The sequence below is a fragment of the Kutzneria sp. 744 genome, assembly GCF_000568255.1.
GTDB lineage: Bacteria > Actinomycetota > Actinomycetes > Mycobacteriales > Pseudonocardiaceae > Kutzneria.
In genome coordinates this window covers 623,205-679,386 of the sequence record NZ_KK037166.1, presented here as the reverse complement: position 1 = coordinate 679,386, position 56,182 = coordinate 623,205, and the positions used below count along the sequence as shown (strand labels likewise).

Here is a 56,182-nt window from a genome sequence, read left to right as displayed (position 1 = left end):
CCTCCTCCGCCAACGCCCACCGCCTCGAAGGGCTCGGCATCGAACCCGTCGCCTACGGACCTGGACTGAGCGCCCGACTGCGGGACCTGGCTCCCAGCGGGATCGACGCGGTCATCGACACCTTCGGCGGCGGGTACGTCGACCTCGCCATCGAGCTCGGCGTGGCGCCGGCCCGCATCAACACGATCGCCGACTACGCGGCGGTCAGCCGCTACGGCGTGCAGTCCCAGGGCAACGGCAACGCCATGTCCCCGGAGATCTGGACGGCACTGCAGGATCTCGTCGTGTCCGGGCAGCTGATCGTGCCCGTCGAGGCCGAGTACCCACTCGAAGACATCCGCCGCGCCTACATCGACGTCGCCACCCGCCACGGATTCGGCAAGCGGGTCGTCCGCCTGCGCCCCGACCCGCGCTGACCCGGCAGTACGCCGGCTGGATCAGCAACCACCCGGAACACCATGACCTGACCCGGATCCGCCACCACACTGTGCTGGGAAACAGGATGACTGAGGCGAAACCCAAGTCCTACGACGGATCCGACATCACCGTTGCCTTCGACGGCAACCGCTGCCTGCACTTCGCCGAGTGCCTGCGCGGGCTCCCTGCGGTGTTCGACGTCAAGACACGGCCCTGGATCTCGCCCGACAGCGCGGACGCCGACGAGGTCGCCGAGGTGGTGCGACGCTGCCCCAGCGGGGCGTTGCACTACACCCGTCGCGACGGCTCCACCGAGACACCGCCCGACCCGACACTCGTCACAGTGGTCGAGAACGGCCCGATCCTCCTGCACGGCAACCTTCTTCTGTCCTCCCGGCGCGAAACCCGTGTGGCGCTGTGTGCCTGCGGCCAGTCGTCGAGGAAACCGTTCTGCGACAACACCTGCCACAACTGACCACCTACTCCACCCACCACAACACCAAGGGATGAACACCATGGGTGCCTTCGGAACTCTTGACCGCGCCACCGTCGTCCGCTCGACCCCCGTCGAACGGCTCGACCTGACGGGCAAGCGCCTCACCGTCGTCGGCGGCACCAACGGCCTCGGTCAGGCGATCGCCCGCCAGGCCCTGGCCCTCGGCGCGGGCGTCACCGTTGTCGGACGCACTCTCCGAGACGCCCCGCACAAGCGGCTGCGCTTCGTGCAGGCCGACCTGTCCTCCATGAGCGGCGCGGTCCGCCTCGGTGAGGAACTGCCGGCCGAGGACGAGGACGTCGTCCTGTTCACCAACGGGATCACCGCCGCCAAGCTCCGTGAGGAGACCTCCGAAGGCGTCGAACGCGACATGGCCGTCAGCTACCTGAGCCGCTACGCCCTGCTGCAGGGCCTGCACGAGCGCATCGGCGTCAACCGGCCGACGAGCTCGCCCCGGGCGCGGGTCTTCGTGATGGCGGGCCCCGGCGGTGACCAGGACGGCAACCCGGCTGACCTCAACGCGTTGACCGACTACAACCAGAACACAGCGCACATGAACACCGTCGCGGCCAACGAGGCGCTGACCATCAACGGCGCCAACGCCACGAACGGACCCGCCTACTTCGGACTCAACCCCGGCCTGATCAAGACCGACATCCGCGCCAACTACCTCGGCGCGGGCAGCTTCGCCCACAAGGCCACCGAGGCCCTCGTCGGTCTGCTCGCGCAGTCCCCGCAGACCTACGCCCGCCGCATCGTGCCGGTGCTGTTCACGCACGACCTGAACCATCGCACGGGCGTGATGTTCGATCGCAAGGCACGCCCGATCCGGCCGTCGCTGGGTATGACGCCGAATCGCGTCGAGAGCTTCATGACCGCGTCCGACTCGCTGCTGCGCCGTGTCGTCGGGTGATCGAACCGCAGCACCTCGGCGTCCGAAAGCGACAGTGAACGCCGAGGCACTGCGGTTCGAGGTGCTCGGCCTGATCCGAGCCTGGCACGGTGAGACCCAACTCGACCTCGGCACCCCGCAACAGCGGGCGGTGCTGATGAGCCTGTTGCTGCGCAAAGAGAATCCCGCGTCGCTCGACGAACTGGTCACGTCGATCTGGGGTGCTGAGGCGCCTTCCGCCGGTCCGGCTGTGGTCCGCACCTACCTTTCGCGCCTGCGAAAGGCGTTTCCCGTCCACGTGGTCAGATCGGTCCGAGGTGGATACCTTCTGTCCGCGCACGAGCTGGATCTCACCGAGGTGGAACACCAGCGCCGCCTCGCCCGCCGAGCACATCGTCGTCAACAACGCGTTCGCCGCCGAGGTGCACCCGCTCGCCGATTTCCCGCTGGAGGTGTTCGACCGCATGGTGTCGGTCAACATCCGCGGCGCGTGGATCGCGGTTCAGGCCGCCGAGCCCCATCTGGGTGAGGGCGGGCGGATCATCAACATCGGCAGCGTGTTCGCACAGCGCCAGCCGCCGGGCTCCATGGCGGGCATCGCCGCGTACAACCTGACGAAGGCCGCACTCGAAGGCATGGCGCGCGGACTCGCCCGCGAGCTCGCCCCACGCGGCATCACCGCCAACACCGTCCTGCCCGGCGCGGTCGACACCGAAGCGTTGCCCGCCCACATGGCAGAACTCATATCCCAGTGGGCGCCGGCGGGCCGCCTCGCCACCACGGCCGAGGTCGCGAACACCGTGTCCTTTCTGGCGAGCGAAGACGCCTCCTTCGTCACCGGCGTGAGCCTTCCGGTAGACGGAGGCTTCGCAGCGTAGCAGTCCCCGCCGTCAATTCGGGGCGCAGCGGCGCGAGCTCGACCGTGCGGGCGAGGGCTACGCCCCGTGCTCCAGATTGCCGCTGATGATCTCGGCGATGGCCCGCAGCTGCTTGATCTGCTCTCGGCTCAACCCGGCCAGCACGGTGTCGCGGGCGAAGGCGTCCTGGAGGGGGAGGGCCCGGTTCACCAGCCGCAGTCCCGCTCTGGTCAGCACAGCCTGGTAGGCACGGCCCTTCTCCGGAGTGTCCTCGCGGCGCAGCAGGCCGCCGGCCTCGAGTTTGGCCAGGGCGTGTGACAGGCGGCTTTTGTGGAATCGCAGCGCCTGGCTCAGCTTGGTCAGGCCCATCGTGTGGTCGGGGGCGCCGGCCAGCAGGGCCAGGACCTTGAAGTGGCTGTGCGAGATGCCGGCGTCGTGCTGCGTCTGCCGCTCCAGTTCGGCCTCCACCAGGTGGGCCAGGATGACCAGCGCCTGCCAGTCCTCCCGGTCCTCCCGGGTGACGGCGGCGGTCGGCGTTCGTGCGGGCATGGGCCCATCATCGCGCACCGCACCGCACCGCACCGCACCGTACCGCGCCAGGCGAGTTGCACGTTCAACTCATCCCGCAGTAAGTTGAACGTGCAACTCACTACGAGGGTGCGGCCGGCGGCGCGACGTGAAGCCGGCCTGACCGGCGCCTTCACGGAGGAAGACCCATGTCCAAGAAGGACATCGTGCGCACCGCCATGCGGGAGCTTTTCGAGGAGAAGGACGCCACCGCGCTCGACCGTTACTGGGCCGAGCCCTACGTTCAGCACAGCCCGAACATGCCCAACGGCCTGGACACCCTGCGCGCGGCCCTGCCGAGCCTGCGCGGCTTCCGTTGGCAGCCCGAGCACATGTACGAGGACGGCGACGTCGTCATCGCCCTGAGCCGGGTCAGCGGCTGGCTGCCCGAGGGCGACGCGGCGATCGCCGACTTCTTCCGGCTCGAGAACGACCGCATCGTCGAGCACTGGGACGTCGTGCAGCCGTACGTGCCTGCCGACCGGACGGCCAGCGGCAACCCGATGATCTGAGTGGCAGCATGGCCTGATCGCCTACATGCGCTTTCCGACGATCACTCGTGTGAACACGTTCCGACCGTCCTTCGCGACAGCCCACGGAATTCGCGCCGCACCTGGTGCGACCCGGAGACGGAGACACGATGACCGAGCCGATCGAGGCCTTGGTGAGGTCGCACCTGTTCGAGGTCTTCGGCCAGCGAGACGCCCGACTGCGCTTCGCGGCCGTAGAACGCGTCTACGCCGAAGATGTGCAGTTCGCCGACCCGGACGGGGTCGTGGTCGGCCGAGAAGCACTGAACACGAAGGCCCAGGGCCTGCTCGACGATGCGCCGAGCTTCGTCTTCGACCAAGACGGGCCGATACACGTCAACCACGACCTGAGCGTGCTCGCGTGGACGTTCGGGCCCGAGGGACAGCCACCAGTGGTGAAGGGGATGGACATCTGCCTGGTCCGCGACAACGTGATCGCCAAGGTGTACACGGTCATCACCAAGGCGCCCTGACGGCAACGCAGTGGGTCGACGCTCCCGGATCAGCGGGTGATGCAGGCCTACGTGCCGGACGACCAGACAGCCAGTGGCAATCCGATGCTCAGCTGAGCGTGCTTACCCTCCCGCTGGACGTTCCCGGCACACACCGGGACCGAGAACGGGTTGTCCCGCCGGCACAACAGCCGGCGGGACAACCAGAACCGCGGCTGTGCGGTCAGCCGATGGCGATGCTGAAGATGTGCATGGCCGCCGTGCCGGAGGGCGCCCCGTCGCTGACGTCCGGCAGCGTCAGGTAGCGCACGGTCTTGCCCGCCTGCAGCGGTATCGGGGCGTAGTACAGGCTCACCTGCTGGTTCTCCCGGCCGGTGCTGGTGTTGAGGTACGGGACGGTGGTGAGGATGTCGCCGCCGGTCGCGGCATTGGCCCACCAGTCCGCGAAGCTGACGGTGTGGGACTCGGTGGTGCCGTCGGTGTAGGTCACCGTCGCGGTGCCGGCCGGGCTGCCGTAGTCGCCGGCGCCGATCAGGCCGAGCGTGTGGCCGGAGCCGGAGATCGCGATGGTCTGCCCGCCGCCCACCCCGCCGGCGACCACGTTGTCCTGGCTGCCGGGCGGCGCGTCCGGCCAGGTGAACGTCAACCCGTCATGGGTGAAGACGGCGCCGGGAGTGAGGCTGGGCGTGGCGTTGGCCAACGCCTGGGCGGAGAAGCTGGCGCCGCCGCCGTCGAAGTTGCCCGCGCCCGGGTTGGCGTCGTCGCTGATGGCGACGTTGTTGAACGCCGAGGGCAGCGACGGGTACGGCGGATGCGGCAGCAGCACGGTGGTCGCATCCACGGAGCTGGCCCGCCCGTTGACGGAGGTGAACGCGGCCTGTGCCGACACGTCGAACTTGCCGGGTTGCGCCGATGCCGGCACACCGACCTGCCAGGTGGTGCTCACGGTCTGCCCGGCGGCGACGGTGGCGAAGGTGGACGGCGACGTGGCCTTCGCGCTCCAGTCGGTGGGCACGGTGAGCGTCAAGGCCACATCGTGCAGCGGCCTGGCCCCCACCGGGTTGGGCAGCGACGCGCTGACGGTGTACGTCATGCCCGGCTGCACCTGGGCCGGTGCGGTGAGCGTGAACGGCTGCTTGACGACGACCGGCGTCGAGCCGGTGACCCCGTTGACCGTGACGCTGATGGTCGCGACACCGGGGGCCACCAGGGTCACCTTGCCCGTCCTGCTGACCTGCGCCACTCGCGGATCGCTGCTGCGGTAGCTCACCGTGGTGTGCGCCAGGTCGACGAACGACTCGTCGTTGTTCACCGCCTCGACGATGCGGTCGGCCGGCACGTGCTGCGCGGCCTGCGCGGTGTCATCGGCGATCCACGGGTTCTTGCCGGTGAGGTCGATGCTCTGGCCCGGCGCGAAAACCACCTGATCGGGCTGCACGGTCACGTACCGCGTCCTGGGAGTGATGGCCCCGGTGACGCGCACCGTGCTGGCGCCGACGATGTGGTCGGCGTCGGTGCCGACACCGAACCGGTAGGAACCGTCGTACACCACGTCGCGGTGCTTGGCCTCGTCCCAGAACGCCAGATCGCTGACCCGCACCGAAATGGCCAGCTGCTGGGACTGGCCGGGGGCCAGCACCTTCGTCTTCTGGAAGCCGGCCAGTCGTTCGCGCGGCAGTTCCACGCCGGGCACGGTGAACGGCGTGGAGGCGTACAGCTGGGCCACGGTAGCGCCGGCCGTGTGTCCGGTGTTGGTCACGTCCACGTGCACGGTCACCCGGCCGTCCGCGTCGACGCTCCGGTCGTCGGTGCGCACGTGCGAGTAGGCGAAACTGGTGTAGGACAAGCCATAGCCGAACGGATAGGTCGGCGTGCCGGTGAAGTACTGGTAGGTGCGGCCGATGCCGCCGGTCTGCGACGGGGTGAGGCCGTAGTTCTTCAGGTCGGGCAGCTGCGTGTCGTCGGCGTACCAGGTGAAGTCCAGGCGGGCGCCGGGATTCTGCTTGCCGAACAGCACATCGGCCAGCGCGGTGCCCTGGCTCTCCCCGTTGTACGAGCTGAACACGATGGCCGGGAAATCGCCCTTGACGTCGTCGATGGCGACCGGGCCGCCGGCCTGGATCGCCAGCGCCGTGTGCGGATTGCCGACCGCGTGCACCTGGTCGATCAGCGAGCCGTAGTTGCCCGGCATGGCAATGGTGGCGCGGTCCTTGCCCTCGGTGGCCACGCTCGTGTCGGTGCCGACGAACACCACGACCAGGTCGGCGGTCTTGATCGCGGCCAGGGTCGCCGCCGAGCAGCTCGCCGCCGCGGTCGCGCCGGTGGACGTGCCGCAGGCGTCGAAGGTGACGGTGGCCGCGGGGTTGGCCGCCTTGACCGCGGCGGTGATGCCCTGCGTCGCGCTCACCTGGAGGGCCGGTTCGCCGGAGTAGTCGCCGAGGGTGACCGTGCCGGCCAGGTCGCCGACCACGACGACGTTGCCCAGCTTGGCCGGATCGGCCGGCAGCAGCGGCGTCCTGGTGCCGGCAACGGGGTCGTTCTTCAGCAGCGCCAACGAGTTCGCCGCGACCTTCTCGGCCAGCGCCTGGTGCTCGGGGCTCTGGATCTGGTCCTTGGTGATCTTCGTGTAGGGCACCTGGCTCGGCGGGTCGAACTCACCGGTCTGCATGCGCATGGTGAACAGGTGCACCAGGGCGTTGTCGATCACGCCCTCGGACAGCACGCCGGCCCTGATGGCCTCCTGGATGTTGGCGAGGGTGTCCTCGGCGCCGGTGCAGTTGAGCTGGGTGCCCGCCCGCAGCGCGTACGCCTGGCCGCCGGCCGCGCCGGAAACCTGTTGCCCGGTGGCGGTATTGGTCCACTGGGTCGCGCCGTTGGCGGTGGCCGTGGTCCAGCCCGGCGGCGCCCAGTTGTGGCTGCCCGGCGCGTAGACGTCGCCGACCGCGCTGCAGTCGGAGGTGGTGTAGCTGTCGAAGCCGTAGGTTCGCTGGGCCAGCTCGTTGGCGGTGTAGGTGTCGGCCGGCGCCGGGGTGCCGTTGATCGCGTTGTACGAGGTCATCAGGCCGGACACGTGCGCGTTCTGGATCAGGTCCCGGAACTGCGCGGTGTAGTAGTCCCGGAGGTTGGCGTCGGTGGTGTCGGAGGAGTCCGCGTGCCGGTCGTTCTCCACGTCGTTGAGGGCGTAGTGCTTGGCCGTGGCCGCGACCTTCAGATACGGCGTCATCGGTCGGCCGGACGGGGTCTGGCCCTGGTATCCGTCCACGAACGCGCCGGCCATCCGGCCGACCAGCAACGGATCCTCGCCGAACGCCTCGTCGGTGCGGCCCCATCGGGGATCGCGGTCCATGTTCACGGTCGGGGCCCAGTAGGTCAGTGAGCCGTAGCCGTTCTGGTCCGGGCCGATGTTGTTCTGCGCGACGCCCCACAGCGACTTGTCCAACATGCCGCGGGCCTCGTCGGAGATCGCCGTGGTCTCCTGGTAGATCAGGTTCGGATCCCACGACATGGTGCTGGCCAGGTTGGTGGGGAAGCTCGTGGCGTGCACCCCGCCGGTGGCGGTGCCGTGATTGGTGTTGGCGCCGAGCGTGTTGAGCCCGTGCTGCCCTTCGCTCCAGTACGTGTACTGCTGCACTCCGAGCCGGGGAATGGCCGGCGCGCTGTTGGTGTGCAGCTGCAACACCTTCTCGCCGAGCGTCATGCGGGAGACGAGGTCGGCGGCCCGTTCCGCGAAGCTGTGGTGGGTGTCGCGATACAGCGGCACGGCGGTCGCGGAGGGCTGCGCCGATGCCGCCGTCCAGGTGGACGGGACGAGGACGGCGGCGGCGAGCACGGCGCCGGCGACGAGTCGTGCTCGTCGCCGGACGGGGCGGATCAAGGGCATCGAGACTCCGTCACAGGGTGGTCGGTGGTCATCCGAGGGACCATCGCTGGTTGCTCTGGCCGTTGCACGTCCCCAGATCGACCTGCGCGGCGTCGGCCGTGGAGCCGCCGACGACCTCGAGGCAGAGTCCTGATTGGACGCCGGTGACCGTGCCGTTGGAGTTGAGGGTCCACTGCTGGTTGGCCCCGCTGTTGCAGGACCACGTCTCCACCTTGGTGCCGGGACTGGTCTGGTTGTCGTAGGCGTCCAGGCAGAGGGTGGTGCCGTTGACGGTGGTGGTCAACTGGTTCGAGGAGGTGTGGGTCCAGGTCTGGTTGGCCCCGCCCCAGCAGGAGTAGATCTGCAGCTGTGTGCCCGGCGTCGTCGAGGAGTTCGGCACGTCCAGGCACTTGCCCGCGCCCACCGCGTGCAGGGCGCCCGTCGTGCCGCCGCCTCCGCCGCCGCCACCGGAACCGCCGAGGACGATGGTGGAGTTGCCGCTGCTCTGGTAGCCCTCCGTGGCCAGGATCATGTAGTACTTGAAGTTGCCGAGGTTCATGCCGTGACTGGCCCAGGCGTCGAAGAAGTTGCCGGTGGTGATGGCGCCACCGGTGCGCCGGGCCTGGCGGACGGCCCAGTACTGGTTGAACGTCTGGTTGCCCTCGACCGAGGGGGCGTTGTAGCGCGTCGTCTCGTAGATGTCGTACGTGCCGCCGTCGCTGGTGACCGTGCCCTTGTAGGTCCCGGTCGGCCGGTAGCTGCCCCAGTTGTCCACGATGTAGTACTCGACGAGCGGGTTGGACGTCCAGCCGTAGAGGGAGAGGTAGGCGTTGCCGGAGGGGTTGAACGAGCCGGAGTAGTTGACGGTCATGCGTGCGCCGTTGGCCCAGCCGGTGCCGGCGACGAAGTTGTTGACGTTGCTCCACGAGGTGCTGTAGTTCCCGCCGGAGCCCAGGGTCATGCAGGCGGAGCCGCCGCCGGCGGTCCAGAACGAGTAGTAGTAGCCGTTGCTGTTCCCGGTCTGGCTCGAACAGATCGTGCCGGCGGCGTTGGCGGTGCCGGGCAGCGCGATGGCCACGAGGGCGAACACCACGGTCAGTGCGACGGCCCGGACGACGCCGATCAGTGATCTGCCGCGCCGCCGCAGGGAACCGCGGCGCTCGAAATGGGCAGCGCGCATGTGTGCTCCTTCCCCACTTGTGCGAGAGATGCCGGTCTCGGAAGTAACACTCATGGATGGCATCCGCAGGCACTGATGAGTCTGGTTTCGGTGTGGCACGGGCCCGGTCGGCCACCATCGATAGCAGCCGATCTGCCCGTGCGGCAAGCAGTCGAGGTGACGCGGGATCCTTCGCGCCGGCTTCCTCTCGACGGGCGAGAGGCCACGAAATCACCCGAACCTGGCGTCTGACAGTCGGGCTCAGCTGGGTCACCTCGGCCGCGAGAGTCAGACCTGTCTCGGCTGGCTCGGCCATGATGATTCAGAGTCATCGTTCGTCGTAGCCCTGACAGCCACATGAAACTTTCACTCCAAGGCGGTCGCCCGACCTGCGCTCGTGACGGCCGTCCGCCTGTTTCTTCGGCAGCCATGGGAACGTGACCACATGCTGCGGCGCCCGGATCTTCCCGGTGGGCCGTCCGAAGGGGCGGCACCTGCGATGTCCCGAACTTTTTCTCGGTTGTCCTGCTGCTGAAAGGAATTCCACCGTGCGCGGAAGAAGAAGTCGAACGGCGTCCCTGTCGCTGGTGATGGCGGGAGCACTGGCGGTCGCGAGCGCGCTGACCGTGGTGGCCCAGCCGGGCGTCGCGCACGCGGCGTCCACCGCGACGATCAACGGCGGCCTGACGTACCAGACCATCACCGGCTTCGGCGCCTCCGAGGCGTTCGGTGAGGCGAGCACGGTCATGAACGCCCCGGCGTCGGTCCAGCAGCAGGCGCTCGACCTGTTGTACAGCCCGACGAAGGGCGCGGGCCTGACCATGCTGCGCAACGAGATCAGCGCGGACCCCGGCAGCACGATCGAGCCGAACAACCCGGGCGGCCCGAACGCCACACCGAGCTACGCCTCGCTCGCGTCGATCGGGCAGGACCAGGGTCAGCTCTGGTTCGCCCAGCAGATCAAGAGTCGCTACGGAGTGGACGACGTGTTCGCGGACGCGTGGAGCGCGCCGGCGTTCATGAAGACCAACAACTCGACGGCCAACGGCGGCCAGGTCTGCGGCGCCGGGGCATCGTGCGCCAGCGGCGACTGGCGCCAGGCCTACGCGAACTATCTCGTCCAGTACGCCAAGGACTACGCCGCCGCCGGCATACCGTTGACCTATCTCGGCCCGTCCAACGAGCCCGACTTCAGCGCCAACTACGACAGCATGACCATGAGTCCGGCGCAGATGGCCAGCCTGCTCGACGTGGTGGGCCCCACGGTCAAGAACTCCGGCCTGTCCACGCAGATCGACTGCTGCGCGGCCACCGGGTGGTCGGTGTCCGGCCAGTACGCCGCCGCCATCGCGGCCGACCCCACCGCGCTGGCCGACACCGCCGTGCTGACCAGCCACGGCTACAGCAGCGCGCCCGCCTCCCGGATGTCGGGGTGGAGCAAGCCGACGTGGCAGACCGAGTGGTCGACCTTCGAAGGCTGGGACCCGGCGTGGGACGACGGCTCGCCGGCGTCCGGCCTCACCTGGGCCCAGCACATCCACGCCGGCCTCACCTCGGCCGACCTGAGCGCGTTCCTCTACTGGTGGGGCAGCACGACGCCCTCGCAGAACGGCGACAACGAGGGCCTGTTGGAGATCAACGGCTCCTCGGTCATCCCGGCCGGCCGGTTGTGGGCGTTCGCCAACTACAGCCGGTACGTCCACCCCGGCGCGACCCGCATCGGCGCGACCACCTCGGACGGCAGTCTGCAGTTGAGCGCCTACAAGAACATCGACGGCACGGTGGCGGTCGTGGCGATCAACACCGGCAGCGGCGCCGACTCGGTGACCTACAACCTCCAGAACACCGCGACCGCGAACGGCGCGACAGTCACGCCGTACCTGACCAACTCCACCAACAACGCGTCGGCGCAGGCCGCCATCGCCGTCGGCGGCGGCGCCTTCAGCGCGAGCATCCCGGCGCGTTCGATGGTCACCTACGTCATCGGCGGTTCCGGCGGCACCGGCGGCACGGTGACCGTGACCAATCCCGGCAACCAGAACGGGACCGTCGGCACGCCCACCAGCCTGCAGGTCCAGGCCAACGACTCGACGACCGGCCAGGTGCTGACCTACAGCGCCACCGGGCTGCCCGCCGGACTCACCATCAACGGCAGCACCGGTGTCATCTCCGGCACGCCGACCGCCGCCGGCGCCTCGTCGGTCACCGTCACCGCCGCGGACGGCGCCGGGGCATCCGGATCGGCCGCCTTCACCTGGACGATCTCGCCGGGCGGCGGCGGAGGCGGTGGCTGCCACGTGACCTACCAGCCCAACCAGTGGCCGGGCGGCTTCACCGCGAACGTCACGATCGCCAACACCGGCTCGACCGCGATCAACGGGTGGACGCTGGCCTTCACGTTCCCCGGCGACCAGAAGATCACCAACACCTGGAGCGGCGTGACGACCCAGAGCGGGGAGAACGTGTCCGTCACCAACGTGGGCTACAACGCCGCGATCCCGGCCGCCGGATCCACATCCTTCGGTTTCCAGGGCACCTGGGCCGGCAGCGACGCCTCGCCGACCAGCTTCACGGTCAACGGCTCCGCCTGCGGCTGAGGCGACGGGGGAGGACCGGACCGCGCGGGTTCCGCCCAGGCGGTCCGGTCCTCCGCGGTGTCCCGTGTTCCGTGGATGCTCTGATGTGCCCCGGGTTCCATGGAGCCTGTTTGCTGGACTGTCATGCCGATTCGCGCGGACGGTGGATGTGTCCGCAGACTTCGCACCGAGCCGGGACTCGTCGTGGCGCGCTCACCCGAACGGAGTCCACAATGGACCGGGAGGGCGGTTCGCCGAGGCGAACCGCCCTCCCCATGACCCATCACGGCAACTTTGGTCAGGAGCAGGCCATGGTCGGAATCGCGGCGGTGCCGGTGCCGGTGAGTCCGAAGGTGGCCGACGCGCCGGGCGCCAGTGTGCCGTTCCAACTCGCGTTGCGAATGGTGACTGCCGTCCCGGCTTGGGTGTACGTGCCGTTCCACACGTTGGTGACGGTCTGACCACCCGGCCACGTCCACGACACGGTCCACGCGCTGATCGGCGCGCTACCCCGGTTGGTGACCGTCACCGCGGCCTGGAAGCCGCCCTGCCACGTGCTGGTGACCGAGTAGTCCGCCGCGCACCCGCCGGGCCCAGGGCTGGTGGTCGTAGTCGTGGTCGGGGGTGGTGTGGCCGTACCGCCGCCGGGGTAGGTCAAGCCGTATCCCAGTGGGAACAACGGAGTCTGGCCGTCGCCGTCATTGATCGGCTCCTGGGAGCTGCTGCTCGGCCAGGTCACCGGCAGCTTCCCGGTCGGCGCGTAGTCGCCGAACAGCACGTCCGCCACGCCGTTGCCTTCGGTGCCGGGCAGCCACGCGGCGATCAGCGCGTTCCAGTTCGGCAGCTGCGCGGCGATGTCCAGCGGGCGGCCGGACACCAGCACCACGACCACCGGCACCCCGGACGCGCGCAGCCGCGACAGCGTGGCGAGGTCCTCCTGGTCGAGGCCGAGGCCACCGGGCCGGTCGCCCTGGCCCTCCGCGTACGGAGTCTCGCCGATGACTGCGACCGCGGCCGTGTAGCCATTGGTGATGCCGTTGCCGTAGCGGTCGTAGGTGACCGACCCGGATCCGGCCACGGCGCTGCGAATGCCTTGCAGGACCGTGGTTCCGGGCGTGGTGTTGCCGCTGCCGCCCTGCCAGCTGATGGTCCAGCCGCCGCTCTGGTTGCCGATGTCGTCGGCGGACTTGCCGGCCACGAACACCTTGGACGACTTGGCCAGCGGCAGGATCCCGCCCGCGTTCTTCAGCAGCACCTGCGACTCTCGCACGGCCTGTCGGGCCAGCGCGCGGTGGTCGGCGGACCCGACCGTGGCGGTGTAGGAGCGGTCGGTGTACGGGTGCTCGAACAGGCCGAGCTGGAACTTCTTGGTCAGGATGCGACGGTTGGCGTCATCGATCCGGGACCGCGCGATGTGCCCGTTGTTCACCTCGGCGCGCAGGGTGTTGAGGAAGCCCTTGTAGTCGGTGGGCACCATGACCATGTCGATGCCGGCGTTGACGGCGGCGTCGACGTCGGCGGCGGAGAACCCGGACTGGCCGTCGATCTGGTCGATGCCGGCCCAGTCGGACACCACGAACCCGCCGAAGCCCAGTTCTCCCTTGAGCAGGTCGGTGATCAGGTAGTGGTTGCCGTGGTCCTTGACCCCGTTCCAACTGCTGAAGGAGATCATCACCGAGCCCACGCCCTTGTCCACCGCGGCCTTGAACGGCGGCAGGTGGATGGCCCGCAGGTCCGCTTCGGACAGTTGGGTGTTGCCCTCGTTGACGCCGCCGGTGGTGCCGCCGTCGCCGATGTAGTGCTTGGCGGTCGCCAGCACCGACGCGGGACCACCCAGCGTGGCGCCCTGCAGGCCGGTGATGATGGACGTCATGGCGGTCGGGATCTCCGGCACTTCGCCGAACGACTCGTAGGTGCGGCCCCACCGGTCGTCGCGCGCCACGCACAGGCAGGGGGCGAAGTCCCAGTCGATGCCGGTGCCGGACACCTCCTCGGCGGTGGCGTGGCCGATCCGCTGCGCGAGGTCGGCGTCGCGGGTCGCGCCGAGGCCGATGTTGTGCGGGAAGATCGTTGCGCCGTACACGTTGTTGTGCCCGTGCACGGCGTCCGCCCCGTAGATCATCGGGATGCCCAGCGAGGTGGACAGCGCGATGCGCTGGAAGTTGTCGTACATGTCGGCCCAGGACTGGGCGGTGTTCGGGCTGGGCGCGGATCCGCCGCCGGACAGCACCGAGCCGACCCGGTAGGTGGCGAGGTCGCTCTGCGGGTTCAGCGCGGCGCGCTCGGCCTGCGTCATCTGGCCGAGTTCGTCGTCGAGCGTCATCCGGGACATCAGGTCGTGCACCCGGTCGGCGACCGGCAGCGACGGGTCCTGGTAGGGCAGGCCGCCGGCCGGCAGCGTCGTCGGCGCGGGGTGACCGGCGGCCACGGCGACGGTGATCGACAGCGTGGCGAGCGCGGCAGCGGCCAGCGCGAGCAGGGCGCGGGGCGGACGTCGTGGCACGGGCACCTCCGGATGGCGCGGAACTTCGGTTGCCGGGCTTCGTCATCGCGGCGTGAGTGGCCGCCACGCGGGACGGTGTGGCGGGCGCCTCGGAAGAACGGACCGGCCGCCCGGATGACGTCAACTTCGTCTGGGAGCGCTTCCAGTTTGGTCACTGTAACGCGACCTGTCGGTCATGTGAATAGCGTGTTCCGGCACCTGTGGCGTGGTTTCCGCCGGGCAGTTGGTGCGAATGGTCGTGCGAGACACCGCCGAACCGCGCAGTGTTGGCGCTGATGCTTTACACGGCTGACTCGGCTCCCTACCTTCTCGTGCTGGAAGCGCTCCCAGAATCGAGGAGGCGCAGTGCCCGCTTCGACGATGAAGGCGGTGCCCCGAGCGCTCGTGGCGCTGCTCGTGCTCGGTTTGGCGGTGGTGATTCCCGGGCTGTCCCCGACCGCTCCGGCCGCCACCGGCAGGTTCAACTACGCCGAGGCCCTCCAGAAGGCGATCTGGTTCTACGACGCGCAGCGCTCCGGCGTGCTGCCGGCCGACAACCGGGTGTCCTGGCGCGGCCCGTCCGCCCTCGACGACGGCAAGGACGTCGGCGTCGACCTCACCGGCGGCTTCTACGACGCCGGAGACCACGTCAAGTTCGGCCTGCCGTTCGAGTTCAGTATGACCATGCTCGCCTGGGGCGCGCTGGACAACCGCGCCGCCTACCAGAATTCCGGCCAGTGGCGGTACCTGCTGTCGAACCTGCGCTGGGGCGACGACTGGCTGATCAAGGCGCACCCGCAGCCCGACGTGCTCTACGGCCAGGTCGGCAAGGGCGACGACGACCACAAGTGGTGGGGCCCCGCCGAAACCATGGCCATGGCCCGACCCGCCTACCGCGTCGACCCGTCCTGTCCCGGTTCCGATCTCGCCGGCGAGGGCGCCGCGCAGATGGCCGCCAGCTCGCTGGTGTTCCAGGCCGACGACCCCGCCTACGCGGCCACCCTGCTCACCCACGCCAAGCAGCTCTACTCGTTCGCCGACAACTACCGCGGCGTCTACTCCGACTGCATCACCGACGCCCAGAACTTCTACAAGTCCTGGAGTGGCTACCAGGACGAACTGGTGTGGGGCGCGATCTGGCTCTACAGGGCCACCGGTGACGCCGGCTACCTGGCCAAGGCCCGCGCCGCCTACGAGAAGCTGTCCACCGAGCCGCAGACCACCACCCGCTCCTACCGGTGGACGTTGGCCTGGGACGACAAGTCCTACGGCGCCTACGTGCTGCTCGCCCAGCTCACCGGCGACCCGGAGTACGTCGCCGACGCCGACCGCTGGCTGGACTGGTGGACCACCGGGGTCAACGGCCAGCACGTGCCCTACTCCCCGGGCGGCGAGGCCGTCCTCGACCAGTGGGGCTCGCTGCGGTACGCCGCCAACACCGCGTTCGTCGCCCTCACCTACTCGGACTGGCTGCGGGCGAGCGATCCCGTCCGTGCCACCACATACCACGACTTCGCCGTGCGGCAGATCAACTACGCGCTCGGTGACAACCCTCGCGGCGCGAGCTTCGAGGTCGGGTTCGGTGTGACCCCGCCCCGCAACCCGCACCACCGCACCGCGCACGGCTCCTGGGACGACAACATTCTCGACCCCACGCTGAGTCGGCATGTGCTGTACGGCGCGCTCGTCGGCGGCCCCACCGCCGCCAACGACGCGTACACCGACGACCGCACCAACTACACGATGAACGAGGTGGCGCTCGACTACAACGCCGGCTTCACCGGCGCGCTGGCCCGGCTCTACGGCGAGTACGGCGGCGTGCCACTGGCCGACTTCCCGCCGAGGGAAACCCCGGACGGCCCGGAGATCCTGGCCCAGGGCGCGCTCAACCAGCCCGACGGCAGCACGTTCACCGAGGTCAAGGCGTACGTGATCAACAAGTCGGCGTGGTCGGCACGCACGTTCACCGGCTCGCTGCGCTACTACTTCACGCTCGACGGCGGCACCACGCCCAGCCAGATCTCGGTCACTTCCGCCTACAACCAGTGCGACGCGCCGACTTTGCACCAGTTCTCCGGCGCGGTGTACTACGTCGAGGTGCCGTGCTCCGGCGGCGTCGCCCCCGGCGGCCAGTCCCGCTACCGCAAGGAGGTGCAGTTCCGGATCACCAGCACCGGAACCTGGGACCCCGGCAACGACTGGTCGCACACCGGCCTTGGCGCCAGCGGGACAACGCCCGTGGACGACCCGCGCCTCGTGCTCGCGCAGGGTTCCTCGGTGCTGTGGGGCGACCAACCTGGCCAGTCCACAGTGGACACCGTGCCGCCGACCACGCCCATCGGACTCACCGCCACGGCCGGCAGCACCAGCGTCGGCCTCAGCTGGACCGCCGCCACCGACAACGTCGGCGTCGCCGGGTACGACGTGCTGAATGCGGCCGGCGCGGTGGTCGGCAGCAGCACGACCACCAGCTACCAGGTCACCGGCCTCCCCCCGGCACCGCGTACACGTTCTCGGTGCGCGCCCGGGACGCCGCCGGCAACCAGTCACCGGCCAGCAGTCCGGTGTCGGTGACCACCACGACCGGCGGCGGCAATCCCGGGTCCGGCACACTCGCCGTGCAGCAACGCGGTGGCAGTGGCACCGCCGACAGCCAGATCAGGACCAGCCTTCAGATCGTCAACCGGGGCAGCACGGCCGCAGCCCTCGACGGCGTCACCGCGCGCTACTGGTTCACCGGCGACGCCACCAACCCGGGCTACCAGATCTGGTGCGACTACGCGGTTCTCGGCTGCGGAAGCGTCACGCTGCGCGTCGTGAAGCTCAGCACCCCGCGCCCGGGAGCCGATGCCTACGTCGAGATCAGCTTCAGCGGCGGCGCCCTTGCCGCCGGCGCGAGCACCGGCGAGATCCAGGTGCGGGTGGCCAAGTCCGACTGGTCGGCCTTCAACCAGGCCAACGACTACAGCTACCGCACGGCGGGGTCGTTCACCGACCTCGCCACCGCCACCGCCTATCAGTCCGGCGCCCTCGCCTGGGGTGTCGAACCCTGACCACCTCGGCCGCCGGCATCACGAGCCCGTGATGCCGGCGGCCGTGGCCGGTCAGAACGGCGACGGTTGCGTCCACCGCTGGTTGGCCTGGCCGTTGCACGACCACAGGATGATCTTCGTGCCGTTCGCGGTGCCCTGTCCCGACGCGTCGAGGCAGAGTCCGGACTGGACGCCGCTGACGGTGCCGTTGGAGTTGACCCGCCATTGCTGGTTGGGCTGCCCGTTGCAGTCCCACACGACGACCTGGGTGCCGTTGGCGGTGCCCTGGCCGTAAGCGTCAAGGCACTTGCTCCCGTAGACCGACAGCTGCCCGCTGGACGTGACCGTCCACAGTTGACTCGCCCGGTTGGCGCAGTCGGCCAACTGCGCCTGTGCGCCATTGGTGTCCTGCGCGTCCACGCACCGGCCCGACTGGGCGCCGACGAGCTCCCGGCCCGATGGCACGACGGGATCGCCGATGCTGCCGGGCACCGAGCGCAGCGCGGTGAACCAGACCGTGGCCATCTTGTCGTAGCCGGCGGCGGTGGGGTGGATGCCGTCGACGAGGTCCGCGGCGGTCAACGCCGAGTGCATGTCCACCAGGTGCACGTGTTTGCCCGCGGCCACCTTGCTCTGCACGATGCCCGGGATCGCGGCGTTGTACCTCTGGACGGCCTGCTCCTGCCCGGAGTTGGCGAGCGGGATGATCGTCGCGACGAACACCTCGGCCGTCGGCGCCGTCGCGGTGATGTGGTCGATCAGCCCGGACAGGCGGTTGGGGGCGTTGGCCACGTCGTCGTTCTGGAGGATGTCGTTGGTGCCGATGTGCAGCAGCACGCTGTGCGGGGTGGTGTTGCGCAACCAGGTGACGATGTTCGCGTCGATCTGGTCGATGCGCCACCCCGAGTGGCCCTCGTGGTCGTGGTCGCCGAGGGAGGCCGGGCCGTTGGACAGCGACCCGACGAAGTCCTCGCGGTAGTTGGCGGCCACGAACCGCTGCCAGAGTCCGATCCGGTAGCCGCCGGGAGTCTGGACGCCGTCGGTGATGGAGTCGCCCAGCGGCATGATCCGGACCCCGCCGTTGGACTCGGCGGCGGCCGTGCCGAAACCGAGCAACGCGCTGGTGGCCAGGGCCACCAGCGCCGCGGCGAGCAATCTGAGCCCTGTTCGCATTGTCTGTCCCCTCGGTGGTCACGAGATGACGTTGGTGGATCCGATGATCCGGGTGGCCGCCGTGGACGGCGAGCCGACCCGGACCCGTGGACCTGTGGACCCGCGGTGGGTCAGCTCACCGAGGTGCTGAAGGACTGCACACCGAGGCCGGCGCCGCCCTGCCAGGGCTCGAAGCCGAACTGGATACTGGTGAGGTACCAGGACCGGCTGATCTTGCCGCGCCCCACCGAGTCCGAGGTGAACGCGCCGATGTCGACGTTCAGCGAGGTCGTGGGCGAGGTGCGGACGTAGCTGATGACGTTCCAGCCGACGTTGCCGAACCAGACGTCCCAGCTCGCACCGCCGATCGACACGGTGGCGATCCTGGACCCGATCGGCTGCGGAGCGCCCTGGTGGTTGCCCCAGATCATCAGCTCGGCGCCGGTGTTCTGCCCGGACGGGTTCGAGTTCGGGTCGAACCAGATGTCGTACGCCGCATCCCACTGTCCGCCCGCGACGGTGTAGGCGACGGAGGACCGCACCGAGTGGAAGTTGGCCACCTGGCGGGGAAGCCCGCTGCCGCTGGTGCAGTTGCCGTAGTGGCAGCCGGCGTAGATGGACGGGTAGGACGCGGGTGCGCCGTTGGTCGGCTTGTTGTGGTTGGCCGTGGTGATCGTGAACCCGTCGTCGCGGACGGAAAGGCACTGCGTGGTGTCGTCGCCCCACTCGTCGTTCTGCACGATGTAACGGCCGCCCGACACCCGGACGGATCCGTACTTGTCGCAGAGCTGGGTGTCGGCACCGGCGGCTGACGTGGTCGTCAGGGTGGTCGCACCGGCAAGCAGGGCGGCCGCCCCGAGCACGACCGTCGTCCTCCACAGCCTTGACAACATCAACACTCCCTTGTGGTGGCGAGCAGGTATGGAAGCGCTTCCACACGGAGCGTGCCCAACCGTGGACGGTTCGTCAACCGGTCGAGCCGCACCACGACGACGGCGCCATGCGATCGTTGCCGGCTAACGGCTTCCCTCGTGAAAGTTTCAGAGTCGGCACGTCCGACCGGCCGGCAGCCGAATCGCCCACCGCGGCGAAACGACATCACCGCCGGGCCTGGCGGGAAGGCGGCGCGTGCCACGGTTGGCCTGCCCCTCTACGGGGACGGCTGCGGCGAAAGGCACTGACACGCCGACGCGGCAACGGTTTTTCGATGGTGACGGTGGTCGTCGGCGACTTGACGGATGCCGCATGCGCTCAAGCATTCTGTCGCCAAGTCAACAACGTCCGCGCACAGGACCGGGTGGAGGCGTCCGTGGTGGGTACTCGGCGATGGCGGAGGCGACAACCGGTGACGGCCGTCGGCTTGGCGGCTGCTGTCCTGGCAATGATGTTCACGGCCCCGGCGGCAACGAACGCCGCGGCGACGACCGGGCCTGCGCTGTCGGTGGACGTCTCCGCCGCCCGGCACGCGATCAGTCCCGACATCTATGGCCTCAACGGCGGCGATCCGGCGTTCAGCGCCGAGATCGGCCAGTCGGTGGCCCGCTGGGGCGGCAACGCGTCCACCCGCTACAACTTCAAGAACCACACCTACAACACCGGCAGCGACTGGTACTTCGAGAACATCGTCGCCGACGACCAGCACTCCGTGGAGGGTGTGGTCAAGTCCGATCTCGACCGCGGCATCAAGCCGGTCGTCACTGTGCCCCTGATCGGCTGGGTGGCCAAGGACTCGCCGTCGTCGCACCCGTTCACCTGTGGCTTTCCGGCCACCCGGTTCCCTCAGCAGGACGGTTTCGACCAGTGGGACCCGAACTGCGGCAACGGCCAGCTCAACCAGCAGAAGCTCACCGGCGTGCCCACCGACACCTCGATCCCGCAGGACGCGTCGTTCGACGGCGAGATGGCCTCGCACCTGGTGAGCCAGTTCGGCACGGCGGCGCAGGGCGGCGTGCCGATCTACGAGCTCGACAACGAGCCGGTGCTGTGGTCCAGCACGCATCGCGACGTGCATCCCGAGGCGGTCTCGGACGACGAACTGGGCAACAAGGGCACCGCGGCCGCCGCGGCGATCAAGGCCGCCGACCCGAGCGCCGCGGTCCTCGGCCCGTCCGGCTGGGGATACTGCGAGTGGGTCGCGTCCGGGGTGGACGGCTGCGGTCCGGGCGCCGACTCGGCCGCGCACGGCGGGCTCAACCTTTCCCAGTGGGTACCTCAAGAACATGAAGGACTACAGCGACGCCCACGGCCGGCGCTACCTGGACTACTTCGACCAGCACTACTACCCGCAGATCAGCGGCGACAAGGACCCCGCGTCCGACGCGTTGCGGCTGCGCTCCACCCGGTCGCTGTGGGACCCGACCTACGTCGACGAGTCCTGGATCGGGCCCAGCGGGGTCAACGCGCCGCCGCTGCAGTTCATCCGCACCATGAAGTCGTGGGTCGCCCAGTACAACCCGGGCACCAAGACCGCCATCACCGAGTACAACTGGGGCGCGCTGGACGACATCAACGGCGCGCTGGCCGAAGCCGACGTCCTGGGCATCTTCGGACGTGAGGGCCTGGACCTGGCCACGCTGTGGGGCGAGCCCAAGCCGACCGATCCGGCGGCCTACGCGTTCCGGATGTACCGCGACTACGACGGCGCGGGCAGCCGGTTCGGCGACGTCAGCGTGTCGTCGAGCTCGGCCGACCAGGGGCAACTGGCGGTGTACGCGGCGCAGCGCTCCGCCGACAAGGCGGTGACCGTCATGGTCGTCAACAAGACCGGCGGCGACCTGACCTCGCCGTTGTCGGTGGCCGGGTTCGACAATGCCGGCGCGGCGCAGCGGTTCACCTACGGTCCGGGCAATCTGGGCGGCATCGTGCGCGGCAGCGATCTCCAGGTGAGCAATGGTCACGTCGACGCGACGTACCCGGCGAACTCCATCACGCTGTTGGTCCTGCCGGCGGCCGGGTGCTCCGCGAGCCTGCACGTCAACGGCGACTGGAACACCGGCCACGTGGCGACGGTGACCATCACCAACGACCGTCGCACGGCGATGACCGGATGGCGCGTCAACTGGACGTGGCCCGGCGACCAGCAGGTCACCAACTCGTGGAACACCACCCTGACGCAGAACGGCGCCACCGTGGTCGCCAGAGACGCCGGATGGAACGGCTCGATCGGCGCCGGCGGTAGCACGACGTTCGGGATCGAGGCCACGGGGCCGGCGGCATCACCGACGCTGACCTGTACCCCCACCTGAGCCGACCCACGCAGCGGGCCGAATACAGATTAGTGAGCCGTCGTCAGCGAGCACAGATCCGGGCAGCACGTCGGTGACGACCAGTGCGCGGTAGTAGTGGGCGAGCGCGGCAGGCAGGGACAATCTCAGGCCCAGTCGGTTGGCGACGATTCACCAGCGCCAGGCAGTGGACAGCCGGGTCACAGCGCCGGCGGCCTTCCGACATGACGTGGGAGAAGGACTTACTCGGGCAGTGGCCGGAAGGTGCGTGGCACCGCGGCCGCCGCACAGCCGGCCGCGGTCGCCCATCGCCGGTGGTCGCCGGAGCCGAGGAGCTCCCGGAGCCCGGGCAGACCCGGGGTGAGCGACCAGCGTTCCTCCTTGTCGATGTCGAACCAGGTGAGCAGGCGCAGGTTGGGGAACCGGCCGGCGGTCAGCTCGGCGATCATCGCGGCGACCCAGTCGCGCTTGCTGCCGCCGTCCTCGCTGCTGGCGAACTCGGGCAGCATCACCGGTTTGCCGGGATCGATGGCGCGGGCCCGGGCGTAGGCCGCGGCGAAGGTGTCGACGAAGCTGGTCCAGTGGTCGACGTTCGGGTCCCAGGACGGGCCGAAACCCCAGTTGTAGCCGTCGATCCCGATCCAGTCCACGTACGCGCCGCCGGGATAGGCGAGCGCCTCGTCGTTCCAGTCGGCGGCGGGGCTCGCCCCGTTGTTGTAGGCCCAGCACCACTGGACGTTGTGCGCGCCCTGGGCACGCACGATGTCGTGCACGCGCCGGTAGGCCCGCACGAAGGCCCGCGGATCCTGGTTGTTGGTGGCGACCGCCCACGGATACCAGTTGCCGTTGAACTCGTGGCCCCAGCGCACGATCAGCGGTTTGCCGTACCGTGCGAACTCGCGGCCGCGCGCGGCGATGTAGTCGTCCCACTGCCCACTTGTGATGGCTGCCAACGTGATCTGCTTGGGGTCGGTCAGCGCGAGTGTCGGATCCCAAGGCTCCCAGGTAAAGTGCGGAAGCACGTTGCGCCGCCAGAGCGCCTCGGCCGTGGCCACGGGGAACGCGGCCCGGCGGCCCCAGTTGTCGAACCACATGACGCTGGCGGGCACGGCGCCGTAGTCGGCGAACGCGCTGGCCGGCACGGTCGACTGGTCGGCTACTTCCCGGAACAGACCGAAGTAACGCTGTTGGTCGGGCAGCGGGCCGGCGACGGGACCGTGACTCGGTGCGGCGGCGTTGGCCACCGCCTCGTTGCCGGCGGCAGCCATGAGCGCGGTGATCGACGCCGTGCGGAGAAGTGCGCGTCGAGACAGGGGAAAGCCTGGTTCGGGCATCGGATCTCCGTTGCTCGGGGACGGCTGTGGGAGCGCTTCCATGTATACCCCGACCGGCTTCGTTCGGACAACGTTCGGGCGCCGGACGGGACTCAGGCCGCCCGGCACGTCAGGTTGGTCAGCGCCTGATCGGCGCCGTTGACGGTCATGCCCCAGCTCGTGCTGCCGCCGGCCGCGATCGTGCCGTTGTAGCCGGCGTTCCTGGCGCTCAGCCGCGCACCGGACTGGGTGACGGTGGCGTTCCACGAGTTGACGAGGGTCTGGCTGCCGGGGAAGGCGCCGTCGACGGTCCAGGACGTGGTCGGCGTCGTCCCGGTGTTGGTGACGGTGACGCTCGCCTGGAAACCGCCGGACCAGGTGCTGGTGATCGACTCGGTCGCCGTGCAACCGCCGGGCGGCGGCGTGGTGGACGAGGGTGGGGGCGTGGTCGTCGTGGTGCCACCACCGCCGCCGTCGCCGGTGGTGTAGCTGACCTGTGTGTACGGTGCGGAACACTGCCCGGAGCAGGATGCCGGCAGCGAGAACGTGTACACCCGGCCGTTGTTGACCAGCGTGTCGTCGGCGTCCAGCACACGGATCTGGAACTGGCTGCCGCCGGAGGTGGTGGGGGACAGGACGTACGCCTGCCCCATGTCACCGTCCATCACGGCGTTGGTCCACGCGCCGTTGGCGTAGTACTGCACGCCGTGGATGCCGTTGGGCAGGTGGGAGATCGCGGTCGCGCCCCACCAGGTCTGCGCGCCCTGCAGAAAACCGATCTGGATGTCGCCGGTGTAGTTCGGCGTCGGCACGAACTGCCAAGAGATGTGCCGGTTGTTCCAGTGGTCGGCCAGCCCGCTGCCGACCGGGGCGCCGTTCGACACGAACCGGCTCAGCGAGTCCTGGTGCAGGTCCAGGTGGTGCGGATCGTCGCGGCACCACGCGTTGGAGTCGGCGCAGCTGTCCGCGACCAGCATCGTCAGCGTGGCCCCGTTGTACCGGTCGCCGACCCAGGAGCCGTTGCGGCAGAACGGTTGGCTCTGCGCGCCGTCGTTGGTGCCGGTGCAGTAGTCGCCGATCGTGACCTGGACGTACCGGTCGCAGTTGAGGCCGTTGTCGAACATGCCCAGGATGCCGGACTGCGACGCCGGCACCGGGCGCGGGTGCGTGGCGTAGTCGCCGGGCGTGTTGAACACGTTGAGCGCCACGAAGTCCTGGCTGTCCAGGTTGGCCTGCGGCATCCCGCAACCGCCGTACGGCGCGCCGAGTCCGCTGAAGTAGGTGGCGTTGCCGGTGACCGGCGACGGCGTGCCGGCGACGTCGAGCGCGGCGGCGGGTGTCTGGAACAGCAGCAGTCCGACGACGGCCGCGAACGCCGTCGCCGCCAGCACCCTCGCGCCGAGCACGAGTCTGGTCCCGCGCGACCTGCCCATGATCACCCCTTCCGAACGTTGCTCGTCGGCGTTCATTGCGCGGCGCGGCTCCGACGGATGTCAACGGCAGGGCGCCGTCGCCACGAAGAATCCCGGCTCACCGATGAAACTTTCCGGAACGACGCCGGTGACCGGGGCGATGGCGGCCGCGTCGAACGGATCGAAACCGGCGAGTGGCCAGCGGCGATTCGGCGGCGGCGATTCGCGCCGTCGGCCGGCGTCGTTGATGTCGCGCAGGCGGCTTGTCACGCTCGGGGGAATGTCCGCGGCGGTGGAGGCGATCATGCGACGAAGCAGGAAGACGAGCCGGGTGACCGCGATCGTCGTGGCCGTCCTGGCCGTGGCGACCACACTGGCCGCGGGCGTGCTCGCGGCGCGGCCCGCCCTCGCCCAGGCACGGGACGTCACGGCCGGCAATCCGTACCAGCGCGGCCCCGATCCGACGGTGGCGATGATCGAGGCCAGGACCGGGCCGTTCGCGACGGCGTCGGCGAGCGTGCCGGCGGGCTACGGGTTCAACGGCGGAATGGTGTATTACCCGACCGACACCAGCCTGGGCACCTGGGGTGCGCTGGCGATCGTGCCCGGCTATTCCGCGCTGTTCGCCAACGAGGAAGCATGGATGGGGCCGTGGTTGGCCTCGTTCGGGTTCGTGGTGATCGGCGTGGAGACGACCACCCGCACCGACAGCGCCGACGCCCGCGGCACGGAACTGTTGTCCGCGTTGAACTATCTGACCACGCAGAGCCCGGTGCGCGATCGGGTCGACCCGAACCGGCTGTCGGTGCTCGGCCATTCCGCGGGTGGTGCCGGGGCGATGCTCGCGGCGCAGCGGCAGCCCACGCTGAAGGCCGCGGTCGGCCTCGCGCCCGGCTCGCCGGTCGGAAACCTGTCGCTGGCCACGGACACGGTGCCGACGATGGTGATCGGCGGCCAGAACGACAGCGTCGTCACGCCGTCCTACCTCAGCGGCCTCTACGCCACCATGCCCGCCTCGACCCAGAGCGCCTTCGCCCAGATCGCCGGCGCCGACCACGTCTACTACACGCGCCCCAACAACGTCGAGACGAAACTGCTGATCCCCTGGCTGAAAACCTTCCTGGACAACGACACCCGGTACGTGCCGTTCCTGTGCCCGGCGCCGCCCGATCCCAGCTCCCTGTCGATGTACGTCCCGAAGTGCCCGTACGTGCCCGGCGGCAGCGGACCGGGCGGCGGCGGGAACACCGGCGCGCTGCACGCCGTGGGCGCGGCCAAGTGCCTTGCCGCACCGTCGTCCGGCACACCGGGCACGCAGCTGACCATCGGCACGTGCGACGGGCAGGCGCGGCAGACCTGGACGCGGACCGCCACCGACCAGCTGACCGTCACGACGGCCGGTGCCACGCTGTGCCTGGACGCCAGCGGCCAGGGCGGCAGTCCCGGCACCAAGGCGATCGTCTGGTCCTGCAACGGCCAGGCCAACCAGCACTGGAACGTCAATTCCAACGGCACCGTCACCAGTGCGCAGTCCGGGCTGTGCCTGGATGTCACCGGCGGCTCCACCGCCGAGGGCGCGCCGGTCGAACTGTGGACCTGCAACGGCGGCGGCAACCAGCAGTGGCATCTCGGCTGACGCCTGCCGCAGCCGGCGCACCCGGACATCGTGTCCGACAGCCGAGATCCCCGCTGAGAGCCGGTCACGGAGTGCGGTCATGAGCCGCCCCGGGCCGGCTTTCAGCGCCGGGTTCGACTGACCTGGTCGACCCGTGACGTCGCGCGTGTCCGACACCATCGCGTGGACGGATAAACCCGACTCCGGTCGTACGTTGATTGGTCACGTGGCCGACCTCATGACGGATTCTGATGTCTTCTCGAATGTTTCGGCGTTTCCGCTTACGCGGTGGAGCCGATTACGGTTCGCCCTTTGTGTGCTCGTAATGATCTGGAAAGAAGTGTTACGGGTTTGGTTATGGTTGCCCGTGTCGTCGGCTTAGGCGCTACCGTTCCTTCTGTGCGGTAGTCCTTAGTGGCTATTGCTGATCCAAACGTGGATCGCATATCCCTATTTCTCGACGACGATGCCCGGCGTCGGCCCCGGCGGTCGAGGCGGGCGTCGAACTTCGCAGGACGAGGTGAGAATCAGTGTTCGCAGGACTCAGAACTCCATGGCCGCGCGGTATTCGGCTGACCGCGGTGATCGGCGGTCTCGTGCTCGCCGCGGGTTCGGCCGTCGGGGTCGGCGTCGCGGCCCAACTCGGTGACGCCCACGCCGCCACCGACGCCGATTCGCCCCAGATGGCCGGCGTGCTGTCCCAGCTCGCCGCCAACGCGACGTCCGCGGCCGGCAAGGCCGGCCCCTTCGCCAAGGACTTCATCGACATCACCAAGGTCGCCCCCAACCGTTCCACGGCCGTGAGCGGCGCTGCCGGCACCCTCACCGAGAACTGCGGCACCGATCAGAACAACCATCACAACTCCGACAACTTCATCGTGACACCGGGCGTGGATCACGGGGCCGCACACGTGCACGACTACGTCGGCAACCGCACCACGACGGCCCGCTCCACCGACCGCAGCCTGGCCGCGGGCGGCACGACCTGCGCCAACGGCGACAAGTCGACCTTCTACTGGCCGGTGCTCCGGATCCAGAAGGAGGCCAACGGCACGGTCGACAACCAGCAGACCGCCGACGCTCCCGGCAATATCGGCCGGGTGATCGAGCCGGCATCGGTGACCATCCGGTTCGGCAGCGGCGGCGCGAGCAGAGTGTCGCCGGCGCCGCAGTTCCTGCGCTCCATCACGGGTGACGCCAAGGCCGCCACCAACGGGCCGGCCAACGCCCGGCCGACCTGGACGTGCACCGGCTTCACCAACCGTGTCACCCAGAAGTACCCGGTCTGCCCGCGGAACAGCCAGGTCGAGCGGATCATCGACTTCCCCAACTGCTGGGACGGCAAGAACCTGGATTCGGTCGATCACCGCGCGCATCTCGTTTTTCCCAAGGCCAACGGCACCTGCCCGAAGTCGACGAGGGCCGTGCCACAGCTTGAGTACCAGTTGGTGTATCCGGTGCCGGCCGGTTCGTTGTTCGCCGTGGACGGCTTCGCCGGACAGTTTCACAGCCCGTCGACCGACCACGGCGACTGGGAGAACGTGATGACCGCTGCCCAGATGAACGGCGTGGTGAGCTGCGTCAACAACGGCCGCAAGTGCTGAGCGGAGTCGCGTCGGACACAGGGAGGTGATTGTCGAGAGCCGAGCGCTCGGTGCTCGTCGAACCACGAGCGCCGGGCGCCTCGGCCGGAACCGGCCCATTCCAACCATTACCGATTGCTTACCCGTTTGGCTGATCCACCGCCGGAGAGGGCAGGGTGGCGGGATGCGACGCGTGGTGGCCGGACTTGCCGTGACTCTGCTGCTCGCCGGCTGCTCGACGCCGGGCGAACGGCCGCCGGCCGCGGAGCCCGCCGCCGCGCCCACTACCGACCGACCACCGGCCGGCCGCATCGTGCACGTCGGCGACCAGGCCGAGGGCATCGTGGCCGATGCGACGACCCACGTGGTGGCGGTGGCCACCAGGAATCCGTACGAGCTGGTCCTGCTGGACGCGAACAGCGGCGACGTCGTGCACCGGACATCGCTGCCGGGCCAGCTGCGGCACCTTCAGCTGAAGGCCCAGGGTGGTCCGGTGCTGGTCCCGGACGAGGGGTCGGGGCGGCTGATCGAGGTCGCGCTGCCCGGCGGCGACATCACCGCGAGCGTGTCGGTCGGTACCTTTCCGCACGACGCGACCGCGGCCGCCAACGGCACCGTGTTCGTTTCCAACGAGCACGGCCACAGCGTCGTGGCTGTGCGCGGCGGCAAGGTCGTGCAGACGTTCACGATGCCTGAGCAGCCTGGCGGCATCGAGACGATCGGCGACACCGTGGCTATGGTCGACGTCCGTGACGCGACGTTGACGGCCTACGACGCCGACAAGCTCACGCAGCTCGGCTCCGTGCCGGCCGGCAACGGCCCCACCCACATCGTCGCCGACAACGAGGGCCGTTTTGTTGTCGTGGACACGCGGGGCAACGCCCTGTTGGCCTTCAAGGATCTCAAGCCGGCTGGCTCGCTTTTGTTGCCTGGCACCCCGTATGGCGCGGCTTTCGACCGGGCCCGTGACCGGATGTGGGTCACGCTGACCGGCGCCAACGAGGTCGTCGGCGTCGACTTGGCCGGCGCGCAGTTGAAGATCGGGGCCCGGTTTCCGACGGTCCGCCAGCCCAACACGGTCGCGGTGGACAGCGGCACGGGCCGGGTTTTCGTCGCCGGGGCCGCCGACGGTGTCGTGGAGATCATCGATCCGTGACAACCGCTCGCATGGGCGTGCTGGCGGCGTCTGCGGGAAACACCATCTGATCACTGAAGGGCACGGTATCCCGCTGCCGGAGGCGAACATTCCCCCTGTGCCGGGTGCGCCTACCCGGCTGGATGTGCCAGTAGCGCTGCCGTCACGACCTTGTCGGCGAAGGCATGGTCCACCTCGGCGTGGCCGGTGAGCAGGCGGTAGTGCAGGGGTGCGAAGACCAGGTCCAGCACCAGGTCCGGGTCGCCGGCGGTGATCAACGCTCGGAGGGGTTCACGGCGGGGCAGGAACCAGTGCTCGCGCAGCGAGGCGGCGAGGTCGGGGTCGCTCTGGGCGGCGCCGAGGAGCTCGCACAGCAGGGCTCCGAGCCTCGTGCCGACGTAGAGGTCGACGAAGTGCCGGGCATGGGCGCGGAGTGTCTCGGCGAGGCTGGCGGGGGACCCGGGCGGCGGGGTGCTGCGGGCTCGGGCGAGGAAGGCCTCCAGGGCCACGGCGTTCTTGCCGGGCCACCAGCGGTAGATGGTGCGCTTGCCGACGCCGGCCTTCGCGGCGATGGCATCCACGCTGACGGCCGACCAGCCGCCGGTCACGAGAAGTTCCCACGTGGCGTCGAGAACGGCCTGGTGCACCTGGGGATTGCGACGGGACTGGTCAGGCACGGCGGTTCACCTGCGTGACCCGCTCCACGAGCTCGGCGTACGGCTCGTCCCATGGGTCCTTCAAACCGAAGCCCCGCTGGGGATTCTCCACGTAACCGCACCAGTGCCAGCCGAGTATCCAGTCCTCGGCGGCGAACGTCGTCGCCAGCAGCTCGTACCCCTCGGCGCGGGCCGCCTGGTCGGGTTCGCTGCCGGTCCGATGTGGACTCATCGTGGTCGGGCACCAGTTGCCGGTGTCGGCCACGAGCACCGGCAGCCCGGTCCGGTCGTGCCAGCGGGAGATGGTCGTCATGGCGGAATCCACCGCCCGGCCGGGAAAGGTCTGCACGGACAGCACGTCCACGTGCTCCGTCATGGCGTCGAGCACCGGATCCGGCGCGCCGGCACGCGTTCCGTAGCGATCGCCGAGGATCAGGTGGTTCGGGTCGTGCCGGCGGATCGCCTCGGTCGCCACCCGGTAGTAGGCGCGGGCGCTGTCCTCCAGCGGGCCGTCCCAGCCGGCCCCGGTCGAATGCCCCGACCACGCCGGGCCGTCGACCAGGAAGTACCCCAGCAGCAACGGGTCGTCCGGGCGGCAGGTCGTCCGGGCCAGGTGGTCGCAGTACTCGGCGAAATCCCGCGACCGCGGGTCCCGGTAGGCCGGATATCCGTTCCAGCTCTCGATTTCCGCCACCCGCAACGCCAGCGTGTACGGCATGCCGGCGTCGGCGAGGGCCTCGCCCGGGATGCCCGCCGAGTGCGGCAGGTCGACCGGCGCGCCCGAGGTGCCCAGGCCCGTGCCGCTGATGTACTCCGGGGTCCAGCCGATGGTGGTGAAGCCCCACGCCCGCAGGTCCGGCACGAGCCCCTCCCGCAGCCACCGCCGCCGCGAGCCGCCGTACCGCGAGCGCCAGATCTCCCGGTTGTGCGGGTAGCGCAGGTTGGTGTCGTCGGCGTGCGAGATGCCGATGGACCGGAACGGCCGGCCGTCCGGCGAGGTCAGCCGTCCGTCGGTGAGCCTGAACATGGAATGAGGATACGATCCGGTTCGTCTCCCTTGCAACTCGCGCCGGACCTCCGGCCGCGGGCACCACCCGGTGCTGAGCGCGCTAGGGGGCTGCCGGGCGGTGCGCCCGGCAGCCCCGCGTCTCGGACGGTTCAGGCGGCGGTGCAGGACATGCCGTTGAGGGTGAACGAAGCGGGTTTGCCGGTATCGCCGGTGTGGGTGGCCTGGAAGCCGATGGTGGTCGAGGCGTTCGGCGCGATCATCGCGTTCTGTGTGGCGTCACGCGCCGTCACCTGGCCCGATGATGGCGAGTAGGTGGCGTTCCAACCGGATGTGATGGCCTGTCCGTCGGGCAGGGTGAAGACCAGGGACCAGCCGTTGATCGGGCTGGTGCCGGTGTTCGTGATGGTGATGTTCTCGGTCAGACCGGTGTTCCAGGCGTTCACCGTGTCCGTGACGCGACAGGTGCCGGACCCGGGTGGCGGATTGCCGGAACCGGTCAGACCGAAGAACGCCACGGCGTAGGCCGCCATGCCGGCCGCCGGCAGGCTGTGCCCGGCGCCCTGGATGCTGTACGCCTCCACCTGGACGGCGCCGGCGGAGTCGGCGTAGCGACGGCGGTCCCAGCCGGACTGCGGGCTGTCCGTGGACGTCGGTGTCTGGCTCAGCCCGAACACGTTGGTCCACTGCTCGATTTCCTCCTGCAGCAGTGAGTACGGCACGAGCGGGTCGGCGGTGCCGTGCCACAGCTGCATTCGCGGCCGGGGACCGGTGTAGCCGGGATACGCCTGCCGGACCGCGTCGCCCCACTGCTGTGGGGTCCGGTTCATGCTGCCGCCGGTGCACTTGCTGCTGCCGGGCGGAAAGTCGGCGGCGTTGGCGAAGCAGTTGAAGGGCACGCCCATGAACGCGGCGCCGGCCTTGAACACGTCCGGGTAGAGGGCGAGCATCTCGTTGGTCATCATGCCGCCGGAGGACGATCCGGTGGCGAATACCCGGTTCGGGTCGCCGCCGTAGTGCTGCTCGACGTAGGTCACCATCGAGACGATGGAGACCGGGTCGCTGCCGCCGCCGCGGTGCTTGGCCGCGTCCGACCAGGTGTCGAAGCAGTTCCCGAAGCCGGCCTGCTGCTCGGCGCTCGGGTAGATGACGACGAAGCCGTACCGGTCGGCCAGCGCGGCGAACTCGCTGCTGGCGTAGAAGCCGGGTCCGGAGCCGCCGCAACCGTGCATGGCGACCACGACCGCCGGTGTGGCCGGGTGCGAGTTCGGCACGTAGACGTGCATGCGCATGCCGCCCGGGGTTGCTGCCGAAGTTGGTCACCTCCAGCAGTGACGCGGCCGCCGCCCGTGGAGCGAGGGCAACGCCGGTGAGGGTGATCAACAGGGCACTGACGAGCGTCACGAGCGCGGTTCTGGTTCCAGTCATCGTGGGCCCTCCGTCGGGGACTCGTCGCCGGGGACGTTAGGCACGACGGTGACGGCCGTCAACGAAGTGCCGAACGTTGCCGCTGTGCCGCCGGCATTTCCCTGGTACTTCGCCGATCGTGCGCGGTAACTTTCATTGCCCGGCCGGGTGATGATCGCCAGCCCGCGGCGAACGGCAGGCGAGAGGAGTGGCGATGGTGGCGGCCGTTGCTCCTTCCGGCGGCGCGGCCGTGCGGCCGGAGGCACTGCTGCTCACCTTGTTCGGGGACTACGTGCTGGATCGCGGCATCGCCGTGTCGACCGGCGGTGTCATCGCCGTGCTCGGGCGCCTCGGTGTGAGCGAACGCGCGACCCGGGCGACGCTGAGTCGGATGAGCCGCCGTGGCCTGCTTCGGACGATTCGTCAAGGCCGCCAAGCATTTCTCGGCCTCACTGCGCACGGCGCCGCGGTGCTGCGCGACGGGCAGCGCAAGCTCGACGGCGACATCGTCGAGCGGCACTGGGACGGCCGGTGGACCCTGCTCACGTTCTCGCTGCCGGAAAGCCGCCGCGCCGATCGGCATGCCCTGCGGACCCGGCTGGGCTGGTTCGGCTTCGGACCGTTGCGCAGCGGCCTGTGGGTCTCGCCCTCGGCCGAGGACATCTCGGTGGCGCTGGCCGAGCTCGACCTCTTGGCGCACACCGAGGTGTTCCGGGCGGAGGCGTTCATGTGGACCGATCCGGCCCGCATCGCCCGCGAAGCCTGGGACCTGCCCGAGATCGCCGCCGGATACGACCGGTTCCGCCGGCGGTGGACCGACACGGCTGCCGAGGAGTTCGACGAGCTGTCCCGGCGGGTCCGGCTGGGCGCGGAGTGGTTGCTGCTGATCCGCCGCGATCCGGTGCTGCCAGCGGCTCTGCTGCCGGCGGACTGGCCGGGAGTGCGTGCCGCGGCTGTGTTCCGCACCCTGCGCCAGCAGTGGGCGGGTCCGGCCGACAGCCTGGCCCGAGCGATACTCACGGCAGTGGTGGACGAATGATGGCGCCGGGCCGGACGTGGGACGGGACTCCCGTGGTCTCGGCGCGAAAAAGCCGTTGCTCTTCGATTTCCTTCGATGCAAGCCTCGGTCCGTCCTGACCTCGCGATCGAAGTGCTTCGATAGGAACTCCCCTTGCCCGTCCGTGCCCGCCGCATCCGCCTGCTCCGCGCCCTGCGCGCCGCCCGACCACCGCTCATCGCGGCCCTCTGCGCCGTCACCGTCCTCAACGCCCTGATCCCGGCGGCGACCGCGATCGCCACCGCGTTCCTCGTCTCCAGGATCAGCGGCCACGCGCCCTCGGGTCTGCTCGCCGCGGCCACCGTGCCGCTGCTCCTGTTCGCCGTCGTCATGGTGGCCGGCCATGCCGCCGAGGCCGTCACCGTGCCGCTGGAGTTCATGGCCAAGGCCCGGATCGACGGTGCGCACCGCACCGATCTCGCGCGGTTGGCGGCGGGCGGTCCGACCGTCGACCGGCTGGAGAGTCCGCGCGTTCAGCAGCTCATCAGGATCGCGCGAGCCGATCCGCGCAACTGGACCGAGCGGACGCCCGGCGACGGCGCGGTCGGGCAGCTCCACTGGCTCATCGGGCTGGTCGGCGCGGCCGCGTCGTGTGGCGTGCTGGCCGGTTACGCGTGGTGGCTCGTGCCCGCGCTGCTCGTCCCCGCCGCCCTGAACGGCTTTCTCGGCAACAGGATGCATGGACGGTTCGTCGAGGCCTGGCGATCCGGAATCCCGCAAGGTGTGCACGGCGCCGCGTGGGAGGACGCCCTGGCCTCGACCGGCGAGGGCAAGGACATCCGCCTGTTCGGCCTCGAAGAATGGACCGTCGCGCAGATCAGGCGCCATCTGCGAGGGCTGTTGGAACCCGTGTGGCGTCTCGGCGCGAAGGCCTGGCGTGCGGACCTACGACGCTTCCTGTTGATCGCCGTCCCCTTGGCCGGCGTGTACGCGGCAGTGGCCGGCGGCACGGCACACGGAGACGCGACCGTCGCCGTCGAGACCGCGGTGCTGGCGACCGGCTGGTCGCTGTTCCAGGCGTTCGGACTCGGCGAGGACGCCCGCAACATGAGCGCCGCGCTGGAGACGCTGGACGCCTACGACGAGGTGAGGGAGGCGCTGCGGCGAGACGAGCCCGACGAGGCCCGTGCGTCAGCCGAGCCGACGACCGGCCGCGCCACCGTCGTCCGCTTCGACGACGTCTGTTTCACCTACCCGGGCACGAAGCGCCGGGTCATCGACCACCTCGACCTCGAGATCCGCCCGAACGAGCTGCTCGCGGTCGTCGGCCTCAACGGCGCCGGGAAGTCCACGCTGATCAAGCTCCTGTCCGGCCTCTACGAACCGACCGCCGGCCGCGTCACCGCCGACGGCGTCGACATCCGGCAGCTCGGCGCCGAGCGGTGGCGGCAGCGCATATCCGTCGTGTTCCAGGACTTCGTCCGCTATCACCTCACCGTCGCCCAGAACGTCGCGCTCGGCTGCGGCGACGTGCCGCTCGACTATGACGCCCTCGAAGCCGCCGCGCGGGACGCCGGGCTCGGCGACGTCCTCGACCGTCTCCCGGACGGCTGGGACACGCCGCTGTCCCGGACGCGGACCGGCGGCGTCGACCTGTCCGGCGGCCAGTGGCAGCAGGTGGTGCTGGCGCGGGCGCTCTACGCGGTCCGCACCGGCGCGCGACTGCTGGTACTCGACGAGCCGACCGCGCACCTCGACGTCCGCACCGAGTTCGAGGTCTTCGACCGCCTTGCGGCGCGCCGCGGCGAGACCAGCGTGGTGCTCATCTCGCACCGCCTGTCCACGGTGCGCCAGGCCGATCGCATCGTCCTGCTCGAGAACGGACGCATCGCCGAGTCAGGCACCCATGACGAGCTCGTCGCGGCCGGCGGCGCCTACGCCGCGATGTTCGCGATCCAGGCCGAGCGCTTCCAGCGCGGCTACGACGACGTGAGCGGAGCCGACGCGGACTCCGAGGAGGCGACTACTCATGGCTGACATCACGGGACCCTCGATCCCGACCACGCGCTACCCGATGTGGCGCTGGGCCGCGCTCTGGCGGGAACTGTTCGGCCTGGCCTGGCAGCGCATGCCCGGCATGGTCGTCTTCTACTTCGCGGCCAACATCGTCGTGCTCGGCGGCGTCGCGGGCACCGCACTGGCCCTGCGATGGACCATCGACGCGACGATCCACGGCGACGCGGGCTCGGCCGCCCTGGCCGCGGTGCTCGCCGCCCTCGCCTACGCCGTCAACGTCGTCCTCGCCGACCTGGTCGCGACCCCGATCCCGCTCATCGACCAGCCCGCGATCCTCGGCCTGCTCCCACGCGTCCTCAGCGACCTCGCGGCGATCGAGACCCTCGACCACCTCGAACGCAGCGACGTCCTCGACCGAGTCACGATCGTCCGCCGGTCCCCGTGGATGATCATGGCTGGGTTCTGGTCCTCGGTCGGCGCGGTCTTCGCCCTCGCGCAGCTCGGGGTGACGCTGCTGCTCCTGGGCACGGTCAGCCCCTGGCTGCTGCTCCTGCTCGCTGTCGCCGCGGTTCCGCTGTGGTGCGACCGGCGCGGCAGCCGGGCAGTGACCGAGGCCGAACTCGCCACGGCCGAGACGTTCCGCCTCCAGCAGCACCTGTTCGAGCTGTCCACCACACCCGCCGCCGGCAAGGAGATCCGCGTGGCCGGGTCCGCCGCCGAGATCGTCCGCCTGCAGGCGCAGGCCTGGCAGCAGACGATGAACGGCCGCGCCCGAGCCTCGGCGGTCGGCGCGGCCTGGAAGTTCGGCGGCTGGCTCGTGTTCACCGCCGGCTTCGCCGCCGGCCTCGCGGTCGTCGTCGACGGGACCGCCAACGGCGCCGGCACCGTCGGCGACCTCGTCATGGCGGTGACCGTCGCGGCCACCCTCCGCAACACCCTGCACGGCGCCGTCACGAGGACCGCGAGCGTCGCCCAGGTGTCTCGATTCGTCGAACCGCTGTTCTGGATGCGCGACCACCTCGCCGCGGATCGGGCCCACCGGACGGGAACCCTCGTCGCACCACCGGTTCTCACCGAGGGCATCACCTTCCACGACGTCGGACACACCTACGCCGGCACCGACCGGCGAGCCCTCGACGGCATCAGCGTGCACCTGCCCGCCGGCTCGGTCGTCGCCGTCGTCGGCGAGTACGGCTCGGGCAAGACGACGCTGGTGAAGGTGCTGGCCAAGTTCTACCGGCCCGACTCCGGTCGGGTCACCGTCGACGGGGTCGATCTCGCCGACCTCGAGACCAGGGCCTGGCGCGCCCGCATCAGCGCCGCCTTCCAGGACTTCGGCCGCTTCGCCACGACCTTCGGGCAGAACGTCGGCCTCGGCGACCTGCCGCACCTGGACGACCGCGAACGCGTGGCGGCGGCGGTGCGGGAGGCCGACGCGGACCGTGTCCTGCGCCGCCTCCCGGACGGTCACGACACTCTGCTGGGACGCGACGTGGGCGGCTTGGAGCTGTCCGAGGGCCAGTGGCAGAAAACCGCGCTGGCGCGGGCCTCGATGCGTCCCGAGCCGCTGCTGTTCATCCTCGACGAGCCGACCGCGTCCCTGGACGCGCCGAGTGAGCAGGAGATCTTCCAGCGCCACATGGCCCGCGCTCGTGAACTCGGCGCGCGGACCGGAGCGGTCAGCGTCATCGTCTCGCATCGCTTCTCGACGGTGACCGGCGCGGACCTGATCCTCGTCCTCGACAAGGGCAGGCTCGTCGAAGCCGGGCCGCACGACGAGCTCATCGCCCTCGGCGGCCGGTACGCCGACCTGTACGGCATCCAGGCCGACGCCTACGCGGCGACGAGCTGAGGGGTCATGGGACGGCGGTGCCCATATCGAAACTCGATGCTATCGTTATTCGATACTATCGACAGTCGATGTGACGTGAGGAGTCGTCGATGCCGACGAAACGGGGTCTGTTGCCGGTTCTGGCCGCCGTTACCCGGATCCTGACCTGGCTGGCCGGGCTGACCGCGCTGGTCGTCGTCATCGCAGCCGCGGGCGAGTTCGGCTGGCTGCCCACAACCACCGCCGGACCGGCCTGTGTGGACACTGGCGCCCGGTTGGCTTGCACGGATCACCCGAGCCTGATCCAGCGGCTGGCCGATGCCGGAGACCAGCTTCCGAGCCTGCTGTTCAGCCTTGGCGCGCTGTGGCTGCTGCTGCGCTTCCTGCGGACCGCGGCACAGGACGGCCCCTACGCCGGTGCGGTACCCGGCCGTCTGGCCGCATTCGGCTGGTTCACCTTGATCGGCGGTCCGGTCAGCAGCGCGCTGGAGGCCCTGGCCCGCACGAGCCTGATGGGCAGCCTGGTGCCGGACGCGGCCACGTCGAACTGGATCGACCGTTGGCTCTCGGACTTCCCGGACTGGTCCGTGGTCGCCGGCGTCGCCGCGCTGACATTCGCTCACATCCTGCGTATCGGCGTCGGTATGCGCGAGGATCTCGAAGGCACCGTCTGATGTCCATCTCCGTGCACCTGGACGAACTGCTGGCGGCGCGCGGGATGACGTTGAGCCAGCTCGCCAACGAGGTCGGCATCACCGTGGTGAACCTGTCGGTGCTCAAGAACGGCCGTGCGAAGGCCATCCGCTTCTCCACCTTGTCGCGGCTCTGCGAGGTGCTCGAATGCCAACCTGGCGACCTCCTGCGCCACCAGCCGAGTCGTGAGACGCCGCGCCGTCGTACGCGCTGAGACGCAGACGTTTGTCGCCCGGGGCACGCGGGCAACCCTCACCCAGCAGGGAGCGCCGGAGGGAAACTCGCGATGTGTCGATTGTTCGGTTTGTCGGCCGCCCCGCGGCGCGTGCGGGCCACGTTCTGGCTACTGGAAGCCCCGGACAGCCTGGCCCAGCAGAGCCGGCGCGAGCCCGACGGAACCGGACTCGGCATCTTCGCCGAGGACGGCGCCCCGGAGGTGGACAAGCAGCCGCTGGCCGCGTATCAGGACCAGCAGTTCGCCCAAGCGGCGCGGCAACGTGAGTCGACGACCTTCCTCGCGCACATCCGCTACGCCTCCACCGGCGGCGTGGATCCACGCAACACCCACCCGTTCGAGCAGCAGGGGCGGCTGTTCGCCCACAACGGCGTCATCGACGATCTCCCGGCCCTGGAGGCCGAACTCGGCGACCACCGCTGCCTGGTGGCCGGCGACACCGACTCGGAACGGTTCTTCGCCCTCATCACCAAGCACATCGACGCCAACGGCGGCGACGTCGGCGCCGCGATCGCCACCGCGGCCCGGTGGGTGGCCGACACCCTGCCCGTGTACGCCATCAACCTCATCCTGACCACCCCGACCGAGCTGTGGGCGCTGCGCTACCCCGACACGCACGACCTGTTCGTGCTCCAGCGCCCGGCCGGCGGCCCGCACGGCCGCCGACACCTGGAGCATGCCAGCGCCGCAGGGCGGATCCGCGCCCGCTCCGGCGACCTGTCCAGCCACCCCGCCGTGGTGGTGGCCAGCGAGCGGATGGACGAGGACCCGGGCTGGCAGGCCCTACGCCCTGGCGAACTGCTGCACGTCGACAGCCACCTCGCGTGCACCCGGCAGATCGTGATCGAGCGACCGCCACGCCATCCGCTGTCCCTTGCCCAGCTCAGCTCGCACGCCGCGGCGTCCCAATCGGGCACATGACCCCGCGCCGCGATGCCGCTCCCATCACCACCGGCCTGGTCGACACGAACTCCACGCCGACCCTGCTGCGGATGATCGCCACTGGCCAGCTGGACGTCGGCAGGTTCTCACCCGGGGGAGCGATGTGGGTGAACCTCGCATTCCGGGACCGCCGAACGGCAGTCCATGTCTGCTGCATTCGCTCGACATGAAATTACGGAGCCTGCCGCGCGGGAATGACGATATGGTCAACTCGATGAACGGGGCAGGTGAAGGCCGTTGTCGGAGCAACAGCCGCCGAACACGGCGGCGGCCGCCATGGAGTCCGCCCGAAGTCAATTCCACACGATGACCGGCCATGACAACTGCACGGCCACCGGAATCAAGGCGCGCCCCGAAGGCGGGTGGTCGGTCCTGTTCGACGTCGTCGAATTGGTCAGAATTCCCGCGTCGACCAGCGTGGTGGCGACCTATCGCGTCGACGTCGACGCGGACGGCGGCCTGTGCGGCTTCGAGCGGCTGCGGCGGTACACGAGAGGGGCGACCGACGGGTGACCGACGAGCTGGCGACCAGATCCGGCGGCTCCCTCGCCGACGTGCTGGAACGGGTGCTGGACAAGGGCATCGTGATCGTCGGCGACATCTCGGTGAGCGTCGTCGACGTCGAACTGCTGACGCTGCGGGTGCGCCTGTTCGTGGCGTCCGCTCAGACCGCACAGGAAATGGGCATGGACTGGTGGACCAATGATCCCTTCTTCTCACCCGGCCGTCGCCAACTCGCGGGCGAGGGCGAGCCAAAACCCTGAGACTGCGGTTTACGCGTATACCATCACCCGCTGGCCGACCGCCGTTCCGGCGGCGCCGGTTCGCGCGTTGACGTACCGGAACATCGCACTGGTCGTCGCCGATGTCGATCCGGCCGAATTCACCGATCCGGCGATGTTGCCGCTCGTGCGCCGGCACCACGGCGTGATTGTCGAATTATTCGAAGGCACCAGCGTGTTGCCGTTCCGTTTCGCCACGATGTTCACTGATGACGATGCGGCGCGCCAACTGCTCAGGGACGCTTACGACGAGGCCGTCACCGCTCTTGACGCGCTCGCCGGCCACCGCGAATGGGGCGTGCGGGTGCGGCGGCCGAAGGCGGTGCCACCGGACGGGCTCAGCGGCACCGATTACCTGGCGCTGCGCCGTCGCGAACGCAGCGGCGGCGAGCAGCTGCACGAACGACTCGCGCGCCACGCCGGTCGGAGCACGATCCGCCGGTCCACCGCGGAGTTCGGACTCGACGCCGTCTACCTCGTGCCGTTGTCCGGCGAGGACGAGTTCCTCGCCGAGGCCGACCGGATCGACGGTCCGGTCGAGATCACCGGTCCCTGGCCGCCCTACTCGTTCAGCGAGCTGCGGACGACGGCTCGATGACCGCCGACGACCTCGTCGAGGTGCTGGACCGCGTGATCACCGCCGGCGTGGTCGTCCACGGCGATGTGCTCATCTCGCTGGCCGGCGTCGACCTGATCCGGTTGGACCTGCGCGCCCTGCTGGCCGCCGTGGACACCCCGGAGGTCCGGTGACCGTCCCGCCCCGCCGGTTCGCCCTTGACGCCGGCCGCGGGCTCGGCGGCCTGGTCCTGGCCGTGCTGGACATCGTGCGCGAGCTGATCGAACGCCAGGTGCTGCGGCGGATGGAGGCCGGCACCCTCACCCCGGACGAGGTCGAACGGCTCGGCCGGGCCCTGATCGAACTGGACCGGCAGTTCCGCGAACTGCGCACGCTCTTCGACGACGGAGGTTCGGTGTGACCAGCGTGATCCAGAGCCCCGGTGGCTCCACCAGCCTGGCCGATGTGCTGAACATCGTGCTGGACAAGGGCATCGTCATCGACGCGTTCGTCCGCGTGTCGGTGATCGGCATCGAGTTGCTCACCATCGAGGCCCGTATCGTGATCGCGAGCGTCGACACCTACATCCGCTACGTCGAGGCCATGCAGCAGCTGGGCGCGCTGCCACGGCGCAGCACGCCGGCTCTGCCGGCCGCGATGGTGTCGCCGGTGGCGGTGTACCCGCAGCAGCCGGCGCCGCCGGTGGCGACCACGTGACCCTGGCGCTGTACGGGATCGTCCGCGCCGATCACCCGCTGCCCGCCGGACTGCGTGCCGTCGTCCTGGCCGATCTGGCGGTCGTGGTTTCGGACCTCGGTTCCGGCGTCGAACTCACCGCCGAGGATGCGCGGTCCCATTTGGACGTTCTGTGCGCCCTCATGGCCGACGGCCCGGTGCTGCCACTGCGCTTCGGCAGTGTCGGGCCGGACGACGACTCCGTGCGGGACAACGCGTTGCGTCCGGATCCCGAGGGACTGCGGCTGGCGCTGGACCGGCTGACCGGCCTGGTGGAGGCTCGGGTCCACCTGACCTTCGACGAGACTGCCGTGCTGGCGGCCTTGGCGGACGCCCGGCCGACGCTGACCCGTCCGGTCACCGGCTTCGAGGCGACCATCGAGCAGGGCCGGCAGATCGCCGATCAGGTCCGGGCCTGGATCGACCAGCGAGCCGGTGAGTTGCTCGCCGGGCTTGCCACGGAAACGGTGGCCCTCGGCGAGTCCGACGACGGCGGGCGCAGCTGGGCGCTCCTGGTGCGCGCGAACCAACTCGACCGGATCACCACGGCCGTCGAGGCGCTGCCCGACACCGTCACCGCCAGGGTGCTTGCCCCGCTGCCGCCCTACAACTTCCTGTCTCTGCGGCCAAAACCGGCCTCGCGGTGGGGGTTCGGCTGAAGCACGGGCGGCGTGTCCTGCCGGTCAGGTTGATCATCCACGCCGGTGCCGGCGTCGACACCATCCCTGGCAGCGGTCGGGAGCCCCGACGCGGCGACGACAGGCGTTGGACGCTGCGCCGGCGGTGAAGTAGCCTCTCGCGGAGTGAAGACTTGCACAGATTGGTAATTGTTGATTTTATGAAGGGTGGGTGTGCTCGGTCCTCCGGTGACAGGGACAGGGGAGGATCACGTCATGACGACGAGGGCGGGGTGGTCGGCGTGAGCAGGCCGCTGTACCAGCTGAAGGCCGAGTTCTTCAAGACGTTGGGGCATCCGGCGCGGATCCGGGTGCTGGAGCTGCTTAGCCGGCGTGAGCACGCTGTCGCCGAGATGTTGCCCGAGGTCGGCATCGAGGCCGCGAATCTGTCGCAGCAGCTGGCGGTGCTGCGCCGGGCCGGCTTGGTGATCACCCGCAAGGAAGGCTCGAACGTCTACTATTCGCTGACCAGCCCGCAGGTGGCCGAGCTGCTCGCGGTCGCCCGGTCGATCCTGACCGGAGTGCTGTCGGGCCAGATCGAGCTGCTGGAAGACCTCCGCACCCCCGTGCCCGGACCGGCGCCGGAGTCACACGCACCGGGCGGCTGAGCCGGGCACCTCCGGCGCACTTCGTCCACGCCCGCGGTGTGGCCGCACCGGGCAATCTCCTGTGCCGGTAACGATCTGAGCGGGAGAGAAGCATCACAGGCTCGTGTCACAGGGTTGCGATAGTCTGCAATTGCGCAGAACCTGATGCCGCTGGGTGGGCGGCCGTGGGAGGGCGGATCCGATGGGTGAGTTCGTCGCGACGTTGCGCGGCCGCGTCCAGGACGTCCAACGCGATATCCGCCAGGCCGGGCGGGACGCGGATGGCTATCACGAGCAGTTGCACTCGGGTCGGCTGCTCGATCTGCTGGCGGTCGCCCGCCGGCACGACGTCGATGTCACCGGGTGGGTGGATCCGGACATTCTTGTCACACTGCCCGAAGGGAACGGGTGACTGCGATGGGGCGGCCGCTGCGACTGGCTGTCATCGGGGATGCCGACAGCGATCTGCCTGGCGAGATCCCCGATCTGGAGATCGTGACGGCCTCGGCCGAACTGTTGTCCATGCCTCGTCCGCCCGCCGTCGATGCCGTCTATCTGTGCGGGGTGGACCAGATCCGGGCCCGGCGGTTGAAGGCGGAGTTCCTGGCGACGGCGGAGGTTCCGTGTCTGACCCGTGAGGAGATGACCGCCGTCGGACTCGCCAGCCGGGTGCTGGTGTTGCTGGCCAGGACCGGTCGCTCGCCGGCGACGGCACGGGTGGTCATCGTCGAGTCCACGGCGATTCCGACGATGTGCCCCTTGCTGCTGGCGATCGGGGTGGGCGACATCGTGTCCTGGGAGCCGACCGACGCCCTGAGCTATCCGCTGCGTCGGATCACCCATCGCTCCGACGCGGTCATTGATCCGCTGGGCGGCGGTGTGCCGGTCGTCCTGCCCACCACCGAGGAGGGGCAGCCGCCGTTGATCGCCGCCGACGACCCGGCGCACCCCTTGCTGGCGTTACCCGGTCTGGTGCGGGCACTGCACGACAAGTCCGCCACTCGGGCCGACTTCGACACTCTGCGGGCCTGCGCCTACGCGTTGGCGGCCTGCACCGGTTCGGCCGGATGGTTGCCGGATCTGGACAATCCGGCATTGACGCCCACGGTCTTCGCGACGGCGAGTCGCGCCCTGGCCGGAGACCGCCCCGATCGCTGAGGGCCGCGCTCGGCGATGACCTTCGCGCCGGCTTTGGGGAACTTCGCCGCGTAGGCGGGCCTCGAACGTCATAGTCCACATCGGACAGTTCGTGCCCGCCGAACCCGCGCTGCGCGGCCTTTCGGGAGTTCAGGCGGACATCGACAGTTCCGCTGAGGACGAAAGTGCTGTCACGCCGGGGGAAACGCGTTCGTCGTATATCCACTGTGGACTATCGTTTCCGATGTATGTCTGCCCGACATCGTCGTAGGCCGGATGAGCACAAACGGCGGCTGACAGCTCCCGGTGACGCTGTTAGACCGGTGGTCATGTCCCGCAGAAACCATCGACATGTCCTGATCGCCGCCACCGTGGCCACGGTGATGGGCGGTGCCGTCGCCACGGCGGCACCCGCTCATGCCCTTGGCGGTCCCATCCAGACCTTCACCGCCACCTCGACCACGTTGACCGCCGTGAACGAGATCTCCTACTGGCCGTTGGGGCCGACTGTGCTGTTCCCCGTGTCGATCTCCCGGTTGGTCAACGGTGTCGAGCAGGTTGTGGCCAGCGGCAAGGGTTTTGTGCAGTACACGTGCAACGGCACCGCGGTGAACACCTACACCGCTGTAGGCAAGGAACTCACGGTGCCCTGCGGTTGACCCGAGCCGGCCGAGGGTGTGCCGCCCGCCATGGCTTGAGCCATGGGGGCGACCACTGCGGCGAACGAGGGAGGACCGAGCGCCTTCCTTCTAGTCGATGGTGGCGCCGGGGGCGACGAAGACGATCTTTCCGTTGATCGGGGCGGTGGCGACGTCGGCGTGCACCTGCGCCAGCCCGGCCAGCGGCACCCGCCGGGTCGCCCCGAGGTGCAGCTTGCCAGCGTCAAGCAGGGTCACCAGCTGGGCGAGCTGTTCGGCGTCGGGCCGGAAGAAGAGATTGACTCCCCGTACGCCGCGGGCCTCGTCGGACGCGGCGGGCATCCACACGGTGGTGTTGACCAGCACGCCGCCGTCCCGGATCACGGCGGACAGGGCGGCCATCTGCTCCGGGGCGATCGGGGCGAAGTTGAGCACGATGTCGACCGGCTCGGACAGCTGCGGGATCCCGGGGCCGTGGATCTCGTCGGCGCCGGCCGTCTTGGCCTGCTCGGAGCTGCGCGGGCCGGTCGTGGCGATCACGTACGCGCCGGCGTTCTTGGCCAGCTGCACCGCGTAGCCGCCGACGACGCCGCCCGCGCCGTTGATCAGCACTCGCCGGCCGGTGGTCAGTTTCGCGTGGTCGAACAGCGCCTGCCACGCGGTGAGCCCGACCAGCGGTAGTCCGGCGGCGTCCACCAGTGGGACGCTCGTGGGGGCTGCCGCCAGGATCCGGACCGGGGCGATGACGTACTCGGCGGCCGCGCCGGTGCTGGTCAGGGGCAGGGCGCCGATCACCCGGTCACCGATGTCGAAGCTGGTCACGCCCTCGCCGAGCGCGTCGACCGTGCCCGCGAGGTCGATGCCGGGGGTGTGCGGCAGCTGGAGCGGGATGGGGCCCTGCATGACACCGGCGCGGATGTTGCCTTCGACCGGGTTGAACGACGTCGCCGCCACCCGGATCCGGACCTCGCCGACACCGGGGACCGGCTGGTCCACGTCTTCGTAGCGCAGGACCTCGGGGTCGCCGTACTCGTGGAAACGCACTGCCTTCATGACGAGCCTCTTCTCTCTGAATCCGTTGTGCTTCGAGCTCGAAGCATGTTTGGGCGATGGCATGCTTCGCTTTCGAAGCGGGTTCGGTGTGGCCGGTGACAGCCGTCTTCGACAGGGTTACCGCCGGTCGGCAGAACTCTTCTTGCTGCTCGCGGCGGCCAGAGCATGCAGCTTCGCGTGGCTGGCGGAGCCGGGGACAGCCATGAAGACCAGCAGCGCCTGGCGCTGCGCCGGACAGGCCAGCAGATGGCGGTACAAAGCCACCCTGCCCAGTGCGAGATGCCAATAGCACCTCGGGCGGCGCCGAACGGGGACGCCCACCTCGACCAGGTAGCGTTCACGCGCCGACGGGTCGCTCAACCAGCGATCCACCAGAAAACGCGACGATCCGCCGGTCCGCGTGTAGTCGCCGAACAGGGCGATCGCCGGACCGGTCTGCAGCAACACCTCGCCGAACCGGGAGAACACCGTCGCGGGGTACTCCGGCAGGCGCTCGACGATGAGCTCCAGGATCGGGCTGGCCCGGTGACCGGGCCGGCCGGGGATCGCCTCGTCATGGCGTTGCCGGAGAAAGTGCGCCAGTGTTTCCCGATCCACGTCGCTCACCGCCTTCCCGGTTCGACCACTCAAGCGTGGCGCGGAACGGGAGGCGGATGAACGTTCTCGTCATCCACGGTATGACAGAGCATGGATAACAACTTCAGACTCGGCTCATGCCTCGCCATCGGTCACGGTGATCAGCCGCCGGAGCTTCGCCTCACTCGGCGATCCGGGTTCGGCCATGAAGACCAGCAGCTCCTGGCCCTCGTCGGGTTCCACCAGCCGCCGGCTGTACAACTCCAGCTCGCCCAGTTCCGGGTGCCGGTAGCGTTTGAGATCGTGGTGATGGGTGACGTCCACCTCGTGCCGCCGCCAGACCTCGGCGAACTCGGGGCTGACCGCCAGCAGCGCGTCGACGATCTCCCCGGCGGTGCCCGCCGGATCGGTCGTGTACGCCGCCCGCAGGTCCACGGTGAAGACCCGGGCGCGTACGTCATGGTCCTCGGGCGGGTAGATGGCCCGCTGGGCCGGGTCGGTGAACCAGCGATAGACCAGGTAGCGCGACAGACCCTCGAAACGGGTGTAGTCACCGAACAGCGCCACCGCCGCCGGGGTCTGCAGCAACGCCTCGCCGAACCGGGAGAACACGATCGCGGGCGTGTCCGAGAGCCGCTCCGCGATGGTCCTGATGGCCAGACCGACCCGGTCGTCCGGAAGGGCACGCCGCGGAGCCGCGTGCCCGGCGAGGGCGAACAGGTGTTCCCGCTCGCTCGGGCTGAGCCGCAGGGCCCCGGCCACGGCGGCCAGGATCTGCTCGGACGGCATCGGGCCGCGCTTCTGCTCAAGCCGGCTGTAGTAGTCGGCCGACATGCCGGCCAACACCGCGACCTCCTCGCGCCGCAGCCCACCGGTACGACGCCGGGCGCCCCGCGGCAGCCCCACCTCCTCCGGCTGCAGTGCTTCCCGGCGAGCCCGGAGAAAGTCCGCCAGCAACGCGCGGTCCATCGCTCTTCCCTGCCTTAGTCGGTCTGGTTGCGCCGGGCGCGAGGCTTGGCGGAGCGGGGTGGAGCGGCGCGCATGTGGTCACGGATCCGGCCCAGAACGACGTTGAGGGCGGTGACGTCGTCACCGGTCAAGGGCTCGAACAACAGGCGCCGTACGCGGTCGACATGCCCTGGGAGCACCCGGGCGACCAGGCCGCGGCCGAGTTTGGTGACCGCCACCATGACACTGCGCTCGTCGTCCGGCGACGGCGAACGGGTGATCAGGCCGCGTTTGTCCAGCAAGCCCGCCTGATAGGTCAGCCCGCTGCGGCTGTACACGACACCGTCGGCCAGATCGGTCATCCGCAGCTTGCCCCCGGGCGCGTCGACGAGCCGGGCGAGGACCTGAAACTGCACATGGCTGAGGTCGCCGTCGATGCGCAGGTGCTCGTCCACCGCGTACTGGAGAAGGCTGCCGACCTCCACCAGAGCGAAGTACGCGCCAAGTTGCTCGGCGCTCAGGCCTGGCGCCGGTTCACTCATCCCGCGATCGTACATGCTTTGAATTCGAAGTTATCGACCGGAAAGGGTTCGATCCGTCCCTGGTTCGGCCCGGAGTGCGGCGGTGGAAGCTCAGGCGGGCAGGAACGCGTGTGCCGCATACGCGTCTTCCTGCTGGCCGAACCGTTTTGCGACTTCGTGTTCCTCAGCAGGCGTCCAATGTGAGCTGAGCGCGGTGGAAGTCGAAGTGCTGCGTCGGGAAGTGGTACACGTCGGCCAGCGTCATCACATCGCGGAAGAACGGGTCCCACCGCGTCGGGTAGTGCATGCTCCTCGCCAGCGTCGCCTCGGACTCGCTGTCGAGCCGGCGATGCAGTGCCGCGATGACGCCGTCGAACAGGCGGAGCAGAATTCGACGCGGCAGCACGGTCCCCGCCAGCCACGCCCCGGCGCAGTTCACCACGTCGAACGGCACTGTGACCGCGTTGAGCACCCGTGCGCAGGCTCGCCCGGCCGGCTCCGGAAGCCGGCTGAACAGCACGACGAGGTTCCGCAGCGCGCGGATGATCAGGTAGCCGAGCAGCATATGGAACAACAGCTGCTTGTTCGACCACCGCGTCCCCGCCGACCGACGACGCAGATCGTCGTCGGAGGCGCCGCCCAGCAGCTCGTGAAACGCCGTCCGCGCTCCATCGAATTCGCTGTGCACCGCCTGCCGGTCCATGCCGGCAGTGTGCGCCTCGCCAGCTGAGCCGGCACTCAGCTGATCACGCGCTCGAACCTGCCGACGCCGGTCCTGAGCGTGCCAGCCGTCGGACACATCTCCTCGCCCGAATCCGGGCGACGGGGGACAGCTGCCGGACGATCACACGGAGTGCCGGCGTCGCCGGCGTGGATGGGGCGGACGGGCACAGAATCGAGGCATGGCAAGGCACGGCGTGCTCATCACCGGCGGCTCCACCGGCATCGGTCGGGCGCTGGTCCGTCGCTTCGCACTCGGCGGTCACCGGGTGTGGTTCACCTACCGCTCGAACCGCGCGGCGGCGGAGGCACTCGTGGCCGAGCTGGGCGGCGCGCGGACGCGAGCGTTCGAGTTCGACCAGGGGGACTGGGAGAGCCATCGGCGGCTGCATGAGCAGCTGCCCGAACCGGTCGACATCCTGATCAACAACGCGGCGGTCGGGTCGAAGACGGTGCAGCGCTATGTCGAGGGCTCGCCGGAGGAGTGCGACGCGGCGTTCCTTCAGGTGAACAGCGTCGGGCCGCTGTGGCTGGCGCGGGCGGTGCTGCCGAGCATGCTCGACCGCGGCCACGGCAAGATCGTCAACGTGGCGAGTGTCGGCGGCGGGGTCGCCACCTTCCCCGACTTCCACATCGCCGACGGCATGAGCAAGGCGGCGCTGGTGTACCTCACGAAGCACCTGGCCGCCGAGCTGACCCACGAGCCGGTGGACGTGTTCGCGGTCTGCCCGGGCGCGGTGCGAACCCCGATGCTGCAAGCGAGTCTGCTCGACGGGCTGGCCGGCGCCGAACTGGACGACCTCGTCCTCCGGCTGCCGGGCCGGCGGCTGATCAGCCCGGAGGAGGTCGCCGAGCTGATCTGGTGGCTGTGCCGGGAAGAGGCCTCGCTGCTGCACGGCGCGGTGCTCGACGCGTCGCTCGGACTCGGAGTGCACCCGGGGCTGCTCACCGGCCCCGGCGCCGCGATGGGCCACGCCAGCAGCACGACCGCGAGGAGCGTGGCCTGATGGTGTCCCGGCGCGCCGCTGCGCTGACCGCCCACGCTCCGGCCATCGCGGCCGCCCACCTGCGGGTCGAACAGGATCCCTATGACCCACAACATAATCCGGCCGGCTTCCTGAATCTCGGCACGGCGGAGAACCGGCTGGTATGGGACCTGTTGTCGCCCAAGCTCGCCGCAGCGCGGGAAATCTGCCCTCGGGAGGTGCGATACGGCCCACTGCACGGATCGGTGCGGCTTCGCACCGCGACCGCTCAGCTGCTGTCCGGGACCTGGCGAACACCGGTGGACCCGAACCAGCTGGTCGTGGTGAGCGGCGCGAGTGCTGCGCTGGACGTCATCGCGAGCGTCCTGTGTGACCCGGACGAGGCGATCGTCGTTCCCGCGCCCTATTACAGCGCGCTCGATGTGCTGCTCACGGGTCGGTCGGGAGCCCGGTTGACACCAGCGCTGTTGTCTCCCGCGAGCGGCTTCGCCCTGGACGCCTCGGCGATCGAACGGGCGATCGTGCAGGCTCGTAAGGACGGCGTCACCGTGCGGGCGGTCGCGATCACCTCGCCGTGCAACCCGACCGGGAACGTCCATCCTGTGGCGGCGCTCAGGGAGGTGTTGGCGGTCGCGGAGCGCCACGACGTGGATGTCATCGCCGACGAGATCTACGCCAACTCCGTGTTCGGCGCCCGGCCGTTCGTCAGCGTGCTGGATCCACTGGTACGAGAGGGAAGCCGGGCCCGGCTGCACGTGATCTGGGGATTTGCCAAGGACTTCGGGCTGTCCGGTCTCAAGGTGGGCGTGTTGCACACCGAGCATCCGGAGGTCCTCGCGGCGGCGACCGCACTGGCCTACTTCGCCCCGGTCTCCACCCACACGCAGGCGTTGCTCGCCGGCCTGCTCGATGACCAGGACTGGGTCGCCGGCTTCCTCAAGGAGAATCAGTCCCGGCTCGCCGACTCCTACGACCACGCCGCCGGCTGCCTCGCCGACCGCGGCATCCCCCATGTGCGGCCGGGGGCCGGCTTCACGATCTGGGCCGACCTCGGCCGGCGGCTGCCGGAACACCAGCTGTGGCAACGAATGCTGGACGAGGCCAGGGTGAACCTCATCCCCGGCGCGGCGTTCGGCGGCCCGGAGCCCGGCTGGTTCCGACTGTGCCACACCACGGACCCGGGCCACGTCCGGGAAGCGCTGCGCCGCATCGGCGAGCTGTCGTGACCGGCCCGATGGACCGATGGCACGACCTGGCCGGCGTGCGCACCGGCGTCCGACGGGTCTTCCACGAGGAGGCGGAGGCGGGCAGGGTCTTCTTCCCGGAACGCCTGGTGCCCTACCTGTCCCACGAGGCCGTGCGTGAGCTGCCCGACGAGCGGCGGCAGGAACTGACGGTGCGCCATCTCTACCAGTTCCTGCTGTCCACCGCGCACCTGGAGACCCGTGTCGTCAATCGTGGGGCCGAGCTCATCGCCAACGGCCGCAGCGGGATCGAGCTGCCGCCCGCCAGCCGGCTGGCCGCGTTCAAGGTGTACTGCGACGAGGGCTATCACGCCCTGTACAGCTTGGACCTCGCCGACCAGATCGGTGCCGTGACCCGGGTGGCCGTGCCGGGCTGGGACTACGGCGGGTTCGTCGGCCAGCTCGCCGACGCCGCCGCCATGACCCTGCCCGACCATCCGCGGCTGGCCGTTCTGCTGCAGGTGGTCGTGTTCGAGACGCTGATCACCGCCGTGCTGCACGAGATTCCGAACGACGACACGGTGGTCGGCGCGGTCCGGGAGACCGTTCGCGACCACGCGTTGGACGAGGGGCGGCACCACCGCTACTTCACCGGGTTCTTCCACGAGCTCTGGCGCCAGCTGGACGAGCCGATCCGGGCTCGTGTGGCGTTCGCGCTGCCTGCGTTGATCCGTGGCTGCCTGCTCTGGGACGTGGAACCGGTTCGCTCGTCACTCCGGTTGGCGGGCCTGGACGACTCCACGGCGACCGCCGTCGTCCGCGACTGCTACGGCGGCGACGCCGGCGACGAGCGGATCAGAGCTATCTGCCGGGCCAGCCTCCGCATGTGCGAGTCGGCCGGCGTGTTCGCCGTGCCCGGTGCGGTCGAGCAGTTCGCCGCGCACGGTCTGATCGACGGGAGTGCACCCTGATGCCTGTCTACGGCTCCTATCTCCAGCTGCCCGCGTTGTTGGAGAACCAATGCCCACACGCCGGTCCCGACGCGCACGACGAGCTCATGTTCATCACCGTGCACCAGGTTTTCGAGCTGTTGTTCAAGCAGTTGCTGCTCGAACTGGGCGACGCGCGGGACCGGATGCTCGGCGGCGAGAGCTACCTGCCCCGCAAACGGCTGGAGCGCGCCGTGGTCATCCAGCGGGCGCTGCTGGCCCAGTTCGACGTGCTGGACACCATGGAGCCGCAGGACTTCGCTGTCTTCCGCGGCGCGCTCGGCGCCGGCAACGGCGGTCAGTCCGCCCAGTTCTGGGAGCTCGCGCTGCTGTCCGGCTCACGGGACGACACCTATCTCGACCGGCCGTGGTACACCGAGCAGGAACGCTCACGGCTTCGCCGGCGGTTCGAGGAACCCTCGCTGTGGGACGGTTTCCTGGCCCTGCTCACCGAGGCCGGCTTCGAGGTGGCGACGACGTCGCACCGGGCGGCCGCCTGCCGCCGGCTCGCCGCGCGCACCGATCAGCACCGTCAGCTCTGGGACCTCGCCGAGTCCCTCATCGCCCACGACCAGGCGTGGGCGTCCTGGCAGGGCCGGCACCTGCTCACCGTCCAGCGCCAGATCGGCCGCAGGCGCGGCACCGGCGGCACTGCCGGCGCCGCCCACCTCAAGTCCCATCTGGACGACCGGTTCTACCCCGAGTTGTGGGAACTACGCGCGTCGCTGTGAACGCCACAGGTCTGGCGGACGCGGAGTCCGGCGTGGGAACCGGACTTCGCGTCAGATGGTCGGGGCGGAAGGAGCACTTGACCGGCAGGTAGGAGTGTGACGGGTGCTCATGTCCTGCACTCCGGCGTTGTGCTCGCGGTTGAACGGCGTGACCGTGCCCGGGCAGCCGGCCTTGACGGCGTCGGCGGGATCGTTGAACCAGAACCCGACGTGGAAGGTGTGCATCGAGCGAACGGGTTGCTCGCGGCGTCCTGGCCGGGGTGCACTACCGGCGCGGCGGTGGTGTTCGGTTCCACGGCGAATGTTTCGACGGTGAAGCGACCGATCACGGTGACCGACCCGGTGCCGTCGCTATTGGACTGGAGGTCGCTCCGGTACCAAGGAAGCCGAACGGTGCTCGTGAGGAGTAGAGCTTCGATCCAGCGTAGGCGCCGCCTGGCAAGCCCACCGCCGCGACCTTTTTGAGGGCGGCCAGGCCGAGTTGCTTCGCTGTCGACGAGGTCTGGTGGAACAGTGAGCGGATGACCACGGCGCCACCGCTGCGCGGGCGTCGGCCAGCATAGCCTCGACCAGCCGTAGTTTGGCGGCGTCGTCGGAAGCACGCTTGCGGACGATCGCCGCGAGGTGACGTTCTTCTGCGGATAGGCCGACAGCGTCCGGGTTGACCGCACAGGTAACAGCTCCGCTTGCGCGGGGAGACATGATTCCGGAACAGTCGGGCAATCTCAACAGATACCGAGCTGCGCTGGCGCGGTGCCGGTGTGGGCGCAGCTCGTAACGATGTGGATCGAATTGGCGATGCCCAGCTCAGCCCGATACTGCGAGTGCCGGAGGTAGCCATGACGGCTGTCGTCGTGATCATTATGATCGCGGTCTTCGCGATCGGCATCGCATACCAGGTCTCGGTATCGAATGCGAAGAAGGCCGCTGGGGTGATCGCCAGCTTCGCCAACCTGAACCTGACCGAGACCGAGCTGATCGAGGGACTGGGAGACGCCGCACGCCGCCACTCGCTCGCGGGCCTCACGGCCCGGGTCGAGGACTCGGGCACCTTGAATCGGCGGATCACCGCGACACGGCTCGCGGTGATGGGCCCGTTCGCGCTGGCGGCAAAGAAGAAACAGGACGATCGAGAGGTCTACCTCACCGTCGAGGGCCCGGACGTGGCGATCTTGCGGACGGTGCAGATGAAAAACAAGCCGACTGCTGGCACAGACGCCCGGGAGTTCGCGGCCCGGTTGAACCTGCGAAGCCGGCAGCTGGCGAGCGGCTGCGGGAGCGGCGACGAGAGCGCAGCGTCCTGACACTGCATCGGGACCGGACTCGTAGCGGCAGGGGCACATGGCGATCGGCCTGGACCCGGGCCGGTTCGTCAACGCCGTCCTGACCTTTCGACGAAGACCCACGCGCCCGTCGGCCAAGGCTCAGGCTCGGCAGACACGAACGACTGAACCGCCGTGATCGCCGGTTGGTTCGCATGCCGTCTACGGGGTTGTTCGGCCCGGTCGGCCGTTCCGCCGACTCTGCGCGAACTTCGCGGTGTTGGTCGATTATGGGACGACCGAACATGGGCCGGTCCGGTGAATCGTCGCTATCCTCCTGATCATCGGCGGAAGGGGACGCGGCGGTGGCGGATGTCGAGCCGTTCGGTGTGGTCGTGCTGATTGTCTCGCTGGCCGCGTTGGCCGCGGTGTTCTCCAACCGGATCAGCGCGTGGCTGCGGATCCCGGCGCCGGTGATCTTCCTGGTGTGCGCGGCGGCGGCCTCGGACCTGGTGCCGTCGTTGGGTGGGCTGTCGACGACCTCGGTGCAGCGGATCGTGACCGTGGCGCTCGCGGTGGTGCTGTTCGACGGTGGCATGCACATCGGCTGGAAACGCTTCCGTTCCGCCGCCGGCTCGGTGGTGTGGACCGGCGTGGCCGGCACCTTCGTGACCGCCGCGGCCATCGCGGTGGCGGCGCACGTGGTGTGCGGCTTCGACTGGCAGATCGCGCTGGTGATCGGCACTGCGCTGTCGCCGACCGATCCGGCGGTCGTGTTCTCCGTGCTCGGCCGGCGGGAGATCACCGGCCGTACCGGTGTCATCCTCGAGGGCGAGTCCGGCGCGAACGACCCGGTGGGCATCGCGCTGATGGTCAGCCTGCTCGCCGCCGGCTCCGGCGGCGGCATCGACTTCGGCGGTGTCGCGGTCGACTTCCTGCTGCAGATGGTGATCGGCGGCGCGGTCGGGTTCTTCGGCGGCAAGCTGCTGGTGATCGTGATGCGGCACGTGCAGCTGCCCAACGAGGGCCTGTACGCATTGCGGACGTTGGCGATGGCGTTGGCGCTGTACGGGATCGCCACCGTCGCGCATGGTTCCGGGTTTCTGGCGGTGTTCGTCGCCGGCATCCTGGTCGGCGACGAACGCGCACCGTACAAGGCGGAGATCAAACGGTTCCACGCCTCACTGGCGAGCATCGCCGAGATCGTGGCTTTCGTCGTGCTCGGCCTGACCGTGAACCTGGGCAGCCTGGCCGACGGCGGAGCCTGGCTGATCGGGCTCGTGCTGGCCGTGCTGCTGGCGTTCGTGATCCGGCCGTTGTTCGTCGGGCTGGTGCTGTGGCCGGTCCGCCTTCGCTTCGGGGAACGGGTGTTCGTGTTGTTCTCCGGGCTCAAGGGCGCCGTGCCGATCCTGCTCGGCACGTTCGTCCTCGGCGCGGGCTTGGGCGACACCACTCTGATCTACGACGTCATCTTCGTGGTGGTCGCGTTTTCTGTGTTGGTACAGGGCAGCTTGGTGCCGACGGTAGCGCGCTGGTGCGGTGTGCCGATGCGCGAGGTGGAGCTGACGCCGTGGGGCCTGGGGGTGCGGTTTCGGGAACGGCCCGAGGGGCTGCGGCGGTTGCGGGTGGCGTCGGGAGCCGCCGCCGACGGGCGGGCGATCGAGGATCTCGATATCGGCGAAACGGTGTGGATCAGCATGGTCATCCGGGACGCGCAGCCGCTGCACGTGCGGCCGTCCACCGTGATCCAGGCCGGCGACGAGGTTCTGGTGCTCGTCGACCCCGAGCAGTCCCGCGATCCCGGCCCGGTGTTCACCGTGCCGCTGAACGGCTGACCCCACGGAAGGCAGTGGCTCCGACGGATGCCCCGGCGCCGTGAGACGCCGGGGCGGTGTCGGGCCCGTTGTCAGCAGACCGTGGCGACCACGGTTCCGGTGCCCGGGTGGCCTGGATCAGGCTGGTACCCCGGATCGGTCTTCACGACGACGACGTGCACGGTGTCGCCGGTGATGGTCGCCCCGGACTTGGTGACGTGGTCGGCCACGACCACGGCCATGTAGGCCGGAAGCGCGCCGGCGGGCGGCGGCGTGCTGTTGCCGGGGTCGGTGCTCCACGAGATTCCACAGCCCGGTGCGGGCGGAGTGTCCTCGAAGCCCTTGAAGCTGGCCGGTGCGCCGCCGCCGCTGAGAACGTTGACGCGGGCCCACTGCGCGCCCCAGAACGTCACCGATCCGCTTGCGCTGCGGTCACCGACCACAAAGGACCCACCATGGCTGTAGGCGTACACCAAGGCGTGCTGGGCGTTGTCGGAAGGCAGGTCGGCGTCGTCACCGGGGAAGCTGTCGGTGACCGGCTGCGGACCGAGGCCGACGGTGACCGGGTTGATCGAGCAGGCCGCGGTTCCGGCGGCGTCGGTGACGGCGGAGCAGCTCTGCGCGGTGCTGCCCGAGCCGAGGGTCATGGTGACGTTCTTGCCCGGCAACGGCGCGCCGTTGCCGGCGTCGGTCAGGGTCGAGGACAACGCGGCCACGCCGCCTTCGGCGAAGGGTTGCAGCGCGGTGGTGGAGGTGATCGCCGTGGGTCGCTTCTGCCACACGACGTTCACCGTGTTCGACGGGATCGGGCCGACGGCGTTGGTGACGGTGGCCTGAACGGTGTCGGTGCCGGTGGTCGCGCTGGTGTAGGTGAACGAAGCGTTGCCGTTGGCGTCGGTGACCGCGGGCCCCGAGCCGGTCGTGCCGGTGTTGGGTCCGGACTGCACGGCGAAGTCGACCGTCGCCCCGGTCAGCGGCGTGCCGCAGGCGGACAACGTGGCCGTCACCGAAGCCGTCTGGCCGACGGTGTGAGTCTGCGTGGCCGGCGCGAGCGCCAGCTGGGCCCCGGTTGCGCAGGGCGGCGACCCGATCGACACCCACTGGGCCGATTCGTTGCCGGCGGGGATGCCCGGCCGGCCGCAGTCGGCGCCGTCGACACCGCCGGTATTGAGGACCTGTCCGGTGTCGGGGTAGGTCGTAACGACGCCGTTCACGCTCACGGTGACCTGGGGGACGACGCCGGACTGGGTGCAGTTTCCCGCCCAGTCGGCGCCGTTGGGGCCGATGTCGGAGGTGTCGAACAGCGATGGTCCGGTGGTGACGCCGGGGGTGCAGCCGTCGCCGCCGCCGGTGGCCGTGGGACCGAGGACGAGCTGGCCGCCGAACGGCAGGGCGACGTTGTGCGGCCAGAGGTCGAAGGTGCACGGTCCAAAGGAGACGGTGATGTAGTCGACGTTCTCGGTCGCCGCCGTGGCGTTGGCGATGCGGATGGCGCCGCCGTCGAGCGAGGCGCTGCCCGGCAGGCCCTCGTCGACCACGCCGGCGGCGGTGTCGAACGGCGTCGGGAAGTTCCGCGGCAGCGGGCGAAGCGTGTCGGCGTAACCGACGAAGACGGTGTATCCCGGTGCGGAGTCGGCCGATGCGGGGCCGGCTGCGAACAGGCCGGCCACCCAGCAATCCGGCGATGGCCGCCATCGAGGTGAGCCGTCGACGCGTCGTCGACGGATTGGATCTTCGGGTGTGCCCATGA

General features: G+C 69.6%; 55 protein-coding genes and 3 pseudogenes (1 of these 58 running past the window's edge). 38 read left to right on the top strand and 20 right to left on the bottom strand.

Annotation, left to right across the window (positions count from 1 at the left end; genetic code table 11):
- The 5 genes and pseudogenes from KUTG_RS03090 to KUTG_RS03075 all read left to right on the top strand — a co-directional run.
- A protein-coding gene (locus tag KUTG_RS03090) for an NADP-dependent oxidoreductase (RefSeq protein ID WP_043728092.1) crosses the window boundary here: on the top strand, positions 1 to 416 show its 3' end. 517 nt of this gene lie to the left of the window's left edge; only the last 416 of its 933 coding nucleotides appear in the window; the start codon falls outside the window, past its left edge; the stop codon is at positions 414 to 416.
- 86 nt (positions 417 to 502) lie between these two features.
- Positions 503 to 892, top strand: a complete 390-nt coding sequence (locus tag KUTG_RS03085) for a (4Fe-4S)-binding protein (RefSeq protein WP_043714750.1) — start codon at positions 503 to 505, stop codon at positions 890 to 892.
- Between the two features lie 40 nt (positions 893 to 932).
- A complete protein-coding gene (locus KUTG_RS03080) occupies positions 933 to 1,826 on the top strand; it encodes a Rossmann-fold NAD(P)-binding domain-containing protein (protein ID WP_232240622.1) in 894 nt (297 codons plus the stop codon).
- Between the two features lie 136 nt (positions 1,827 to 1,962).
- Positions 1,963 to 2,064, top strand: a pseudogene (locus KUTG_RS65900) (hypothetical protein); the annotation flags it as partial.
- 58 nt (positions 2,065 to 2,122) lie between these two features.
- Positions 2,123 to 2,683, top strand: coding sequence for an SDR family NAD(P)-dependent oxidoreductase (locus tag KUTG_RS03075; RefSeq protein WP_052393830.1), 561 nt, complete (start codon positions 2,123 to 2,125; stop codon positions 2,681 to 2,683).
- 57 nt (positions 2,684 to 2,740) lie between these two features.
- On the opposite strand, the gene KUTG_RS03070 is transcribed toward KUTG_RS03075, so the two are convergent.
- On the bottom strand, positions 2,741 to 3,211 hold the full coding sequence (locus tag KUTG_RS03070) for a MarR family winged helix-turn-helix transcriptional regulator (RefSeq protein ID WP_043714748.1): 471 nt from the start codon (positions 3,209 to 3,211) through the stop codon (positions 2,741 to 2,743).
- Positions 3,212 to 3,378: 167 nt separating this feature from the next.
- On the opposite strand from KUTG_RS03070, the gene KUTG_RS03065 reads away from it, so the two are divergent.
- Positions 3,379 to 3,741: a nuclear transport factor 2 family protein gene (locus KUTG_RS03065; RefSeq protein ID WP_043714746.1), complete on the top strand. Its 363-nt coding sequence runs from the start codon at positions 3,379 to 3,381 to the stop codon at positions 3,739 to 3,741.
- Between the two features lie 128 nt (positions 3,742 to 3,869).
- Positions 3,870 to 4,232 (top strand): nuclear transport factor 2 family protein, encoded by a 363-nt coding sequence (locus tag KUTG_RS03060; RefSeq protein WP_043714744.1) that lies wholly within the window; start codon positions 3,870 to 3,872, stop codon positions 4,230 to 4,232.
- 202 nt (positions 4,233 to 4,434) lie between these two features.
- On the opposite strand, the gene KUTG_RS03055 is transcribed toward KUTG_RS03060, so the two are convergent.
- On the bottom strand, positions 4,435 to 8,091 hold the full coding sequence (locus tag KUTG_RS03055; RefSeq protein ID WP_043714742.1) for a glycoside hydrolase family 3 C-terminal domain-containing protein: 3,657 nt from the start codon (positions 8,089 to 8,091) through the stop codon (positions 4,435 to 4,437).
- A gap of 28 nt (positions 8,092 to 8,119) precedes the next feature.
- Complete coding sequence (locus KUTG_RS52805; RefSeq protein ID WP_052393828.1) at positions 8,120 to 9,250, bottom strand: glycoside hydrolase family 11 protein; 1,131 nt, start codon at positions 9,248 to 9,250, stop codon at positions 8,120 to 8,122.
- A gap of 527 nt (positions 9,251 to 9,777) precedes the next feature.
- Between KUTG_RS52805 and KUTG_RS03045 the strand changes: the two genes are divergently transcribed.
- The gene (locus KUTG_RS03045) at positions 9,778 to 11,826 is read left to right on the top strand and encodes a cellulose binding domain-containing protein (protein WP_198046981.1); all 2,049 of its coding nucleotides are present in this window, start codon (positions 9,778 to 9,780) and stop codon (positions 11,824 to 11,826) included.
- 277 nt (positions 11,827 to 12,103) lie between these two features.
- On the opposite strand, the gene KUTG_RS65060 is transcribed toward KUTG_RS03045, so the two are convergent.
- Positions 12,104 to 12,463 carry a cellulose binding domain-containing protein gene (locus tag KUTG_RS65060; RefSeq protein WP_255361008.1) on the bottom strand — a complete coding sequence of 120 codons (360 nt, stop codon included), beginning with the start codon at positions 12,461 to 12,463 and terminating at the stop codon, positions 12,104 to 12,106.
- Positions 12,452 to 14,308, bottom strand: a pseudogene (locus KUTG_RS03035) (glycoside hydrolase family 3 protein); the annotation flags it as partial. The pseudogene KUTG_RS03035 and the gene KUTG_RS65060, both read right to left, overlap by 12 nt.
- Before the next feature lie 345 nt (positions 14,309 to 14,653).
- On the opposite strand from KUTG_RS03035, the gene KUTG_RS03030 reads away from it, so the two are divergent.
- Together KUTG_RS03030 and KUTG_RS65895 are read left to right on the top strand one after the other, a co-directional pair.
- Positions 14,654 to 16,861, top strand: coding sequence for a glycoside hydrolase family 9 protein (locus KUTG_RS03030; RefSeq protein ID WP_369794428.1), 2,208 nt, complete (start codon positions 14,654 to 14,656; stop codon positions 16,859 to 16,861).
- A complete protein-coding gene (locus KUTG_RS65895) occupies positions 16,858 to 17,340 on the top strand; it encodes a cellulose binding domain-containing protein (protein WP_369794427.1) in 483 nt (160 codons plus the stop codon). The genes KUTG_RS03030 and KUTG_RS65895 overlap by 4 nt, the downstream gene beginning before the upstream one ends.
- Before the next feature lie 51 nt (positions 17,341 to 17,391).
- Here the strand turns inward: KUTG_RS65895 and KUTG_RS03025 are convergent, their stop codons facing one another.
- Both KUTG_RS03025 and KUTG_RS03020 read right to left on the bottom strand, forming a co-directional pair.
- Positions 17,392 to 18,492, bottom strand: coding sequence for a ricin-type beta-trefoil lectin domain protein (locus KUTG_RS03025; RefSeq protein ID WP_043714738.1), 1,101 nt, complete (start codon positions 18,490 to 18,492; stop codon positions 17,392 to 17,394).
- Positions 18,493 to 18,602: 110 nt separating this feature from the next.
- Complete coding sequence (locus KUTG_RS03020; RefSeq protein WP_043728082.1) at positions 18,603 to 19,364, bottom strand: GH12 family glycosyl hydrolase domain-containing protein; 762 nt, start codon at positions 19,362 to 19,364, stop codon at positions 18,603 to 18,605.
- Positions 19,365 to 19,471: 107 nt separating this feature from the next.
- Here KUTG_RS03020 and KUTG_RS63065 point away from each other — a divergent pair.
- Positions 19,472 to 20,617, top strand: a pseudogene (locus KUTG_RS63065) (glycoside hydrolase family 44 protein); the annotation flags it as partial.
- Positions 20,618 to 20,690: 73 nt separating this feature from the next.
- On the top strand, positions 20,691 to 21,716 hold the full coding sequence (locus tag KUTG_RS65890) for a cellulose binding domain-containing protein (protein ID WP_369794426.1): 1,026 nt from the start codon (positions 20,691 to 20,693) through the stop codon (positions 21,714 to 21,716).
- Positions 21,717 to 21,937: 221 nt separating this feature from the next.
- On the opposite strand, the gene KUTG_RS52800 is transcribed toward KUTG_RS65890, so the two are convergent.
- The 3 genes from KUTG_RS52800 to KUTG_RS03000 all read right to left on the bottom strand — a co-directional run bounded on the left by KUTG_RS52800 (position 21,938) and on the right by KUTG_RS03000 (position 24,726).
- Positions 21,938 to 23,029 carry a glycoside hydrolase family 26 protein gene (locus KUTG_RS52800; RefSeq protein ID WP_157494290.1) on the bottom strand — a complete coding sequence of 364 codons (1,092 nt, stop codon included), beginning with the start codon at positions 23,027 to 23,029 and terminating at the stop codon, positions 21,938 to 21,940.
- Positions 23,030 to 23,121: 92 nt separating this feature from the next.
- Positions 23,122 to 24,441 carry a cellulose binding domain-containing protein gene (locus tag KUTG_RS03005; RefSeq protein WP_043728079.1) on the bottom strand — a complete coding sequence of 440 codons (1,320 nt, stop codon included), beginning with the start codon at positions 24,439 to 24,441 and terminating at the stop codon, positions 23,122 to 23,124.
- Between the two features lie 60 nt (positions 24,442 to 24,501).
- Positions 24,502 to 24,726: a hypothetical protein gene (locus KUTG_RS03000; protein WP_157494288.1), complete on the bottom strand. Its 225-nt coding sequence runs from the start codon at positions 24,724 to 24,726 to the stop codon at positions 24,502 to 24,504.
- Between KUTG_RS03000 and KUTG_RS02995 the strand changes: the two genes are divergently transcribed.
- The 3 genes from KUTG_RS02995 (at position 24,725) to KUTG_RS02985 (ending at position 28,774) form a co-directional block, all read left to right on the top strand.
- Positions 24,725 to 26,056 (top strand): RICIN domain-containing protein, encoded by a 1,332-nt coding sequence (locus tag KUTG_RS02995; RefSeq protein ID WP_043728077.1) that lies wholly within the window; start codon positions 24,725 to 24,727, stop codon positions 26,054 to 26,056. The two genes, KUTG_RS03000 and KUTG_RS02995, sit on opposite strands and share 2 nt — an antisense overlap.
- Positions 26,057 to 26,565: 509 nt before the next feature.
- Positions 26,566 to 27,639 (top strand): DUF1996 domain-containing protein, encoded by a 1,074-nt coding sequence (locus tag KUTG_RS02990; RefSeq protein WP_157494286.1) that lies wholly within the window; start codon positions 26,566 to 26,568, stop codon positions 27,637 to 27,639.
- Between the two features lie 163 nt (positions 27,640 to 27,802).
- A complete protein-coding gene (locus tag KUTG_RS02985) occupies positions 27,803 to 28,774 on the top strand; it encodes an NHL repeat-containing protein (protein WP_043714734.1) in 972 nt (323 codons plus the stop codon).
- 110 nt (positions 28,775 to 28,884) lie between these two features.
- Here KUTG_RS02985 and KUTG_RS02980 read toward each other — a convergent pair whose 3' ends face one another.
- From KUTG_RS02980 to KUTG_RS02970, 3 genes are all read right to left on the bottom strand, one after another.
- On the bottom strand, positions 28,885 to 29,430 hold the full coding sequence (locus KUTG_RS02980; protein WP_084578824.1) for a TetR/AcrR family transcriptional regulator: 546 nt from the start codon (positions 29,428 to 29,430) through the stop codon (positions 28,885 to 28,887).
- Positions 29,423 to 30,436, bottom strand: a complete 1,014-nt coding sequence (locus KUTG_RS02975) for a hypothetical protein (protein WP_043714730.1) — start codon at positions 30,434 to 30,436, stop codon at positions 29,423 to 29,425. The genes KUTG_RS02980 and KUTG_RS02975 overlap by 8 nt, the downstream gene beginning before the upstream one ends.
- A 131-nt stretch (positions 30,437 to 30,567) precedes the next feature.
- Positions 30,568 to 31,707 (bottom strand): extracellular catalytic domain type 1 short-chain-length polyhydroxyalkanoate depolymerase, encoded by a 1,140-nt coding sequence (locus KUTG_RS02970; RefSeq protein ID WP_232240621.1) that lies wholly within the window; start codon positions 31,705 to 31,707, stop codon positions 30,568 to 30,570.
- Positions 31,708 to 32,036: 329 nt separating this feature from the next.
- Here KUTG_RS02970 and KUTG_RS02965 point away from each other — a divergent pair, with 329 nt between their 5' ends.
- The 17 genes from KUTG_RS02965 (at position 32,037) to KUTG_RS02890 (ending at position 43,669) form a co-directional block, all read left to right on the top strand.
- A complete protein-coding gene (locus KUTG_RS02965) occupies positions 32,037 to 32,861 on the top strand; it encodes a PaaX family transcriptional regulator (RefSeq protein WP_084580958.1) in 825 nt (274 codons plus the stop codon).
- Positions 32,862 to 32,993: 132 nt separating this feature from the next.
- Positions 32,994 to 34,856 carry an ABC transporter ATP-binding protein gene (locus tag KUTG_RS02960; RefSeq protein WP_052393814.1) on the top strand — a complete coding sequence of 621 codons (1,863 nt, stop codon included), beginning with the start codon at positions 32,994 to 32,996 and terminating at the stop codon, positions 34,854 to 34,856.
- Positions 34,849 to 36,687, top strand: coding sequence for an ABC transporter ATP-binding protein (locus tag KUTG_RS02955; protein ID WP_043714728.1), 1,839 nt, complete (start codon positions 34,849 to 34,851; stop codon positions 36,685 to 36,687). The genes KUTG_RS02960 and KUTG_RS02955 overlap by 8 nt, the downstream gene beginning before the upstream one ends.
- Positions 36,688 to 36,797: 110 nt before the next feature.
- Positions 36,798 to 37,340: a hypothetical protein gene (locus KUTG_RS02950; protein ID WP_157494284.1), complete on the top strand. Its 543-nt coding sequence runs from the start codon at positions 36,798 to 36,800 to the stop codon at positions 37,338 to 37,340.
- A complete protein-coding gene (locus KUTG_RS02945; RefSeq protein ID WP_043714725.1) occupies positions 37,340 to 37,573 on the top strand; it encodes a helix-turn-helix domain-containing protein in 234 nt (77 codons plus the stop codon). Before KUTG_RS02950 ends, KUTG_RS02945 begins: the two co-directional genes overlap by 1 nt.
- Before the next feature lie 72 nt (positions 37,574 to 37,645).
- Positions 37,646 to 38,515, top strand: coding sequence for a class II glutamine amidotransferase (locus KUTG_RS02940; protein ID WP_043714723.1), 870 nt, complete (start codon positions 37,646 to 37,648; stop codon positions 38,513 to 38,515).
- Positions 38,516 to 38,773: 258 nt separating this feature from the next.
- Positions 38,774 to 39,049, top strand: coding sequence for a gas vesicle protein GvpO (gvpO, locus tag KUTG_RS02935; protein ID WP_232240620.1), 276 nt, complete (start codon positions 38,774 to 38,776; stop codon positions 39,047 to 39,049).
- Positions 39,046 to 39,300, top strand: coding sequence for a gas vesicle protein (locus KUTG_RS02930; protein WP_232240619.1), 255 nt, complete (start codon positions 39,046 to 39,048; stop codon positions 39,298 to 39,300). The genes gvpO and KUTG_RS02930 overlap by 4 nt, the downstream gene beginning before the upstream one ends.
- Complete coding sequence (locus tag KUTG_RS02925; protein WP_084578820.1) at positions 39,239 to 39,916, top strand: GvpL/GvpF family gas vesicle protein; 678 nt, start codon at positions 39,239 to 39,241, stop codon at positions 39,914 to 39,916. Before KUTG_RS02930 ends, KUTG_RS02925 begins: the two co-directional genes overlap by 62 nt.
- Entirely contained in the window at positions 39,913 to 40,068 is a 156-nt protein-coding gene (gvpJ, locus tag KUTG_RS60610; protein WP_198046980.1) for a gas vesicle protein GvpJ, read from the top strand. Before KUTG_RS02925 ends, gvpJ (KUTG_RS60610) begins: the two co-directional genes overlap by 4 nt.
- Positions 40,065 to 40,295, top strand: a complete 231-nt coding sequence (locus KUTG_RS02920) for a gas vesicle protein K (protein ID WP_043714718.1) — start codon at positions 40,065 to 40,067, stop codon at positions 40,293 to 40,295. The genes gvpJ (KUTG_RS60610) and KUTG_RS02920 overlap by 4 nt, the downstream gene beginning before the upstream one ends.
- A complete protein-coding gene (gene gvpJ, locus KUTG_RS02915; protein ID WP_084578818.1) occupies positions 40,292 to 40,591 on the top strand; it encodes a gas vesicle protein GvpJ in 300 nt (99 codons plus the stop codon). Before KUTG_RS02920 ends, gvpJ (KUTG_RS02915) begins: the two co-directional genes overlap by 4 nt.
- Positions 40,588 to 41,268 (top strand): GvpL/GvpF family gas vesicle protein, encoded by a 681-nt coding sequence (locus tag KUTG_RS52795; protein WP_052393810.1) that lies wholly within the window; start codon positions 40,588 to 40,590, stop codon positions 41,266 to 41,268. Before gvpJ (KUTG_RS02915) ends, KUTG_RS52795 begins: the two co-directional genes overlap by 4 nt.
- A gap of 260 nt (positions 41,269 to 41,528) precedes the next feature.
- Complete coding sequence (locus KUTG_RS02905; protein WP_043728063.1) at positions 41,529 to 41,894, top strand: ArsR/SmtB family transcription factor; 366 nt, start codon at positions 41,529 to 41,531, stop codon at positions 41,892 to 41,894.
- A 181-nt stretch (positions 41,895 to 42,075) separates the two neighbouring features.
- Complete coding sequence (locus KUTG_RS02900) at positions 42,076 to 42,285, top strand: hypothetical protein (RefSeq protein ID WP_043714716.1); 210 nt, start codon at positions 42,076 to 42,078, stop codon at positions 42,283 to 42,285.
- Between the two features lie 5 nt (positions 42,286 to 42,290).
- Positions 42,291 to 43,031: a hypothetical protein gene (locus KUTG_RS02895; RefSeq protein WP_043714714.1), complete on the top strand. Its 741-nt coding sequence runs from the start codon at positions 42,291 to 42,293 to the stop codon at positions 43,029 to 43,031.
- 308 nt (positions 43,032 to 43,339) lie between these two features.
- Positions 43,340 to 43,669 carry a hypothetical protein gene (locus tag KUTG_RS02890; protein ID WP_157494283.1) on the top strand — a complete coding sequence of 110 codons (330 nt, stop codon included), beginning with the start codon at positions 43,340 to 43,342 and terminating at the stop codon, positions 43,667 to 43,669.
- A 90-nt stretch (positions 43,670 to 43,759) separates the two neighbouring features.
- Here KUTG_RS02890 and KUTG_RS02885 read toward each other — a convergent pair whose 3' ends face one another.
- The 5 genes from KUTG_RS02885 to KUTG_RS02865 form a co-directional block, all read right to left on the bottom strand.
- On the bottom strand, positions 43,760 to 44,701 hold the full coding sequence (locus KUTG_RS02885) for an NADP-dependent oxidoreductase (protein ID WP_043714709.1): 942 nt from the start codon (positions 44,699 to 44,701) through the stop codon (positions 43,760 to 43,762).
- 117 nt (positions 44,702 to 44,818) lie between these two features.
- Positions 44,819 to 45,298 carry an MmyB family transcriptional regulator gene (locus KUTG_RS02880; RefSeq protein ID WP_157494281.1) on the bottom strand — a complete coding sequence of 160 codons (480 nt, stop codon included), beginning with the start codon at positions 45,296 to 45,298 and terminating at the stop codon, positions 44,819 to 44,821.
- Positions 45,299 to 45,412: 114 nt separating this feature from the next.
- Positions 45,413 to 46,246 (bottom strand): helix-turn-helix transcriptional regulator, encoded by an 834-nt coding sequence (locus KUTG_RS02875; RefSeq protein ID WP_043714704.1) that lies wholly within the window; start codon positions 46,244 to 46,246, stop codon positions 45,413 to 45,415.
- 14 nt (positions 46,247 to 46,260) lie between these two features.
- Entirely contained in the window at positions 46,261 to 46,767 is a 507-nt protein-coding gene (locus KUTG_RS02870) for a MarR family winged helix-turn-helix transcriptional regulator (RefSeq protein ID WP_043714702.1), read from the bottom strand.
- Positions 46,768 to 46,930: 163 nt separating this feature from the next.
- Entirely contained in the window at positions 46,931 to 47,449 is a 519-nt protein-coding gene (locus tag KUTG_RS02865; protein WP_043714700.1) for a DinB family protein, read from the bottom strand.
- A gap of 199 nt (positions 47,450 to 47,648) precedes the next feature.
- Here KUTG_RS02865 and KUTG_RS02860 point away from each other — a divergent pair, with 199 nt between their 5' ends.
- The 4 genes from KUTG_RS02860 to KUTG_RS02845 are packed head-to-tail and all read left to right on the top strand — an operon-like array spanning position 47,649 to position 51,356.
- Entirely contained in the window at positions 47,649 to 48,473 is an 825-nt protein-coding gene (locus KUTG_RS02860; RefSeq protein WP_052393808.1) for an SDR family oxidoreductase, read from the top strand.
- On the top strand, positions 48,473 to 49,678 hold the full coding sequence (locus KUTG_RS02855; protein WP_043714698.1) for an aminotransferase class I/II-fold pyridoxal phosphate-dependent enzyme: 1,206 nt from the start codon (positions 48,473 to 48,475) through the stop codon (positions 49,676 to 49,678). The genes KUTG_RS02860 and KUTG_RS02855 overlap by 1 nt, the downstream gene beginning before the upstream one ends.
- The gene (locus tag KUTG_RS02850; protein ID WP_232240618.1) at positions 49,675 to 50,607 is read left to right on the top strand and encodes a diiron oxygenase; all 933 of its coding nucleotides are present in this window, start codon (positions 49,675 to 49,677) and stop codon (positions 50,605 to 50,607) included. The genes KUTG_RS02855 and KUTG_RS02850 overlap by 4 nt, the downstream gene beginning before the upstream one ends.
- Positions 50,607 to 51,356 carry a tryptophan 2,3-dioxygenase family protein gene (locus KUTG_RS02845; protein ID WP_043714695.1) on the top strand — a complete coding sequence of 250 codons (750 nt, stop codon included), beginning with the start codon at positions 50,607 to 50,609 and terminating at the stop codon, positions 51,354 to 51,356. Before KUTG_RS02850 ends, KUTG_RS02845 begins: the two co-directional genes overlap by 1 nt.
- A gap of 51 nt (positions 51,357 to 51,407) precedes the next feature.
- Here the strand turns inward: KUTG_RS02845 and KUTG_RS63050 are convergent, their stop codons facing one another.
- Entirely contained in the window at positions 51,408 to 51,581 is a 174-nt protein-coding gene (locus tag KUTG_RS63050; RefSeq protein WP_232240617.1) for a hypothetical protein, read from the bottom strand.
- A 614-nt stretch (positions 51,582 to 52,195) separates the two neighbouring features.
- On the opposite strand from KUTG_RS63050, the gene KUTG_RS02835 reads away from it, so the two are divergent.
- Positions 52,196 to 52,660: a hypothetical protein gene (locus KUTG_RS02835; RefSeq protein WP_157494279.1), complete on the top strand. Its 465-nt coding sequence runs from the start codon at positions 52,196 to 52,198 to the stop codon at positions 52,658 to 52,660.
- A gap of 323 nt (positions 52,661 to 52,983) precedes the next feature.
- Complete coding sequence (locus KUTG_RS02830; protein ID WP_043714690.1) at positions 52,984 to 54,453, top strand: potassium/proton antiporter; 1,470 nt, start codon at positions 52,984 to 52,986, stop codon at positions 54,451 to 54,453.
- A gap of 71 nt (positions 54,454 to 54,524) precedes the next feature.
- On the opposite strand, the gene KUTG_RS02825 is transcribed toward KUTG_RS02830, so the two are convergent.
- Positions 54,525 to 56,102: an Ig-like domain-containing protein gene (locus KUTG_RS02825; protein WP_043714688.1), complete on the bottom strand. Its 1,578-nt coding sequence runs from the start codon at positions 56,100 to 56,102 to the stop codon at positions 54,525 to 54,527.
- Between the last annotated feature and the right edge of the window lie 80 nt (positions 56,103 to 56,182).

Coding starts and splice junctions, on each gene's coding strand:
- KUTG_RS03085 (WP_043714750.1), top strand. CDS start 503: ATGACTGAGGCGAAACCCAAGTCCTACGACGGATCCGACATCACCGTT.
- KUTG_RS03080 (WP_232240622.1), top strand. CDS start 933: ATGGGTGCCTTCGGAACTCTTGACCGCGCCACCGTCGTCCGCTCGACC.
- KUTG_RS03070 (WP_043714748.1), bottom strand. CDS start 3,211: ATGCCCGCACGAACGCCGACCGCCGCCGTCACCCGGGAGGACCGGGAG.
- KUTG_RS03065 (WP_043714746.1), top strand. CDS start 3,379: ATGTCCAAGAAGGACATCGTGCGCACCGCCATGCGGGAGCTTTTCGAG.
- KUTG_RS03060 (WP_043714744.1), top strand. CDS start 3,870: ATGACCGAGCCGATCGAGGCCTTGGTGAGGTCGCACCTGTTCGAGGTC.
- KUTG_RS03055 (WP_043714742.1), bottom strand. CDS start 8,091: ATGCCCTTGATCCGCCCCGTCCGGCGACGAGCACGACTCGTCGCCGGC.
- KUTG_RS52805 (WP_052393828.1), bottom strand. CDS start 9,250: ATGCGCGCTGCCCATTTCGAGCGCCGCGGTTCCCTGCGGCGGCGCGGC.
- KUTG_RS03025 (WP_043714738.1), bottom strand. CDS start 18,492: ATGCGAACAGGGCTCAGATTGCTCGCCGCGGCGCTGGTGGCCCTGGCC.
- KUTG_RS03020 (WP_043728082.1), bottom strand. CDS start 19,364: ATGTTGTCAAGGCTGTGGAGGACGACGGTCGTGCTCGGGGCGGCCGCC.
- KUTG_RS65890 (WP_369794426.1), top strand. CDS start 20,691: ATGAAGGACTACAGCGACGCCCACGGCCGGCGCTACCTGGACTACTTC.
- KUTG_RS52800 (WP_157494290.1), bottom strand. CDS start 23,029: ATGCCCGAACCAGGCTTTCCCCTGTCTCGACGCGCACTTCTCCGCACG.
- KUTG_RS03005 (WP_043728079.1), bottom strand. CDS start 24,441: ATGGGCAGGTCGCGCGGGACCAGACTCGTGCTCGGCGCGAGGGTGCTG.
- KUTG_RS02995 (WP_043728077.1), top strand. CDS start 24,725: ATGCGACGAAGCAGGAAGACGAGCCGGGTGACCGCGATCGTCGTGGCC.
- KUTG_RS03000 (WP_157494288.1), bottom strand. CDS start 24,726: ATGATCGCCTCCACCGCCGCGGACATTCCCCCGAGCGTGACAAGCCGC.
- KUTG_RS02985 (WP_043714734.1), top strand. CDS start 27,803: ATGCGACGCGTGGTGGCCGGACTTGCCGTGACTCTGCTGCTCGCCGGC.
- KUTG_RS02975 (WP_043714730.1), bottom strand. CDS start 30,436: ATGTTCAGGCTCACCGACGGACGGCTGACCTCGCCGGACGGCCGGCCG.
- KUTG_RS02970 (WP_232240621.1), bottom strand. CDS start 31,707: ATGCGCATGCACGTCTACGTGCCGAACTCGCACCCGGCCACACCGGCG.
- KUTG_RS02965 (WP_084580958.1), top strand. CDS start 32,037: ATGGTGGCGGCCGTTGCTCCTTCCGGCGGCGCGGCCGTGCGGCCGGAG.
- KUTG_RS02955 (WP_043714728.1), top strand. CDS start 34,849: ATGGCTGACATCACGGGACCCTCGATCCCGACCACGCGCTACCCGATG.
- KUTG_RS02945 (WP_043714725.1), top strand. CDS start 37,340: ATGTCCATCTCCGTGCACCTGGACGAACTGCTGGCGGCGCGCGGGATG.
- KUTG_RS02940 (WP_043714723.1), top strand. CDS start 37,646: ATGTGTCGATTGTTCGGTTTGTCGGCCGCCCCGCGGCGCGTGCGGGCC.
- KUTG_RS02925 (WP_084578820.1), top strand. CDS start 39,239: ATGATCCCTTCTTCTCACCCGGCCGTCGCCAACTCGCGGGCGAGGGCG.
- gvpJ (WP_198046980.1), top strand. CDS start 39,913: ATGACCGCCGACGACCTCGTCGAGGTGCTGGACCGCGTGATCACCGCC.
- KUTG_RS02900 (WP_043714716.1), top strand. CDS start 42,076: ATGGGTGAGTTCGTCGCGACGTTGCGCGGCCGCGTCCAGGACGTCCAA.
- KUTG_RS02895 (WP_043714714.1), top strand. CDS start 42,291: ATGGGGCGGCCGCTGCGACTGGCTGTCATCGGGGATGCCGACAGCGAT.
- KUTG_RS02890 (WP_157494283.1), top strand. CDS start 43,340: ATGTCCCGCAGAAACCATCGACATGTCCTGATCGCCGCCACCGTGGCC.
- KUTG_RS02885 (WP_043714709.1), bottom strand. CDS start 44,701: ATGAAGGCAGTGCGTTTCCACGAGTACGGCGACCCCGAGGTCCTGCGC.
- KUTG_RS02875 (WP_043714704.1), bottom strand. CDS start 46,246: ATGGACCGCGCGTTGCTGGCGGACTTTCTCCGGGCTCGCCGGGAAGCA.
- KUTG_RS02870 (WP_043714702.1), bottom strand. CDS start 46,767: ATGAGTGAACCGGCGCCAGGCCTGAGCGCCGAGCAACTTGGCGCGTAC.
- KUTG_RS02865 (WP_043714700.1), bottom strand. CDS start 47,449: ATGGACCGGCAGGCGGTGCACAGCGAATTCGATGGAGCGCGGACGGCG.
- KUTG_RS02860 (WP_052393808.1), top strand. CDS start 47,649: ATGGCAAGGCACGGCGTGCTCATCACCGGCGGCTCCACCGGCATCGGT.
- KUTG_RS02855 (WP_043714698.1), top strand. CDS start 48,473: ATGGTGTCCCGGCGCGCCGCTGCGCTGACCGCCCACGCTCCGGCCATC.
- KUTG_RS02845 (WP_043714695.1), top strand. CDS start 50,607: ATGCCTGTCTACGGCTCCTATCTCCAGCTGCCCGCGTTGTTGGAGAAC.
- KUTG_RS63050 (WP_232240617.1), bottom strand. CDS start 51,581: ATGCACACCTTCCACGTCGGGTTCTGGTTCAACGATCCCGCCGACGCC.
- KUTG_RS02835 (WP_157494279.1), top strand. CDS start 52,196: ATGACGGCTGTCGTCGTGATCATTATGATCGCGGTCTTCGCGATCGGC.